Below are 55,092 nucleotides of genomic sequence, written 5' to 3' on the forward strand. Positions count from 1 at the left end.
GCCAGGCAACGCTTCGTGACACGCCACCTGTACGAAGAGGCGCTGCAAGCCAACGCGAGCCGGATGGCCGCGCAGCCATGGATGATGGCGCTCAGGCGCAAGACCGTGGAGCACCCCTTCGCCAGCATCAAGTACCTGATCCTGGGCAATGCCCGGTTGCTGATGAGACACACGAGCGGAGCGCGTGCGGAGTTCAGTCTGGCTGTGATGGCCTACAACCTCAAGCGGGTGTTCAACATGAAGGGAGCGCCCTGGATGCTCCAGGCGCTGGGGGGCTGAGGCCCTTGGGGGAATCGCTCGCCTAATGAAAAATGCCCCGCTCTCGCGGGGCATCTCGATCTAAGCGGGCGGCAGACTATTTACACAGACTGTCGCCGGGCGGCTTTTTCATTGGGGCCTCGCGGCCGGTCGATCAGTAGTAGCGCGAGCTGTTCATGCGGCGCATGGCGTCGTAGATCGTCGGCATGCGGGCTTCGCGGGCGCTTTCGGCCATGCGGGCCAGCGCATCGACCTTGGCGGCGGCAGCGGCCGGAACCTTGCCTTCCGACTCGTGACGCCACGTGGCGGCCTGCAGCTCCTGCATGATGCGCGGGTCGTTCTTGGCGGTTTCGAGGAAACGGGCATCGGCACGGGCCGCGGCGCGGCGGTGGGCCGCAGCGTTCCAGGTGCCTGCCACCGTGTCGCGCAGCGAACCGGCGAACAGCGCGATGCCGGCGAACACGGCGCCGCAGAGCACGGCCCAGCCGGCGAGCAGCGCGCCTTCGTCCCAATGGGTGACGAGGTTGTCGGCCACCACCGCCGCGGCGGCAAGCGCTGCGACGATCAGGAGGACGATCAGGGGACGCGAACCGTTGGCGCCCGCGCGGGCAGCCTTCAGGCGGGCAAACAGAACCTCGGCGCGATCGACGCCGGGATGGGAAGTGGGTTGGTCAACGTGGACGAAGCTGGTCATGATGAATCCCTCCTAGGGATGAATTACGGTGTCGATGGGGTGATATTAGGGTTTGCCCTAGTGTTTGGCTACTTTATCTTTCTGATGTTTATCATTCACAACACTGATGGACGTCAATTTCCGTACCCTCGACCTCAACCTGCTGCGCGTCTTCGACGAAGTGATGGCGGAGCGCAACCTGACGCGCGCCGCGCGCAATCTGTCGATCACCCAGCCGGCCGTGAGCAATGCCCTGCGCCGGTTGCGCGACGCCCTGGGCGACGAACTCGTGACGCGCGCGGGCGCCGGCGTCGAGCCCACGCCGCGCGCGCTGGCGCTCTGGCCCACGGTGCGCGACGCGCTGCGGCAGCTGCAGCACACGCTGGCGCCGGGCGAATTCGACGCGGCCTCGGCCGACAGCACCTTCGTTCTGGCCATGGCCGACGCGACCGCGGCCGAGCTCATTCCAGGCCTGGTGCAGATCGTCGAGAGGGAAGCGCCCGCCATCTCGCTGCGCGTGCTGCCGCTGACCACACGCGATCCGCGCCGCATGCTCGAGCAGGAAGAAGTCGACATGGCGGTGGGCTACTTCCCGGCCGTGATCGCCAGCCTCGCCGCCCGGGGCCAGTCGGGCGCAGGGGTGGCGTTCGAGACCCAGCGGCTCTACCTGGGCCAGTACGTCTGCGTGATGCGGCGCGGGCACCCGCTGGCCGACACGCCGCTCACGCTCGACGGCTACTGCGCCGCACGGCACCTGCTGGTGAGCTTTTCGGGCCGGCCCTACGGCTTCATCGACCAGACGCTCGGCGCGCTGGGGCGCGAGCGGCACATCGTGGTAACGGTGAACCAGTTCTTCACGGCCGGCCGGGTGGTGGCCAACTCGGATCTGCTGACGGTGCTGCCACGCCACTTCGTGACCGTGACCGGCATCGAGGACCAGCTGGTGCTGCGCGAGCTGCCGTTCGACCAGCCGATGGTGCATGTCGACGCGATCTGGCATCGGCGCGCCCAGCACGGGCACGCGCACGAATGGCTGCGCACCGCATTGATGCGCTCGGCCGCATCAGCGTTCGCCGATCCGGCGCTGGGCCGGCAGGCGGGCGGCCAGGGCTGAACGCAGGCGCTCAGCGAACGACGCTGAGCCAGGCGCTGGCGGCGATGCGCAGTTCCTGCGCCTGGTGCGCATTCATGCCGGCGCGCACGTCTGCGCTTTCCATCAGCGTGGCGGCATGGCTGCGCGGCAGGGCATCGGCCGGGGCGGAACGAAAGAATTGGGCCACTTGGGCAAGAAGGTTGGACATGGCGAGTGCGCTGCTTTTGGCTGCGCGAAGTAGTTGGTGCTTCAAGGATAAGGGTTATCCCTAGTATTTAAACCCCCTCCCTCATGCGCTTTGTGCATGGGCTGATTCCTCTAGACTGGCCCGACGATGAAGCTGCAACTGCTCTCCGACCTGCACCTGGAATCCCATCCGAACTTCGCTGCCGAGCCCGCACCCGGGGCCGACATGCTGGTGCTGGCGGGCGACATCGGCTCCTATCAGCAGGGCTCGCGCCTCGTCGACACCGACTTCGGCCTGGGCCGCTTCTCGCCGCGCCACGGCTGGCCCGTGCCGGTGGTCTACGTGCCGGGCAACCACGAATACGACAACACCGATTTCGACGAAACCCATGCCCGGCTTCGTGCGCTCTGCGACGCGCTCGACATCCGCTGGCTCGAGCGCGAGACCGCGGTGATCGAGGGCATCCGCTTCGTCGGCACCACGCTGTGGGCCGACTTCGACGCGCTCGTCGACCCGGCGGTCGACGGCCTGGCCGACGCGCTCAAGAAACGCGGCAAGGCGATGCGCGCGGCCGACTTCTACCTCGAGAAGGCGGCCACGGTCCGCCACGGGCAGCCGTTCATGTCGGCCGCGCTGCGCGAGCAGGCGCTCGCATGCCAGGCCTGGCTCGAACAGGCGCTGGCCGAACCGTTCGACGGCACCACCGTGGCCATCACGCATTTCGCGCCAAGCCTCGCGAGCGCCGATCCGCGCTACGGCCTCAGGCCGGGCACAGCCGGCTTCTGCAATGCGCTCGACCCGCTGCTCGCCCACGCGCAGCTGTGGCTGCACGGCCACCTGCACTGTCCGTTCGACTATGTGAAGAACGGCTGCCGCGTGGTGGCCAATCCGCTCGGCTACAAGGGCAAGGGCGAACAGGAAGGCTTCCGGCCGCATCTGCTGATCGATATTTCCTGACGAAAGAATCGCGCGTGCTCAACGGCTTGTGGCTGGGTTTCTTCCTCGTGGCGGCGCTCGCCGCCCTCGGCCGCTGGCTCGTCGGCGGCGATCCGGGCGTCTTCGCGGCCATCGTCGAAAGCCTGTTCGCGATGGCGCGGCTCGCGGTCGAGGTGATGGTGCTGCTGTTCGGCACGCTCACGCTGTGGCTCGGCTTCCTGCGCATCGCGGAAGCGGCGGGGCTGGTCGGCTGGCTTGCGCGGCTGCTCGGGCCGCTGTTCCGGCGGCTCATGCCGGACGTGCCCGCGGGCCATCCGGCGCTGGGGCTCATCACGATGAACTTCGCGGCCAACGCGCTCGGGCTCGACAACGCGGCCACGCCGATCGGCCTGAAGGCCATGCGCGAACTGCAGCGGCTCAATCCCGACCCGGTCACCGCCACCAACGCGCAGATCCTGTTCCTCGTGCTCAACGCCTCGTCGCTCACGCTGCTGCCGGTGACGATCTTCATGTACCGCGCGCAGCAGGGCGCCGCCGATCCGACGCTGGTGTTCCTGCCGATCCTGCTCGCCACCAGCGCATCGACGCTCGCCGGCCTGCTCGCGGTGGCGGCCGTGCAGCGGCTGCGGCTCTGGGACCCGGTGGTGCTGGCCTACCTGGTACCGGCCGCGCTGCTGCTCGGCGGCTTCATGGCGCTGCTCGGCAGCCTCTCGGCGGCAGCGATCGCCGCGCTGTCGTCGCTGACGGGCAACCTGGCGCTGTTCGGCGTGATCGTCGCTTTTCTCGTGGCCGGCGCGGTGCGCCGCATCAAGGTCTACGAGTGCTTCGTCGAAGGCGCGAAGGAAGGCTTCGACATCGCGAAGAACCTGCTGCCCTACCTCGTCGCCATGCTGTGCGCCGTGGGGGTGCTGCGCGCATCGGGCGCGCTCGACGCCGCGCTGGCGGGGCTGCGCTGGCTGGTGGAGATGGGCGGCTGGGACACGCGCTTCGTCGATGCGATGCCGACCGCCCTGGTCAAGCCCTTCTCGGGCAGCGCGGCGCGCGCGATGCTGATCGAGACCATGCAGAGCCAGGGTGTCGATAGCTTTCCCGCGCTCGTGGCCGCCACCATCCAGGGCAGCACCGAGACCACCTTCTACGTGCTCGCGGTGTACTTCGGCGCCGTGGGCATCCAGCGCGCCAGGCATGCGGTGGCCTGCGCCCTCCTGGCCGAAGCGGCCGGCGTGGCCGCGGCCGTCGCGGTCTGCTACTGGTTCTTCGGCTGAAACCGAGCGCGCAAGCCTGACTTCTCATCCGTTCGCGACGATGCCGCTTGCAGGGCGCTGGTCGAGGTAAGCTCCTGCGCATGCCCTCTGAGCGCAGCCCTGCAACAAAGCCGCCGGACACAGGATTTGCCGCGCTGGTGACCAGCATTCGCCAGGTGCACGAAGAGTGCGCTGTCCGGGCGACCCGCGCCGTCAACATCAGCCTCACTTGGCGCAACTGGCTGATCGGCTCCCACATCCACCACTACGAATTGCAAGGCGCCGATCGCGCCCGCTATGGGGACAAGCTGCTGGTCGAACTGTCGGAAGCCTTGCGCGCTCAAGGCGTCAGCAACAGCGGCAAACGCCAGCTGTATGGCTACCTGGCCTTCTACAGGGCCTATCCGCAGATTGTGCGGGCGGTGTCCGCACAATCTGCGGCCCTGCATCCGCCCACGGCCCCGGAAGGAAAAGTGCGGACGGCGTCCGCACCATCGCCCACCACCGTTTCCTCAACCGACCCCGAACTGCTCGTCACTCGGCTTTCCTACAGTCACTTCGAGCAGTTGGTCGAGCTCGACGACGCACCGCAGCGAGCCTTCTACGAAGCCGAAGCACTGCGCGGGAACTGGTCCGTGCGCGAACTCAAGCGCCAGATCGCGAGCCAGTATTGGCAACGCAGCGGACTGTCCATCGACAAAGCCGCACTTTCGAAACGCACCCATGAGGGTGCGGAGCAGAACGCGCCGCAGCAGGTCATTCGCGATCCCTACGTGTTCGAGTTTCTGGGCCTCAAACCCCAGGAAGTGGTGACCGAAGGCCAACTCGAGGACGCGCTGCTCGAAAAGCTTCAGGGGTTCCTTCTGGAACTGGGCCACGGCTTCTGCTTCGAGGCGCGGCAAAAGCGCCTCCTGATCGGAGGCGAGCACTTCTTCGTGGACCTGGTCTTCTATCACCGCGTCCTCAAATGTCATGTGCTTATCGAACTCAAGAACGACGCGTTCCGCCATGAGCATCTGGGACAGCTCAACAGTTACGTGGGGTACTACAAGCAGCATGAAATGAGCGATGGCGACCAGCCACCGATCGGCATTCTTCTGTGCACACGAAAGAACGTTGAACTCGTGGAATACGCATTGGCGGGCATGAGCAATCAGTTGTTTGTGTCGCGATACCAGGTGCAGTTGCCAGAAAAGGAAGAGATCGCCGCGTTTCTGCACAAGGCGGTAGAGGAGCTGAGGAGCGCGTGAACACGAGGGAGGGCCATGTTCGATCTGCTCCGCAGGCTGTCGATCTACACCCCGTACGTGACCGAGGGAATGACGGCCCCGCCAGCGGCACTGCCGGCAGCTGAGCCAGAATAGCCCTTCCCTGCCTTCCAACGCGCCGCTTCTTCCGTGACCACCTCCCGCCGGGCCCAGCCCCCGACCTTCTCGCCCGCTGAATTCCGCGCGGCGCTCGGCATGTTCGCCACCGGCGTGACCATCGTCACCGCGCGATCGGCCGAGGGCACGCTGGTCGGCCTTACTGCCAATTCGTTCAACTCGGTCTCGCTCGCGCCGCCGCTGGTGCTTTGGAGCCTCTCGCGTGCCGCGGCCTCGATGCCGGCGCTCAGCGCGGGCTCGCACTATGCGGTCAACATCCTGGCGGCCGACCAGAAAGCGCTGGCCGAGCGCTTCGCCACCAAGAACATCGACCGCTGGGTCGACGTGGCCTTCACCGAAGGACTCGGCGGCGCGCCGGTGCTCGCGGGCGCGGCGGCGAGCTTCGAATGCTTCAACCGCAGCCGCTACGACGAAGGCGATCATGTGATCTTCGTGGGCGAGGTGGAGCGCTGCACGCACGACGACACGGCATCGCCGCTGCTCTTTCACGGCGGGCGCTTCTACACCGAACATCCGCTCTGACCGGCGCCTTCTGCGGCGCACAAGAAAAACAAGACCCATGATCCAGCGCAAGACCCACCTCGACTCTTTGGCCATCGGTCTGCTCGTCGCCTGCTGTGCCTTCTGGGGGCTGCAGCAGATCCTCATCAAGACCACCGTCACCGAAGTGCCGCCGCTCTGGCAGGCCTCGATCCGCATGGCAGGTGCGGTGCTGCTGCTGTGGCTGTGGTGCGTGTGGCGGCGCGTGCCGCTGTTCGAGCGCGACGGCACGCTCGGAGCCGGCCTGCTCGCGGGGCTGCTGTTCGCGGGCGAGTTCGCGGGCATCTACCTGGGGCTGCAGAACACCAGCGCGTCGCGGCTCACGGTGTTTCTCTACACCGCGCCGTTCTGGGTGTCGCTGCTGCTGCCGCGCTGGGTGCCGTCGGAGCGGCTGCGCGGCTTCCAGTGGCTGGGCCTTTTGATCGCGTTCGCGGGCGTGGTGCTGGCCTTCAGCGAAGGCTTCGGCCACATGAGTTCGACGCAGCTCGTCGGCGACGCCATGGCGCTCGGGGCCGGCATGCTCTGGGGCCTGACGACGCTCACGCTGCGCACCACGCGCCTCGCCACGGCGAGCGCCGAGAAGACGCTGTTCTATCAAGTGGCAGTCACCGCCGCGGTGTGCCCGCTGCTGTCGCTCGTGCTCGGCGAGTCGTGGGGTTTCTCGTACTCCGCCTGGGCCTGGACCTCGATCGCGCTGCAGACCGTGGTCGGCGCATTCGCGAGCTATCTCGCGTGGATGTGGCTGCTGCGGCACTACCCGGCCACGCACATGTCGTCGTTCACCTTCCTCACGCCGCTGTTCGCGCTGGTGTTCGGCGTCGCGCTGCTGAAGGAGCCGCTCACGGCACAGCTGATCGTGGCGCTCGTGGGCGTGGCGGTCGGCATCGTGCTCGTGAATCGGCGGCCCGCAGTGCCGAAGGTGCACCGGTGAGCCATTTCCAGCACGTCCTCGACGAGATCGTCGACACCCTGCGGCCGCAGCTCGGCCAGGGCGGCACGGTCGCAAGCTACATCCCTGCGCTCGCCTCGGTCGATCCGCGCCAGCTCGGCATCGCGCTGCGCACCTGCGAGGGCGAGGAAGCCGGCGCCGGCGACTTCGAGACGCCGTTCTCGATCCAGAGCATCTCGAAGCTCTTCACGCTCACGCTCGCCATGCAGCGCGTGGGCGATGCGCTGTGGGAGCGCATCGGACGCGAGCCCTCGGGCAACCCTTTCAACTCGCTGGTGCAGCTCGAGAACGAGCACGGCAAGCCGCGCAACCCGTTCATCAATGCGGGCGCGATCGCGGTGGCCGACCGGCTCGTGAGCCAGGCGCTGCAGGCGGGCGGCAGCGCCAAGGCCGACATCCTCGCGCTGATGGCGAGCCTCTGCGACGAGCCGATTGCCTTCGATAGCGAAGTGGCGCAGTCGGAGGCCGCCACCGGGTTCCGCAATGTCGCGCTCGCCAACTTCATGAAGAGCTTCGGCAAGATCGACAACGACGTGGGTGCGGTGCTCGACACCTATTTCCACCAGTGCGCGCTGCGCATGAGCTGTCGCCAGCTCGCGCGCGCCGCGGCCTTCCTGTGCCGCGACGGCGCGCATCCGATCGACGGCCGCGCCGATGTCACGGGCGAGCGGCAGACACGGCGCATCAACGCGCTGATGCTGACCTGCGGCACCTACGATGCCGCCGGCGACGTCGCCTTCTCGATCGGCCTGCCCTGCAAGAGCGGCGTCGGCGGCGGCATCGTGGCCGTGGTGCCCGACCGGCTCACGCTCTGCGTCTGGTCGCCCGCGCTCGACGCGTCGGGCAACTCGCTGCTCGGCATGAAGGCGCTCGAACTGTTCGTTGCGCGCACCGGGCTGTCGGTGTTCTGAGGCCGGCGCGGCGCGCCCCGGCGCTCATGGCGTCAGGCGACAATGCCCGCGCAAGATCACGCATGCCCCGAATGACCGAACCCACCGACACCGACGACACCCCGCCCCTGCACGAACCCCGCCTCTGGCGCGACGGCCTCTGGACCGCCCGCGTGATCAAGAACGAGGACGACGACGGCTGGGCCGTCGAGATGACGCGCCATGGCGACCCCGAGCCCGCGCTCGTCGGCCCATGGACCATGGGCCGCGACAAGAAGAACCCCAAGCCGCTCGACGGCCCGGCGTTCTCCACGCTCGTGAAGACCGCCGCCGAGGTCATCCGCCGACACGAGCAGCAGCTGCATGCCACGCTCAACAAGCACGTGACCGTGACCACGCGCGACGACCGGCGCGTGCGCGTGTCGCTCGCGATCGTGCCCGACGAGGACAACCCCTCGGCCACGCTCGCGGCGCACGACGCTGCGGACGACACGGAACTGGCGAGCGTGAGCGTGTCGCCCGCGTTCCGGCTCACCACGTCGAGCGCTGCCGCGTGGATCGAATCGGGCTACGCGCGTCCGCGGGGTTAGCAAGCCCCACAGGCGCTGCGCGCGAATAACACACGTTTCGCACATTCGCCAATTAGCGAAACAGCGTATGTTCACGCGAGGGTGAATCGAGGAAGAATTCGCCCCAACGAGCAATCGTTACCAGTCATTCGACGCCCGCTGCCAGTGCTGCCAGCGAGGTGTCGGGCAATAAAGCCCGAATCGGTTTCACCACCGGTTCGGGCTTTTTGTTTTTTCGGTCGCAACAACGCCTTTTCAAAACGGATGCGCGGCATCCGGTGGCGCAGCTTTGCCCGAAGAAAAAGCACTGGCAGCACAGCGCTCGTTTGCAGGGGCCGCGCGGCGGGAGGAGACACCCAAATCGCAGTTCCGAAGGTCGGATGTTCCTGATGACTCGCACAAAACCAAAGCAAAGGAATTTGACATGACGAACGCTTTCAACCGCCGCCAGGTCGTGAAGACCGGGGGCTCGATGATCGTGCTGGGTGCCGCCGGCGGCGTGGGCGGCCTGGCCCGCGCGCAGGACGGCGCCAGCGTGAAGCTCGGCCTGCTGCATTCGCTCTCGGGCACGATCGCCATCGCCGAAGCCTCGCTGGTCGATGCCGAGAAGCTGGCGATCGAGGAGATCAATGCCGCCGGCGGCGTGCTCGGCAAGAAGATCGAGGCGGTGGTCGAAGACGGCGCGAGCGAGAACTCGGTGTTTGCCGAGAAGGCCCGCAAGCTGCTCGAGCGCGACAAGGTCGCGGCGATCATCGGCTGCTACACCTCGGCTTCGCGCAAGGCACTGCTGCCGGTGCTCAACCAGGCCAAGGGCCTGCTGTTCTATCCGACCTACTACGAAGGCCAGGAGCAGGACAAGCGCGTGTTCTATCCCTCGCAGGAAGCCACGCAGTCAGTGATCGCAGCCGTGGAGTGGATGGCGCGCGAGAAAGGCAAGAACTTCTTCCTCGTCGGCTCCGACTACATCTATCCGCGCACCTGCAACAAGATCGCCAAGCCCGCCATCGCGAAGGCCGGCGGCAAGGTGCTTGGCGAAGAATACGCACCGCTGGGCCACACCGAGTTCTCGTCGATCATCAACAAGATCAAGGCCGCCAAGCCCGACTGCATCTACAGCACGGTGGTGGGCGGGTCGAACGTGGCCTTCTACAAGCAGCTGCGCGCGGCGGGCCTGGACGGCGCCAAGCAGGTGCTGCTCTCGACCGTGGTGTCCGAGAACGAGATCGACGGCATCGGCAAGGACAACGCCGCGGGCTACTACGCCTGCATGGGCTACTTCCAGAGCATCAAATCGCCGGCCAACGAGAAGTTCGTGAAGGCCTTCAAGGCCAAGTACGGTCAGGAGCGCGTGATCGGCGACCCGATGGAGGTGGCCTACAACAGCGTGTACCTGTGGAAGCTGGCGGTGGAGAAGGCCAGGTCCTTCGACGTCGACAAGGTCACGGCCGCCGCCGCGGGCGTGGAGATCGAGGCACCCGAAGGCACCGTGCGCGTGCACGCCACCAACCACCACGTCTGGAAGAAGGTGCGCGTGGGCCGTGCGCGGCCCGACGGGCAGTTCGACATCGTGTGGGAATCGCCGCAGCTGGTCGAGCCCAACCCCTTCCCGAAGGTCTGAACGCGATGAACTTCGACATCGCGGTGATGCAGGTGTTCAACGGCGTGAGCCTGTTCACCATCCTGCTCTTGATGGCGCTCGGGCTGGCCATCGTGTTCGGCCTGATGGGCGTCATCAACATGGCGCACGGCGAGCTGATGGCGCTGGGCGCCTACATGACCTACCTGGCCGCGCGCTTCTTTGCGCACTTCGCGCCAGGCTTCATGGACCTGTACCTGTTCGCTGCGATTCCGTTCGCGTTCACCGTGACCTTCGCGTTCGGCTATGCGCTGGAGCGGGGTTTCATCCGCTTCTTCTACGACCGGCCGCTGGACACCCTGCTCGCCACATGGGGCCTGAGCCTCATGCTGCAGCAGACTTACCGCTCGATCTTCGGCGCGCAGGAAGTGAGCGTGCCGCTGGCCTCGTGGCTCGCCGGTGCCTGGGAGCCCACCGCGGGCATCCAGCTGCCGCTGAATCGCATCTTCATCGTCGGGCTCACGGCACTGGTCGCGGTCGGCGTGTACCTGCTGCTGTACCGCACGCCGTGGGGGCTGAAGGTGCGCGCCGTCACCCAGAACCGCGCCATCGCCGGCGCGGTGGGCATCGACACGCACCGCGTCGACGCGATGACCTTCGCGCTGGGCTCGGGCCTGGCGGGCATCGCGGGCGCGGTGTTCACGATGATCGGCTCGACCAACCCGGGCACGGGCCAGCTGTACATCGTCGACTCGTTCATCGTGGTGGTGTTCGGTGGCGTGCAGAGCCTCATCGGCACCGCGCTCTCGGGCTTTGCCATCGCGCAGTCGCAGACCTGGCTCGAGTACCTCATGAGCGGCTCGATGGCAAAGGCCACGATCCTGCTGCTGGTGATCGCGGTGCTGTACTTCCGGCCCCACGGCCTGTTCGCCACGCGGTCGAGGAGCTGAGGCATGCACGGACTTTCTGCTGAACGCCAGCGCGACATCGGCGCCATGCTGGCCGTGCTGGTGCTGCTCGCCGTGGTGCTGCCGCTCACGCTCGACCCCTTCCGCCTCAACCTCGTGAGCAAGTACCTGGCCTTCGCGTTCGTCGCGGTGGGTGTGGTGCTCACCTGGGGCTACGGCGGGGTGCTGAGCCTGGGCCAGGGCATGTTCTTCGGCCTGGGCGGCTACATGATGGCGATGTTCCTCAAGCTCGAGGCGTCCGCACCCGAGCTGCCGGACTTCATGGTGTGGAGCAGCGTCGAGCAGCTGCCCGCATGGTGGCAGCCGTTCCATTCGCTGGGCTGGACGGTCGTGGGGATCCTCGTCGTTCCTGCGGTGCTGGCGTATGTGTTCTCGTACGCGATCTTCAAGCGGCGCGTGAGCGGCGTGTACTTCGCGATCGTCACGCTCTCGCTGGCGCTCACCCTAACGGTGGTGGTGGTCGGCCAGCAGGGCGACACCGGTGGTGCCAACGGCATTACCGACTTCCGCACGCTGCTGGGATGGGACATCGTGGGCGACGAAGCCAAGCGCACGATGTACTTCGTCGAGGTGGCGGCCATCGCGCTGGTGATGGCGGTGTCGCTCGCCATCGTGCGCAGCCGTTTCGGCAAGCTGCTGATCGCCATCCGCGACAAGGAAGACCGCGTGCGCTTCAGTGGCTACAACACGGCGCACATGAAGGCCTTCGTGTTCGCGGTGGCCGCCGCGCTGTCGGCGATCGGCGGCGCGTTCTACAGCCTGCAGGTCGGACTCATCGCGCCGAGCGTGATCGGCGTCGTGGCCTCGGTCGAGATGGTGATCTACGCGGCGGTCGGCGGCCGGCTGTCGATTCCGGGCGCGGTGGTCGGTGCGCTGTTGATCGGCTTTCTCAAGTCGTACTTGTCGGAGACCTTTCCCGAGGGCTGGCTGTACGTGCTGGGCGCGGTGTTCATCCTGGTGGTGTGGGCAATGCCGAACGGGCTCGCGGGCCTGGGCGACAAGCTCGTGCGCCGACGTGCCGTGGTGGAGGTTCCCCCATGAACGCAACGATGACGATGTCCAACGGCGGGCTGCCGCAGGCCGCCTCGGCCGTGCCGCCCTCGAACGAGCAGATCCTGCGCATCGAGGACCTGACCGTGTCCTTCGACGGCTTCAAGGCCGTGGACGGCCTGAGCCTCTCGGTCGAGCGCAACGAGCTGCGCGTGATCATCGGCCCGAACGGCGCCGGCAAGACCACGCTGCTCGACATGGTGTGTGGCAAGACCAAACCCAGCGCAGGCCGCGTGCTGTTCAACGGCCAGGACCTCGGTCGCCTCAACGAGTACGAGATCGTGCGCGCCGGCGTGGGCCGCAAGTTCCAGACTCCCTCGGTCTACGAAGACCTGTCGGTGCTCGAGAACTTCGAAATCTCGCTGCCGCGCATGCACGGCCTGCTGCAGTCGCTGACCTTCCGTCGCACGCGCGCCCTGCGCGAACGCATCGATGCGATGGCCGAGGAAGTCTTCCTGTCCGATCGCCTCGACCACCGCGCCGGGCAGCTCAGCCACGGGCAGAAGCAGTGGCTAGAGATCGGCATGCTGCTGATGCAGGAGCCCGAGCTGCTGCTGCTCGATGAGCCCGTGGCGGGCATGAGCCCGCGCGAGCGCGAGCAGACGGGCGACCTGCTGCGCCGCGTCTCGGCGGGCAAGTCGGTGGTCGTCATCGAGCACGACATGGACTTCGTCAAGCGCATCGCACACCGCGTCACGGTGCTGCACCAGGGCAAGTTGCTGAGCGAAGGTACAGCCGCCGAAGTGCAGGCCGACCCGCGCGTGATCGACGTGTACCTCGGCCACTGAACGAAGGAGAAATGCTGATGCTCGAAGTCTCCGAACTCAATGTCGCCTACGGCGAATCGCACGTCATCCGCGACGTCTCGTTGCGCGTCGCACCCCGCGAGGCGGTGGCGATCATGGGCCGCAACGGCATGGGCAAGACCACGCTGTTGAAGTCGCTGATCGGCCTGCTGCCCGCGCGCAGCGGCCGCATCCTGCTCGAGGGAAGCGAACTCACGGCGCTGCCGAGCTACCAGCGCGTGGCGCAAGGCCTGGCTTTCGTGCCGCAGGGGCGCATGGTGTTTCCGTTCCTCACGGTGGAGCAGAACATCCTGGCCGGAGCGGCCAAGTCGGGCCACCGCACGGTGCCCGACTACCTCTACACCTTCTTCCCGGTGCTCAGGGACATGAAGCAGCGCAAGGCCGGCAACCTCTCGGGCGGCCAGCAGCAGATGCTGGCGATCGCGCGCGCGCTGATCTCGGAGCCGAAAGTGCTGATCCTCGACGAGCCCACCGAGGGCATCCAGCCTTCGATCATCAAGGAGATCGCGCAGACGCTCAACGTGCTGCGCGCCGAGCGCGGTTTTGCCGTCGTGGTTTCGGAGCAGGTGCTGAGCTTCGCGCTCGCGCTGGCGGACCGCTTTCTCGTCATCGACCGGGGCCGCATCGTGCATGACGAAGCGCGGGCCACGCTCGACCAGGACAAGGTCAGGTCGTTCCTGACCGTGTGAGCCCTTCTCTTTTTCCCTTCAACCACCCTCCAGGAGCAACGTCATGAGACATGGTGATATTTCGAGCAGCAACGATTGCGTCGGCGTCGCGGTCGTCAACTACAAGATGCCTCGCCTGCATACCAAGGCCGAGGTGCTGGCCAACGCACGCAAGATCGGCGAGATGCTGGTCGGCATGAAGAAAGGGCTGCCGGGCATGGACCTAGTGATCTTCCCGGAGTACTCGACCCACGGGATCATGTACGACGCCAAGGAGATGTACGACACCGCGTCGGCCATCCCCGGCGAAGAAACCGCCATCTTCGCGGACGCCTGCCGCCGCGCCAACGTGTGGGGCGTGTTCTCGCTGACCGGCGAGCGCCATGAGGAGCATCCGAACAAGGCGCCCTACAACACGCTGATCCTCATGAACAACCAGGGCGAGATCGTCCAGAAGTACCGCAAGATCATGCCGTGGGTTCCGATCGAGGGCTGGTATCCGGGCGACTGCACCTATGTGAGCGACGGCCCGAAGGGCATGAAGATGAGCCTCATCATCTGCGACGACGGCAACTACCCCGAGATCTGGCGCGACTGCGCGATGCGCGGCGCCGAGCTCATCATCCGCTGCCAGGGCTACATGTACCCCGCGAAGGAGCAGCAGATCATGGTCTCGAAGGCCATGGCCTTCATGAACAACACCTACGTGGCCGTGGCCAACGCGGCGGGCTTCGACGGCGTGTACTCGTACTTCGGCCACTCGGCGCTGATCGGCTTCGACGGCCGCACGCTCGGCGAATGCGGCGAAGAGGAAATGGGCATCAACTACGCCGAGCTGTCGATGGGCCTGATCCGCGATGCGCGCAAGAACGGCCAGTCGCAGAACCACCTGTTCAAGCTCGTGCACCGCGGCTACACCGGGACCATCAACTCGGGCGATGGCGACAAGGGTGTGGCCGCCTGCCCCTACAACTTCTACACGCAGTGGATCAACGACCCCGAGGGCACGCGCGAGCGGGTGGAGTCGTTCACGCGCAGCACGGTCGGCACGCCCGAGTGCCCGATCGAGGGCATTCCGAACGAGCCCGCGAAGCACCGCTGAGCCACTGCGGCGCCCCGCCATTCCCTTCAACGCAAGAAAAAGAGGTATGCCATGAGTCAGACGCATGTCGACGACGAGGTGCTCGGCGACGAGTACGAGCACGACCCGGTTCCGCTCTCCAAGCGGCGCAGCACCTTCTCGGTCTCGATGGTGTGGCTCGGGTTCCCGATGATCATCACGGGCGCCATGACGGGCTCCATCCTGGTGGCAGGCATGGGCTTCCAGTCCGCACTGCTCGCGATGATCGTTGGCAACCTGTTGATGTTCGCGTACGTCGGGTCGCTCGGCGTGCTGGGCACGGCGCGCGGCCACAACTTCGCGCTGCTGGCCAGCGCCAGCTTCGGCAAGAAGGGCTACGTGTTCGCCTCGGGCCTGCTGTCGACGTTGCTGCTGGGCTGGTACGCGGTGCAGACCGGCATCACGGGCAACCTGATGCACACGGCCTTCAAGATCGACTACCTGACGATGACCATCGCGGCCGGCGTGCTGTACCTGGGCATCACCTTCGTCGGCATTCGCGGCCTGCACTGGATCGGCATGGTGTCGGTGCCGATGTTCGTGGTGCTGGGCGGCTGGGTCGCGTTGCATTCGGCCGGCGCGGCGGGGTGGGACAAGGTGCTCTCGTACGCCGGCACGCAGCCCGCGCTGCCGATGTCCTTCGGCATCGGGCTGACCATCGTGGTGGCGCTGTTCATCGACGCGGGCACGGTCACGGCGGATTTCAACCGCTGGGCCGCCGACCGCAAGAGCTCGCTGATCGCCACGGCCTGCGCCTTTCCCGTGGCCAACCTGGTCGCGATGCTGGTCGGCGGCATCATGACGGCCGCACTGGCGCTGCCGCAACCGCAGCCCTTCGGCCTGGACAACATGTTCGGCTACCTGCTCGCGCAGAACGCGCCATGGCTTGCCGTGGTGGCCTTCGTGTTCCTGCTGTGCAACCTGGGCTCGGTGTGCGCGCACTGCCTCTACAACTCGGCCGTCGGCTGGTCGCGCATCGGCAACGGCCGCATGCGCGTGTTCGCCGTGGTGCTCGCCGCGGTGGGCATCGCGATCGCCGCAGCCAACGTGTGGGCGCTCTTCATTCCGTGGCTGTCGCTGCTGGGCATCCTGGTGCCGCCCATCGGCGCCATCCTGATAGCCGACCTGTACTTCGTGCGGCCGGGCGCCGCCATCGGTGCCGACTGGCGCCCGCGCGCCTTCATCGCCTGGGGCGTGGGCTCGCTGGTGGCGTACGCCACCGAGACGATGGCGCCGCAATTGTCGACCGCGGTAGCGGCCTTCATCGCGGCAGGCGTGTGCTACTTCGTGCTCCACGTCGGCAGCGCCACGCCAGTGGCGGCGGCCGCGCCTTCCATCAAGAACTGAACACCTCTTTCGAAAGCGACATCGACCATGGACCACGAAATCTTCGAGCTCGGCGACGTGCCCCTGCAGCGCGGCGCGACGCTGCGCGATGCCAAGCTCGCCTACAAGACCTACGGCAAGCTCGACGCCGACAAGGGCAACGTGATCGTCTACCCGACCTGGTACTCGGGCCAGCACCACGACAACGAGTGGCTGATCGGACCGGGCATGGCGCTGGACCCCGAGAAGTACTTCATCATCGTGCCGAACATGCTGGGCAACGGCCTCTCTTCGTCGCCCAGCAACACGCCCGAGCCGTACAACCTGTCGCGCTTTCCGGACGTCACGCTCTACGACAACGTCACGCTGCAACACCGGCTGGTGACGGAGCAGTTCGGCATCGAGCAGGTCGCACTCGTGGTGGGCTGGTCGATGGGCGCGCAGCAGACCAACCAGTGGGGCTGCCTGTACCCCGACATGGTGAAGCGCATCGCGCCCTTCTGCGGCTCGGCGAAGACGGCGCCGCACAACATCGTGTTCCTCGAAGGCGTGAAGGCCGCGCTCACGGCCGACGCCGCATGGAACGGCGGCTGGTACACCACGCCGCCGACGCGCGGGCTGCGCGCGGTGGGCCGCGTGTACGCGGGCTGGGGCCTGTCGCAGCCCTTCTACATGCAGCAGCTGTGGCGCGAGCTGGGCTTCAGCTCGCTCGAAGACTTCCTGGTGGGCTACTGGGAAGGCTTCTTCCTGAAGAAGGACGCGAACAACCTGCTGGCGATGCTGTGGTCGTGGCAGCACGGCGACATCAGCGACAACCCGGTGTTCAAGGGCGACTTCGAGAAGGCGCTGGGTGCCATCCAGGCGCGCGCGATCGTGATGCCGGCGGAGCGCGACCTGTACTTTCCCGTGGCCGACAACGCGTGGGAGGTGTCGCACATGCCGAACGCCGAGTGCCGCCCGATCCCGGGCGTGTGGGGCCACTTCGCGGGCGGCGGCAGCAGCCCGGCCGACACCCGCTTCATCGACAGCGCCCTCAAGGAACTGCTCGCCACGCCATGAACGCCCCCATCCATGACCCGCTCGCCGCCCACCGCATCGAGACCGAGCCGTTCTACCGGCCCGCGGGCAACGAGGTGGCGCTGTACCGGCACGCCTACCGCCACCGCATGCCGCTGATCCTCAAGGGGCCGACCGGCTGCGGCAAGACGCGCTTCGTGGAGCACATGGCGTGGTCGCTCGGCCGTCCGCTGGTCACGCTCGCCTGCAACGAGGACATGACGGCCTCGGACCTGGTGGGGCGCTACCTGCTCGACGCCAACGGAACGGCCTGGCACGACGGACCGCTGACGCTCGCGGTGCGCCACGGCGGCATCTGCTACCTCGACGAGGTGGTCGAGGCGCGGCAGGACACCACGGTGGTGATCCACCCGCTGACCGACGCGCGCCGCATCCTGCCGCTCGACAAGAAAGGTGAGCTGGTGCATGCGCACCCCGACTTCCAGCTCGTGGTGTCGTACAACCCCGGCTATCAGAGCAGCGCAAAGGACATGAAGCCATCGACGCGCCAGCGCTTCGCCGCGCTGGAGTTCGACTACCCCGATGGCGCGCTCGAGGCCGAGATCGTCGCGCACGAGGCCGGGGTCGAGCCCGGGCTTGCCGCGAAGCTGGTCGCCATTGCGCACTGCTCACGCGAGCTCAAGCACCGCGGGCTAGACGAGGGCGTATCGACGCGCATGCTGATCTACGCGGGCGTGCTGATCCGCGACGGCGTGTCACCGCGCGACAGCTGCGACATGACGATGACGCGCGCCCTCACCGACGACCCCGACATGGCGAGCGCGCTGCAGGGCTTTGTCGAGGCGCAGTTCGGATGAACGACGGGCACGGCGCGCTCTCGCTGCTGGCGCGCGGGCTGGCCGGCATCGATGTCGACATGCAGCCGCTGGCCACCGCACGCGCCGTGCTCACGGGCCGCCGGCTGCTCTTGCCGGAGGGCGACGACACCGTGCGCCTGCACCGCGCTATGGTCGCGCATGCGGTCGCGCACCTGCGTTACTCCACGCCCGCGCGGCCGGCGCGCACGCTCAAGCCCTTGGGCATCGCCATCGTCTCGGCGCTCGAGGACGCGCGCGTCGAGCGCTTGCTGTGCCGCGATTTTCCCGGCCTGCATGGCTGGTTCACCGCCGCGCTACCGCCCGCACCCGATCCGCTGGACCTGCGCTTTGCCGCGCTGGTCGCACGCATGGACCGCGTGCTGCTGCGCGCCGACGCACAGGACGACAACCACTGGGTGAACAAGGCGCGACGCCTGTTCGACGAGACCGTCGCGCGCGCGGGGCTGGAGGACTACGACGCCTTCCGCGCCGTCGCTTCGGTCCTCGCCAACGACCTCGGCCAGATGCGCGTGCGCTTCGAGCCGCAGGACTACGCCGTGCCCGCGCTCTGGCGCGACGACAACAGCTACCTGTGGGATTTCGGCGATGCCGAGACACCGCCGGACGAAGCCGTCGCGCTGCAGCAGACCGGCGCGCGGCCGCCTCCGCCATCTTCCGAAGCACCGAACGACGGCAACGAAGCGCCACCCGAAGGCATTGCCGACATGGAACTCGGCCGCTACACCTACCCCGAATGGGACCGTGTGCAGGAGCGCCTGCGCCCCGACTGGTGCACGGTGATCGAGAAGCTGCCCGCGTGGCAGGGATTGGGCGCGGCGGGCGCGCCGGCGACGGCAGGCCATGAGCGCATGGTGCCGCTCACGCTGCCCCGCGCGCGCCACCTCGACCGCACGCACCGCCTGCGCCGGCAGTGGGAAGGCGACGACATCGACCTCAATGCGGCCATCGAGGTGCTGATCGACCGCCGCCTGCGCCTGCGGCCCGACGCGCGGCTTTTCATGCGGCCCGGCAAGGCGCCACGGCCGTCGAGCGTGCTGGTGCTGCTCGACCTCTCGGCATCGGCCAACGATCCGGGCCATGGCGATGGGACGGCTTCGCTGCTCGACCTGGAGAAGCAGGCCGCACTGCTGCTCGCCGCCTCGAACACGCGCGGCATCGACCGACTGGCCATCCATGGCTTCTCGTCGAACACGCGCGCCGAGGTGTATTACTACCGCCTGCTCGAATTCGGCCAGCCGCTCGCCGCGCCGTCGCGCGCCATGATCGGCGCGGTGCGCGGGCGCTACTCCACGCGCATGGGCGCCGCGCTGCGCCATGCAGCAACGCACCTGCAGGCCGAGCCCGCGGGGCCGCGTGCCATCCTGCTGGTGACCGACGGTGCGCCGTCGGACATCGACGTGCACGACCCGAAGTACCTCATCGAAGACGCCCGCCAGGCCGTGGTCGAGGCGCGCGATGCCGGCGTGCGCAGCGCGTGCATCGCGGTGGATGGTGCGGCCGATGCGTATGTGCGGCGCATCTTCGGCTGGCGCAACTATTGCATCGCCGACGATGCGCGCAGCCTGCCCGCGCGGCTGGCCCGCATGAGCACGCGGCTGGCCGCCGCCCATTGAGGGACCGAATGAAGAAGCACACGGAGGAGCACACAATGAGGGTCCACACATCCAGGAGACACCCCAGTGGCTGACAGGGACCCTCTGCGCGTCGGCATTCTTTATTCGGAGACCGGCGTCACCTCGACCATCGGCCTTTCGCAGCTGCAGGGCGCGCTGCTCGCCATAGAGGAAATCAACGCGGCCGGCGGTGTCGACGGCCGCGAGCTCGTCGGGGTGCGCTACGACCCGCAGTCGAACCCCGGGCGCTACGCGCAGCTGGCCGAGCAGCTGATCGTGCACGACCGCGTGAACGTGATCTTCGGCTGCTACATGTCGAGCAGCCGCAAGGCCGTGATCCCGGTGATCGAGAAGTGGAACAAGCTGCTGTTCTATCCCACGCTGTACGAGGGCTTCGAGTATTCGGGCAACGTCATCTACACGGGCGCCGCGCCGAACCAGAACAGCGTGCAGCTGGCCGAGTTCATGACGACCAACTTCGGCTCGCGCGTGTACCTGGTCGGTTCCGACTACATCTATCCGTACGAGTCGAACCGCATCATGGGCGAACTCGTCATGCAGCGCCCCGGCGGCGAGAAGCTCGGCGAGCGCTACGTGGCATTGGACGCTACCGAGAAGGACTACCGGGCGATCATGGCCGACATCCGCGACAAGCGGCCGGACTTCATCTTCTCGACCGTGGTGGGCGACTCCACGGCGAGCCTCTATCGGGCCTACGCCGAGGCGGGCTTCGATCCGAAGACGATGCCCATCTCGAGCCTCACGACCTCCGAGGCCGAGATCTCGCAGATGGGCCAGGGCGTGGCCACGGGGCACTTCACGGCGGCGCCCTACTTCCAGTCGATCGATTCGCCAGCCAACCAGCGCTGCCTGGCGCGGTTGCGCGGGCGCTTCGGTGACGGCTGCGTGCCCAACCTGTGCTGGGAAGCGTCGTACTTCCAGATGCACATCTTCGCCAATGCGTTCGCGCAGGCGGGCACGGACGACATCGCGCGGATCCTGCCGCACATCCTGGGCAGCGAGTTCGACGCGCCACAGGGCCGCGTCAAGGTCGATCCGGCCAACCACCACACCTGTCTCTATCCGCGCATCGGCCGGGTCGATGCGAACGGGCAGTTCACCATCGTCCGGCGCGCGACGCGCGCGGTCTACCCCGACCCCTACCTCGTCACCCATTCACTGGGCGACTGGACGGCACGGCTGGATTCGCTGGAACCTGCATCCCGAGAGGCCTGAGCGTGGACGCAACGGCACCCAAGCGACACACCCTGCGGGTGACGCCGACGCAGCTCAAGGAGCTGCGGCTGCTGAAGATCGCGGTCATCCACCCCGACGACGCCGACGGGCGGCAGCTCACCCAGCAACTGCAGCGCATAGGTTGCCAGGTGCAGGCCTTCTGGCCACCGATGCAGCACCTGCCCGAGGGCATCGACGTGGCCTTCATGGCGGTGCAGCCCGACCTCATCAACCTGCGCTTCGAATGGACCCAGAGCGACGACGCCCCGGCGGTGATCGCCGTCGTGACCTACGAGAACCCGACCATCGTCGAGGCTGTGCTCGAGATCCGCGCCAAGGCCGTGCTGCCCTCGCCGGTGCGCTCGTTCGGCCTGCTGTCGGCGCTGGTGGTCGCGCGCGAGGCGCACAAGGAAAGCCGCTCGCTCACGCGGCGCCTGCGCAAGACCGAGGCCAAACTGCTCGGCGTGCGTCAACTCGCCGAAGCCAAGGCCATCCTCATGAAGACGCACGACGTGACCGAGGGCCAGGCGCACGACCTTATCCGCGAACAGGCCATGAGCAAGCGCAGCACCATGGAAGACATTGCCGCAGCCATCGTCAACGCCAACGAGATCCTTTCGCTCGGCGCGCGCGGCAAGCCGGGCGGCTGAAGAAAGGCAGGCTCAGGCCTGGCGAAACGACGTGAGCACCTCCAGCACGCTGCGGGTGGCCCCGTCGAGCATCGCCGGCTGGCGGTGCGCAATGCCCACGCGGCGCGTGAGCTTCGGGCTCACCGGAAGGATCTGCACGCGCCCGTTGCCCGGGAGGTCGGTGCTCTTCTGCAACGGCAGCAGCGCGGCACCATAGCCGGCCGACACCAGGCTGCGGATGGCGGCGTCGTAATTGAGCTCGATGCGCGCGCGCGGCGCGAAGCCGGCCGCGGCGAACCACTCCATCGTGAGGCGGTACATGTGCGTGGTCGCCTCGTTGAAGATCAGCGGCTGCGCCGCGAGCCAGGCCGGCGTCACGCGCCGGGGCGCCTTCCAGCGCTGCGGCACGAAGGCCATCATCGGCTGCTCGCACCAGGGCGTCACGACGATGCCGCTCATCGGCGGCTGCGGCACCGCGACCAGGCCGATGTCCAGCGTGCCCGCGGCCAGCCGCGCCATGGCCTCGAAGGAGCCGCGGATGCTCACCTCCACGTCGATGCCCGAATGCTCTGCGCCCAAGGCTTCGAGCACCTGCGGCAGCAGGTCGACGAGCACGCCGGTGGACGTGCCGAGCCGCACGCGCCCCACGCGGCCTTCGGCCTGCCGCTTGACGGCCTCGATGGCATCGTCGGTGTCGCGCAGCAGCTTGCGGCCGCGCTCGACCAGCGCCGCGCCGGCCGCCGTAGGCGCGATGCGGCGGTTGCCGCGCACCACCAGCGACGCGCCGAGGCGCGACTCGAGTTCGCTGATGTGCAGGCTCACGGTCGGCTGCGCAAGGTGCAGCGCCTTGGCGGCGGCCGAGAAGCTGCCGAGATCGGCGATGGCAATGAGCGTGCGCAACTGGTCGAGGTTGAGGTGTCGCATGGGTGGAGCGGTTGGGTCGTCATATCAGCAACCCTGATCGGTGCCGTCAGCATTTTCAACTTCCACAATAGCACGCGACACCAGAAGATCGGCGCTCCAACCAAGGATCCCATCGTGACCGCGCCCAAGCCATCGTCCTTTCATCAACGCCTGATCCATGCCCTCGGCGGCTGGCGCCGCCGCGTGGTGAACGGCCGCCGTGCGCGCGATGCGCAGCGCCATCTGCGGTCGATGAGCGACCACGAGCTGCGCGACCTGGGCATCGGGCGCAGCGAATTGCCGGCCCTGATGGATCGCTACCGCTGAATTTGAGGTTCAATCCGGGGCGTGCCCCCCTCCACCGCAGCCTCCCTTCCTCCGCTTTCCATTGAGCTCACCTCGCCGCAGACCGTCGACGGCCGGCGTGCGGCGTTCCAGTCGCTCTGGCTCGTCGCGCGCATGAAGCATGCGCACGATACCGAGGGCGGGCTGGTGCGCCTGGCCGACCTGCGCGGCGAGGTGTCCGACGCGAGCACGCTGCGCATGGTCGTGAGCCGTGCGTTCCGCGATTTCAAGGCCTGGCAGCTCGACGTCGGCTGGGGCGAGGACACGCAGCGCGAGCCGCGCTTCCTCAACGCCGAGCGGCGCAGTCAGGGCCCGTTCTGGCTGCCCGCCGGCGAGGCCGCGCGGGTGCGCCTGCAGGTCGGCGGCCGTGCCGCCACGGCCGCCGAGGTGGCTTCGTTCCTGGGCCTGCGCACGCGGCGGCGCCCGGCGGCCGAGACCGGCTCGGCACCGCCCGACGCGGTGCACCTGCAGGACGCCGCCTTCTGGAAACAGCTGGTCGCCGCGCAGCAGGCCGCGCGCCAGGGCCGGCTCATGGCGCCCGTGGCAGGCGACGGTGCCGGCGGTGCGGCGGGCCCGCAGCCGGCGAGCGCGCTCGAATCGATCCGCCTGGCCGGCGGCCTGGCCGCCACCGATTTCCAGCGCGCGCTCGTCACGCTCAACGAGGCGATGCTGTGGCGCCGCCTCGGCGACAACGAGCAGGCGCGACGCCGGCTGCAGGCACTGAAGAAACAGCGCCTCGCCCACCATGTGGCGGGCAACGACTATCTTGGCGCGATGGAATGCATCGTCTCGGCCTGGTGCGCCTACACGGCACGCGACCTGCCGCTCGCCGAGTCGCTGCTCGGCGGCATGGCGGGCGACACCGCGCGGGCGCTGGTGCTGCGCCACCATCCCGACGTGCGCTTCGAATGGTGCAATCTCTGGGCGCTGGTGTGCCGCTCGCGCGCCCTTGGGCTGGCGGCTGGCGATGCGCAGGCCGCCGCGGCGCTCGCCGAGGAATCGCTGCGGCGCTTCGGCGAGGCGCTGGCGGCCGCCTTCGAATCTCACTCCTTCGATGCGGCCCAGCACGTGGCCGCGAACATGGGCATGGCGGCCTGGCTGTTCGACCGCGTGGGACTCTCCGACCTGCCGGCGCTCGCGCACGACGGCCACGCCGACACCACGCGCCGCGCAGTGCAGTGGATCGCGTTCAGCGAATGGCTCTGCGGCCACACCGACGGCCAGGGCCGCTCGGCCTGGAATGCGATCTACCTGATGCGCATCGCGCGCGGCCACTGCAGCGCCGGGCGGCAGCCCTCGCTCGCGCAGTTCCGCGCCCAGGTGCCGCTCGATCCGGCCGCGGTCTCGGCGCTGGCCGGACCGCTCGCCGATGCCTTCGACAGCCCCACGCACTGGCCTGCGCGCTGGGCCGACGTGGCCGCGGCCCGGCTCGCCGACCACCAGACCGGTCGCCGGCGCTACCCGGGCCTGCAGCATGGCAGCCTGTTGTTCGAACATGCCTGGTATGCGGCGCATGCGGGCGATCTGGAGGCGGCCGAACGCTCGCTGGCGCATTTGCGCGAGGCGTTGCCACGGCTCGTGCCGAGCGACCGTGCCTACTTCACCGAATCGTGGAACGACACGCTGCCAGCCGAACTCGTGCTCGAGGCCCGGCCGCCGCGTCGGCCCGCGGCGCGCAGTTCGACCTAGGCAGCGAGAGCCGCACTCACGCGCTCGCGCAGCACCGGCAGCACGTCGCGCTCGAACCACTGGTGGTGCTTGAACCATCCGGTGTTGCGTGGCGACGGATGCGGCAGCGGCATGAAGCGCGGCGCGTAGTCCTCGAAAGCCTGCACGGTCTCGGTGAGCCCGGCCTTGCGTGCAGCGCCGAGAAAGTGGCGCTGCGCATACTGGCCGACGAGCAGCGTCAGCGCGATCTGCGGCATCTGCGCAAGCAGCCGCTCGTGCCAGAGTGCGGCGCATTCGCGGCGCGGCGGCAGGTCGCCGCTTGCGCCGCGGCCCGGGTAGCAGTAGCCCATCGGCATGATCGCGACGCGCGATGCGTCGTAGAACATGTCGCGGTCGATGCCGAGCCAGCGGCGAAGCTGCTCGCCGCTTCGGTCGTCCCACGGTACGCCGGTGGCATGCACCGTCGCGCTCGGTGCCTGGCCGACGATCAACAGCCGCGCGCCTGCGCTCGCCTGCAGCACCGGCCGCGGGCCGAGCGGCAGGTGGGCCTCGCAGGCGCTGCAGGCGCGGATCTCCGCGAGCAGCACCTCGATGCGGCGACCGGCCATGCGCGCAGGCCTATGCGGCGGACGGCCCAAAAAACTTGTTGAGCTCGGCACCGGAAGCGGCGCCTTCGAAGTCGAAGCGCCCTTCGCCGGCCATGGCGCGCGCCGCGCGGTCGAAGCCGCCCCAGGCCGCGCGGGCCAGCGCACCGCCCACGCTGATGCGGCGCACGCCGAGCGCAGCCGCGTCCTGCAGCGTGAGCTCGCTCGACCAGCCGATCAGCAGGTTGATCGGCTTGGGCGAAACCGCGGCGACCACCGCCGCGATCTGCTCGCGCGTGCGGATCGCCGGCGCATAGAGGCAGTCGGCGCCGGCCGCGTCGTAGGCCTTCAGGCGCGCGATGGTGTCGTCGAGGTCGGGCCGCCCGACGATGAAGTTCTCTGCACGACCCACGAGCAGCGTGTCTCCGCCGGCCGCATCGATGGCCTGGCGCGCAGCACGCAGGCGCGCCACGGCGACGTCGATCGCGAACAGCGGGTCGGCGGCATCGCCGGTCGAATCCTCGATCGAGAGGCCCGCCACGCCGGTCTCGACCGCGAGCCGCACGCTCTCGGCCACGCCGTCGGCGTCGCGCCCGAACCCGTTCTCGAAGTCGGCGTTGACCGGCAGGTCGGTGGCCGCCACGATCTCGCGCAGGTGGGCGAGCACAACGTCGCGCGTCTCGGCACCGTCGGCCAGGCCTTGCGACCACGCATGCCCCGAGCTGGTGGTGGCCAGCGCCTTGAAGCCCAGCCCCTGCAGGTAGCGCGCGCTGCCCGCGTCCCAGGGGTTCGGAAGGATGAAACAGCCTTGTTCGTGGAGCGCGCGGAAATCGGCGCGTTTCTGGGTGACGGTACGGGTCATGTCGTCTCTCGGCTTTCTGAGAAGGGGAGGACGGCGTTTTAACCCAAGGCGCGAAACATTGCGTGCGGGCACCTTTCGGTGTTCTGATCGGCACCCATGCCCTACGTCATCCTGCTTCTCATCCACGTGCTCGCGGCCGCCTTCTGGGTCGGCGGCATGGCCACCCTGCACTTTGCCGTGCGCCCCGCCGTGGCCGCCACGCTCGAGCCGCCGCTGCGCCTGCCCACGATGGCTGCGGCGCTTCGGCGCTTCTTCGTCGGCGTCGACGCCGCCGTCACGCTGCTGTTCGCGAGCGGCTTCGCGATGATCATGCTGACGGGCGGCTTCCGCGGCGTGCATTGGCGTGTCCAGGCGATGATGGGCATCGCGCTCGTCATGGCCGGCGTCTACGTCTACATCCGCGCCGCGGTGTTCCCGGCGCTGCGCCGCGCGGTCGCGCAGAGCGCGTGGCCCGAGGCCGCCGCGCGGCTCGGCTCGGTGCGCATGCTCGTGAGCCTGAACCTCGCGCTCGGCGTGGCGGTGTTCGCGGTCGCGATCATCGGCCGCGCGGGCTGAGCGCGCTCGGTGCTCAGCGTTCGCCGAGCACCGCAGATCAGGCGAGCCCCTTCAGCTCGACGCCGTTGCCGTCCGGATCGGTGACGTAGATCGAGGGCCCGTCGCCCTCGGCACCGAAGTTGTTCTGCACCTCGCCGTTCACCGGCACGCCGTGCTGCGCCATCAGCGCGCGGATGGCCGCTTCGTCGAAGGGCTCGATGCGCAGGCACAGGTGATCGACGTTGCGCCCCTCGGGCCCCGCGAGCGCGCCGCCCTGCCGGCCGAGCCGGCCGTCGTGCGAGACCAGGTCGATCAGGCTCGCACCGGCGCGCAGGTGCACGAGGCCGAGGTCGTTGCGGCGCTTCTCGACGGTGCAGCCGAGCACGCCGCAGTAGAAGCCGATGGCGCGCTCGGTGTCGCGCACGCGCAGCACGATGTGGTCGATGCGCAGCAGCGCGAACGGTGCGGCGGGCGGATTCGGCGGCGGGCGGGTGACCATGCCCGCCAGTGTGTCAGACCACCCCGGCCGCGCGCAATGCCTCGAAGCGCGCAGCGTCGACACCGAACTCGGCCAGCACCTCGTGCGTGTGCTGCCCGAGCGCCGGCGGCGCATGCCGCAGCACGGGCGGCGTGGCCGAAAGGCGCAGCGGGCTCGCCACGCCGGTGATGCTCGCGATGCCATCGCCCGCGTCGCGCGGCAGCGTGACGGCCAGCCCGCGCGCCTTCACCTGCGCATCGTCGAAGGCCTGCGCGATGTCGTTGATGGGGCCGCAGGGCACGGCCTTGTCCTCGAGCAGCGCGACCCAGTCGGCGGTGCTGCGCGTGCGCGTGAGCGCCTCCATCATCGGTATGAGCACGCCGCGGTGCTTCACGCGCAGCGTGTTGGTGGCAAAGCGCGCGTCGGCCGCCCATTCGGCATGGCCGGCCGCCTCGCAGAAGCGCGCGAACTGGCCGTTGTTGCCGACGGCCAGCAGCATCGCGCCGTCGGCCGTCGGGAAGTCCTGGTAGGGCGCGAGGCTCGGGTGGGTGTTGCCCTGGCGCTCGGGTGCATGGCCGGTGTTGAGGAACGCGCTCGCCTGGTTGGCGAGGATCGCCATGCCGACGTCGAGCAGCGCCATGTCGATGTGCTGGCCTTCGCCCGTGCGGTCGCGCACCTGCAGCGCCGCGAGGATCGCGGTGCTCGCGTAGACGCCGGTGAACAGGTCGGTGAGTGCCACGCCCACGCGCAGCGGACCGCCGCCGGGTTCGCCGTCGGGACGTCCGGTGATGCTCATCATGCCGGTCATGGCCTGGATCATCAGGTCGTAGCCCGCGCGCTCGGCATAGGGGCCGTCGTGGCCGAAGCCCGTCACGCTGCAGTAGATGAGCCGCGGGTTGGCCGCGCGCAGGCTGTGGTGGTCGAGGCCGTACTGCGCGAGGCCACCGGTCTTGAAGTTCTCCACCACGATGTCGGCCTGCGAGGCCATCTGCCGGAGCAGCGCCTGCCCGTCGGGCGTGGCCATGTCGACCGTGACCGAGCGCTTGTTGCGGTTGCAGGCGGTGAAGTAGCTCGCCTGGTCGGTGTCGTTGCCGTTCGCATCCTTGACGAACGGCGGGCCCCAGGTGCGCGTGTCGTCGCCCACGCCGGGGCGCTCGATCTTGACGACGTCGGCGCCCAGGTCCGCGAGGATCTGCGTGCACCACGGGCCCGCGAGCACGCGGGACAGGTCCAGCACCTTGATGCCGTCGAGCGCTGCGGCTTGGGTCATGCGGTCGTTCGGCCGGGTCAGTTTGAAAATGCGGCAATGCCCGTGATCGCACGGCCCAGGATCAGCGCGTGGATGTCGTGCGTGCCCTCGTAGGTGTTGACCACCTCGAGGTTGACCAGGTGGCGTGCCACGCCGAACTCGTCGCTGATGCCGTTGCCGCCCATCATGTCGCGTGCCAGGCGCGCGATGTCGAGCGCCTTGCCGCAGTTGTTGCGCTTCATGATCGAGGTGATCTCGACCGCGGCCGTGCCCTCGTCCTTCATGCGGCCGAGGCGCAGGCTGCCCTGCAGGCCGAGCGTGATCTCGGTCTGCATGTCGGCGAGCTTCTTCTGGATCAGCTGGTTCGCGGCGAGCGGGCGGCCGAACTGCTTGCGGTCGAGCGTGTACTGGCGGGCGCGGTGCCAGCAGTCTTCGGCCGCGCCGAGCGCGCCCCACGAGATGCCATAGCGCGCGCTGTTGAGGCAGGTGAACGGACCCTTCAGGCCCTGCACTTCGGGAAAGGCGTTCTCCTCGGGGCAGAACACGCCGTCCATCACGATCTCGCCGGTGATGCTGGCGCGCAGGCCCACCTTGCCGTGGATCGCCGGTGCGCTGAGGCCCTTCATGCCCTTCTCGAGCACGAAGCCGCGGATCGGGCCGACGGCGCCGCTCTCGCTGACTTCCTTGGCCCACACCACGAACACGTCGGCGATCGGCGAGTTGCTGATCCACATCTTCGAGCCCGAGAGCGAGTAGCCGCCCGGCACCTTCTTGGCGCGCGTGGCCATGCTGCCGGGGTCGGAGCCGTGGTCGGGCTCGGTCAGGCCGAAGCAGCCGATCCATTCGCCGGTGGCGAGCTTGGGCAGGAACTTCTGCTTCTGGCCTTCGGTGCCGAATTCGAAGATCGGCACCATCACGAGCGAGCTCTGTACGCTGGCCATCGAGCGATAGCCCGAATCGACGCGCTCGACTTCGCGCGCGATCAGGCCGTAGGCCACGTAGTTGAGGCCGGGGCCGCCGTACTGCTCGGGAATCGTCGGGCCGAGCAGGCCGAGCGCACCCATCTCGCGAAAGATGGCGGGGTCGGTCTCGCCGCTGCGAAAGCCTTCGATGACGCGGGGCGCCAGGCGCTCCTGGCAGTAGGCGTTGGCCGCATCGCGGATCATGCGTTCTTCGTCGGTCAGCTGCTGGTCGAGAAGAAGGGGGTCGTCCCAATGGAATTGCGCTTTGGCGGCCATGTGGCTGTCTCCGGAAAAGGGGGGAAGAAAAGGAAAGGCGAAAAGACGGGGGAATGGCCCGATCCTAGCCCCGCTGCAGGCCGGGCGCAAACGATGAATCCTCACCCAGATATGCGTTCAACGCACATCTTGTGCATCTAGTGAAGCCGTCTCGCTGGTAACCGCAGGTTTCTAGTCATACACTCGCGGCATACATGCGCCGCAAAATCCCGCCCCTGCAGACCCTCGTGTGCTTCGATGCCGCGGCACGGCATGAAAGCTACACCCGCGCCGCGCAGGAGCTCGCGCTCACGCAGAGTGCGGTGTCGCGCCAGATCGGCACGCTCGAGGCCTTCCTCGGCGTGGCGCTGTTCCGCCGCACGCGCCATGGCGTGGCACTGACCGCGAGCGGCGCGGCCTACGCGCGCCAGACCGCCCGGCGGCTCGAGGCGATGGAGCGCGACACGCTCGATGCCATGGCCCACCAGGGCGAGGGCGGCTCGCTGTCGCTCGCGGCCGTGCCCACCTTCGCCACGCGCTGGCTGATGCCGCGCCTCAAGGGCTTCGCGGCGCTGCAGCCCGACGTGGTGGTGCACATCGAGACGCGCACCCGGCCCTTTCTGTTCGCCGATGCCGAGTTCGATGCCGCCCTCTACGCCGGCACGCCGGCGCAGGTCGAGAACTGGGCCGGCACGCGCGCGCTGCTGCTGATGCACGAGGACGTGGTGCCGGTGTGCAGCCCGTCGCTGCTGCCGCGCGGCCGGTCCGTGGCGCCCGCGGCCATCGCGAAGATGCCGCTGCTGCAGCAGAGCACGCGGCCCGACGGCTGGCGGCAGTGGTTCGACGCGCAGCGCATCGATGCACCCACCGCGCGCGGCGGGCCGCGCTACGAGCTGTTCTCCATCCTGGCGGCCGCGGCATCGCACGGGCTCGGCGTGGCGCTGATGCCGACCATGCTGGTGGCCGACGAACTCGCGCGCGGCGAACTCGTGGTGGCCTGCGCGCGGCCACTTTCGGGCGAGCGCAACTACTACCTGGTAACGCCGGAGCGCGCCGACCAGCGCCCGCTGCTCAAGTACTTCAGCGACTGGCTGCTGGCCGAGGCGCGGCGCGGCGGCTGACAAGCCGGGGCCGAGCGCGGCCGATATGATGGGCCGCCCTCTTCCCGCTTGCCGCTCCGCCATGCTCAACAACCTCGTCCCCTTTCTCGTGCACTGGGCCATCACGGCGCTCTCGCTGTGGGTGGCAAGCCTGATCTTTCGCGGGCTCAAGTTCGAGACCACGTCCGCGCTCGTGGTCTCGGCGCTGCTGCTGGGCCTGGCCAATGCGGTCGTCAAGCCGCTCCTGATCGTGCTCACGCTGCCGCTGACGCTGCTGACCCTGGGCCTCTTCCTGCTCGTGATCAACGCGCTGATGATCATGCTCGTGGCCGCGCTGGTGCGCGGGTTCAAGCTCTCGGGCTTTTGGACCGCGTTCTTCGCGAGCATCTTCATTTCGATTCTGAGCATCGCGATCGATTCGCTCGTCAGCAGCGGCGATCCCGCCACGACGATCCAGATGCCGACCGGCGGCACCTGGCTGTAGCCACCCGGCCGAAAACCGCCGAAGACCGAGGTCCGGAAACGGCCAGCAACGCCAGCGCCTCCAAGCGAGACTGGCGGCATGCAGACTTCTTTTTCTTCTTCTCCCGCGCGCGCCGTCGCCGCCCTCGACTGGCCCCGCATCGACAGCGAACTCGCCGCGCGCGGCTGCGCCAACACCGGTGTGCTGTTCGGCCCCGACGAATGCCGTACGCTGGCCGCGATGTACGACGAGCCGGGTCGCTTCCGCAGCCGCGTGGTGATGCAGCGCCACGGTTTCGGCCAGGGCGAATACCAGTACTTCGCGAACCCGCTGCCGCCGATGCTGGCCGCATGGCGCAGCGCGCTCTATGCGCGGCTCGTGCCGCTCGCGAACGCGTGGCGCTCGGCCATGGTGCAGCCGGCCGACTTTCCCACCGCCCACGCCGACTACCTTGCGCGCTGCCATGCGGCCGGCCAGCTGCGCCCCACGCCGTTGCTGCTGCGCTACGGCGAGGGCGACTACAACTGCCTGCACCAGGACCTTTACGGCGAACTGCAGTTTCCGCTGCAGCTCACCGTGCTGCTGAGCCGGCCCGGCGAGGATTTCAGCGGCGGCGAGTTCGTGCTGACCGAACAGCGCCCGCGCATGCAGTCACGCGCCGAAGTGGTGGCGCTGGCGCAGGGCGAGGCCGTGGTCTTTGCCGTCAACCAGCGGCCGGTGGCGGGCACGCGCGGCACCTACCGCGTCACCATGCGCCATGGTGTGAGCCGCGTGCGTTCGGGGCAGCGGCACACGCTCGGCATCATCTTTCACGACGCGAGCTAGGCTTCGTCCTGCACCGCGGACGAGGATGCCCGCTGCGCCGCGAACGCAACGAACCAGTCGAGCGACCCGGGGTTGGCCATGGCCTCGCGGTTGACCACCTTTTCGATCGGCTGGCCGAGCAGCAGCTTCTTGATCGGCAGTTCCTGCTTCTTGCCCGAGAGCGTGCGCGGGATCTCGGCCACCTGGAAGATGTCGTTCGGCAGGAAGCGCGGCGAGAGCGAGGTCTTGATGGCGTTGTGAATCTTCGTGCGCATCGCGTCGTCGAGCGCGACACCGGGCCGCAGCACCACGAACAGCGGCATGTAGCTGTCGCGGCCGAGGTATTCGAGGTCGACCACCATCGAGTCGAGCACCTCGGCGAGGCCTTCGACGGCGCTGTAGATCTCGCTCGTGCCCATGCGCAGGCCCTGCCGGTTGATGGTCGCGTCGCTGCGGCCGTAGATGATGCAGCCGCCGTCCTCGCCGATCCTGATCCAGTCGCCATGGCGCCAGACCCCGGGGTAGGTATCGAAGTAGCTCGACAGGTAGCGCGCGTTGCCTTCGTCGCCCCAGAAACACAGCGGCATCGACGGGATCGGCTGCGTGCAGACCAGCTCCCCCACTTCGCCAATGACCGGCTCGCCCGCTTCGTTCCAGGCTTCGACGGCATGGCCGAGTTCGCGGCACTGCATCTGGCCGGGCACCTCGGGCAGTTCGCGGTTGCCGCCGATGAAGGCGCCGCAGAAATCCGTGCCGCCGGAGATGTTGCACCACCAGACCTCCTTCGCGCCCGCACCGAGGATCTGCTGCGTGCCCCAGCGCTGCACCTCTTCCGACAGCGGCGAGCCGGTACTGCCGAGCGCGCGCACGCGCGAAAGATCGCCGCAGTCGGCGGCCACCACGCCGGCCTTCATGCAATTCGTGAAATAGGCCGCGCCCGCGCCGAAGAAGGTGATGCGGTGCTTGGCGACGAAGCGCCAGAGCACGGCCCAGTCGGGCTTTTCCTTGCTGCCCGCGGGATGCCCGTCGTAGACGACCGCGGTCGCACCGAAGGCCAGGCCCCCGAGCTGGCAGTTCCACATGACCCAGCCGGTCGAGCTGTACCAATGGAAGCGCTCGCCGAAGTTGTTGGCGCCGTAGCTCGCGCCCACGTCGTTGTGCAGGCCGCACGCGTACATCGTGAGGAGGATGCCGCCCTGCCCGTGCACGATCGGCTTGGGCAGGCCGGTGGTGCCGCTCGAATAGACGATCCAGATCGGATGGTCGAAAGGCAGCCACTCGGGCTCGAAGGCCGCCACCTCGGCGTCGTCGCGCGCGATGGCGTCCAGCCAGTCGGCGTTGGCCGCAAGCTGGTGCGCGGCATGCGGCGTGCGCACCAGCAGCAGCTTCTGCACGCTGGGCAGCGCGTCGCGCAGTTCCTGCACCACGGCGCTGCGGTCGATGGGCTTGCCGCCGTAGTGCACGCCGTCGGCCGCGATCAGCAGCGTGGGCTCGATCTGGCGGAAGCGGTCGGCCACCGCGGCCGTCCCCATGTCTGGCGCGCACACGCTCCACACCGCGCCGATGCTCGAGCACGCGAGGAAGGCGACCATGGTCTCAGGCACGTTCGGCATGTAGGCGGCCACGCGGTCACCGCGCCGCACGCCGAGCGCGCGCAGCGTGAGCGCGACCGAGGCCACCTGCCGGCGCAGCTCGGGCCATGACATCTCGCGCACCCGGCCGAGTTCGTCGTCGCTCACGATCGCGGGCATGCCGGCCGCATGCGCCGCGTCGGCATGGCGCAGCACCTCGCGCACGTAGTTGACCTGGGCGCCCGGGAACCACGTCGCGCCGGGCATGCGCGCCTTGGCCAGCACTGCCGTGTGCGGCGTGGGCGAGTGCATGCCCATGTAGTCCCAGATGCTCTGCCAGAACGCGTCGAGGTCGGTCACCGACCAGCGCCAGAGCGCGTCGTAGCTGTCGAAGGAGAGGCCGCGCTCGTCGCGCAGCCAGTTCTGGTACAGGCGGATCTGGGGGATGTTGGGGGCGGGAAGGTTGGGCGCAGGCATGGGCACGAGCGTAATGCCGCGCCACGCGCGGCTCAAGAGGAATAGACCTCAGGGTTTGCACGTGTGTTCAACAGTTTTGTACAGGCGTTCAATACCGGCCATGGATGCACGCACCCCCACCGCCCGGCGAAGCACCCGCAAGCGCTCGCCCGCGGCCGCCGAGGCGCCGCGGCCCGACCGCCGGCAGGCCATCCTGCTGGCCGCCGAGAAGCTCTTCGCGCAGCATGGCTACCACGCGGTCACGATCCGCCAGATCGCCGAAGAGGCCGCCGTGCCGCTCGCGCTCGTGGGCTATTACTTCGGTCCCAAGCACGAACTCTTCCATGCCATCTTCGAGCACTGGAGCCACAGCATCGAGGAGCGGCTTGCGGGGCTCGCGGCGGTCGACATCGACCCCGACGACGCACGCACGCTGCCGCGCATCATCGAAGCCTTCACCGCGCCCGTGCTGGCGCTGCGCGCGAGCGCCGAGGGCGAGTACTACGCGCTGCTGGTGGCGCGCGAGCTCTACCACGCGTCCGAGGAAGCCGACCGCGTGCTGCGTGGCTACTTCGATCCGCTGGCCGAGGCCTACATCGATGCGCTGCACGTCGCGCTGCCGCATGCCACGCGCAGCCAGGCCGCCTGGGGCTACCAGTTCGCGCTCGGTGCGCTGCTGCACCACCTGAGCGACGCCCGCATCGAACGGCTGTCGCGGGGCGAGAACCGGCGCAGCGATCCGGCCGTGGCGCCGATGCTCGTCAACTTCATCGTCGGCGGGCTGCGCGCAGCGCTGCCGCGACCCAAGGCGACCCCAAAGAAAACAACCTCAAGGAGACAAAAGAAATGATGAATCGACGCACCCTGCTGTCGGCGCTGGGCGCCGCATCGGCCGCCGCGGCGCTGCCTGCGCGCGCGCAGGAGAACCCCAAGATCGTGTTCGGCTACACAGCCGTGTCCGACTTCGCCTCGGTCTTCGTGGCCGCCGAAGAGGGTTACTTCAAGAAGCGCAACCTCGATGTGGCGCTCAAGTTCATTCCGCTCAACTCGACCATTCCCGCCGCGCTGCAGTCCGATTCGCTGCAGATCGGCGGGCCCACGCCTTCGGTGTTCCTGCAGGCGGTGGACGGCGGGCTCGACCTGGTGCTCGTGGCCGGCGGCGGCCTCACGTCGAAGACCATCACGGGCTTCGGCCTGGTAGCGCGCGCAGGCTCGAACATCAAGACGCCGCAGGACTGCGTGGGCAAGAAGATCGGCGTGCCGGGGCTCGGCGCCTTCCTGCACGTGACCTTCCGTGCCTGGCTCAAGGACAGCGGCGTGGACCACCGCAAGGTCAACTTCGTCGAAGCCTCGTTCCCGCAACATGCCGACCTGCTGCGCGGCGGCTCGGTCGACGCGGTGGTGTCGGCCGATCCGTTCATGAGCCGCATCACCGAAAGCGGCGCGGGCTACGTGGCGTCGTATTACTCGACCTTCCTGCCCGAGAACAACCAGACCATCGTGCATGCGGCCAAGCGCGAGTGGGTGCAGAAGCACCCGGCGGCGGCGCGCGCGTTCCGCGAATCGCTGGTCGAGGCCGCCACCTTCATGCAGCAGCCGAAGAACGACGCCAAGGTGCGCGCGGCCATCGGCAAGTACATCAAGCTGCCGCCCGAGGTGCTCGCGAAGATCCAGATCTCGCCGCCCGGCCCGACCGTGACCGAGAAGCAGCTGGGCTACTGGGTCGGCCTGATGAAGGACCAGGACATGCTCAGGACCCCGATCGACGTCGCGAAGCTGATCGCCAAGTGAGCGCCGGGGCCGACTTTCTTCGCTTCGACGGCGTCGCGATCCGTCTCGGCGGACGCGAGATCCTGTCGCCCACGTCGTTCGACGTGGCGCGCGGCGAGTTCGTCTGCATCGTGGGCCCCAGCGGCTGCGGCAAGACCACGCTGCTGCGCGCGGCCAGCGGCCTGGTGGCGGCGAGCGCCGGCGCGGTGCGGCGCAACGGCGTGGCGGTCGAGGCGCCCTCACGCGAGGTGGCCTTCGTGTTCCAGGACTACGGCCGCGCGCTGCTGCCCTGGCGCACGGTCGAAGGCAACGTGAGCCTTGCACTCGAAGCGGCCGGCGTGCCGAAAGCCGAGCGTGCGCCGCGCATCGCCGAGGTGCTCGCGAAGGTGGGCCTGGCGAAGCATGCGCAGAAGTTTCCGGTGCAGCTTTCGGGCGGCATGCAGCAGCGCGCGCAGATCGCGCGCTGCCTGGCGCAGAAGCCCGAACTCATGATGATGGACGAGCCCTTCGGCGCACTGGATGCGCTCACGCGCCAGGGCCTGCAGGACGAATTGGCCCGGCTGGTGCGCGACGACGGCTTGACGGTGCTGTTCGTCACGCATGACCTCGAAGAGGCGATCTACCTCGGCGACCGCGTGATCGCGCTGCAGGCCAATCCCGGGCCGGGACGGCCAAGCCTCGCGCGCATGATCGACGTGAAGATCCCGCGCCCGCGCGACCAGCTCACGACCAAGGAGCACCCGGACTACCTGCGGCTGCGGCGCGAGCTCTTCGCGTTCATCGAGCAGAGCCATGACTGAACCGCGCCTGCTTCGCTGGCTGCGGCCGTGGGTGCTGCCGGCGCTGCTGATCGGCGCCTTCGAGTGGTATGCGAGGCGCGCGGCGGCGCTGGGCAGCGACGCGCTCGCACCCCCCAGTGCAGCGGCGAAGGCCTTCGTCGGCGCGGCGCTCGACGGCTCGCTCTGGCAGGCCACGGGTTTCACGCTCGGCACCGCGGCGCTCGGGCTGCTGCTGGGCGCGGTGCTCGGCATTGCGCTCGGGCTGGCGCTGGGCCTGTCGCGCCGCGCGGCGCGGCTCGGCTCGCTGTCGATCGAGGTGCTGCGGCCAGTGCCGTCAGTGGCGCTGATTCCGCTCGCGATGCTGGCCTTCGGCTTCGGCGTGCGCATGGAAGTGGCGATCGTCGGCTTTGCCACGTTCTGGCCGCTGCTGGTGCTGGTGCAGTCGGCCGTGCAGCAGATCGAGCCGCGCCTGCTCGAGGTGAGCCGCGTGCTCGGGCTCTCGGCACGCGAGCGCGCCTTCAAGATCGTGCTGCCGGCGATCGTGCCGCGGCTCTTCGTCGCGTTGCGGCTCGGCGTGGCGGTGGCGCTGGTGGTGGCCGTCACGGTCGAGATCGCGGCCAATCCGCATGGCATGGGCTACGCGATGATGATCGCGCAGCAGAGCTTCGATCCCGCGCTGATGATCGCCTGGCTGGGCTGGATCGGGGTGGTGGGCTTCGCGGTCAACGCGGGCATGGTGCTGCTGCAGCGCACGGTGGCGCGGCGCATGGGGGTGCTGCCATGAGCGCAGTGAAACATCGAACCGGCTCGGACTGGTTCGGTCCGCTCGCCGTGTTCGGCGCGCTGGTGGCGCTGTGGTGGATCGCGAGCAATGCGGGCTGGGTGAGCCGCGTGTTCCTGCCGACGCCGCAGGCCACCTTCGCGAGCCTGCTCGAGGGGCTCAACCTGAAGGGCGATGGCGGCAACGGCGAACTGCTCGCCTACACGCAAGCCACGGTGGGCCGCATGGTGCAGGGCTGGCTGCTCGCGTCGCTGTTCGGCGTGGTGCTCGGTGCGGCCATCGGCGTCTCGCCCGCGGTGCGTGCCTGGGTACAGCCGACGCTCGAGTTCGTGCGGCCGCTGCCGGCCTCGGCACTGCTGCCGCTCGCGATCTCGATCTTCGGCCTGAACCCGAACATGGTGCTGTTCGTCGTGGCCTTCGGCGCGATGTGGCCGGTGCTGCTGGCCACGGTGCACGGCTTCGCGGCGGTGGAGCCGCGGCTCGCCGAGGTGGCGCGCTGCCTGCAGATGTCGCGCGCCGCCTTCGTCTGGAAGGTGGGCCTGCCCAACGCCCTGCCCGACATCCTGGCCGGCATGCGGCTCGCGCTGACCATTGCGCTGATCGTGGCCGTGGTGGGCGAGATGATCGCCTCGCAGAGCGGGCTCGGCCAGGCCATTCTTCTCGCGGCGCGCGCCTTTCGCGCGAGCGATCTCTTTGCCGGCATCGTGCTGCTCGGGCTGATCGGCTTCGTGAGCAATGCGCTGCTGGCCTTTGCGGAGAAACGCTTGCTGCGGTAGCAGCAGCCGTAGAACCCACATCCACCCGAAACCCCCACAGAAGGAGCGCCCCGATGCCACGCAAATTCGTCGACCTGTCGATCTTCCTGGAGAACGACGTGCTCTCCGACCCGCCGGCCTTCGCGCCGAAGATCCAGTACTTCACGCACGAACAGACCTACGAGCAGATCGAGCCCTTCTTCCCGGGCCTGAAGAAGGAAGACCTGCCCGACGGCGAAGGCTGGGCGGTCGAGCTGGTGCAGCTGTCGACGCACAACGGCACGCACCTCGATGCGCCCTACCACTTCCACTCGACCATGGACAAGGCGCTCGGCGAGAAGAAGCCCGCGATCGCGATCCACGACGTGCCGCTCGAATGGTGCTTCCAGCCGGGCGTGAAGCTCGACTTCCGCCATTTCGAGGACGGCTACGTGGTGACCGCGGCCGACGTGGAAGCCGAGCTCAAGCGCATCGGCCACACGCTGAGCCCGCTCGAGATCGTGGTGGTCAACACGCGCGCTGGCAAACGCTACGGCAACCCGGACTACGTCTCGGCCGGCGCGGGCATGGGCTATGAAGCCACGATGTACCTGCTCGAGCGCGGCGTTCGCCTCACGGGCACCGACGCATGGAGCTGGGACGCGCCCTTCGTGCACACGGCCAAGAAATACGGTGAGACGAACGACGCCTCGCTGATCTGGGAAGGCCACAAGGCCGGCCGCGACATCGGCTACTGCCATATCGAGAAGCTGCACAACCTCGAGGTGCTGCCGCCCACGGGCTTCTTCATCAGCTGCTTTCCGCACAAGATCCGCGGCGCCTCGGCGGGCTGGACGCGCGCCGTGGCGATCTTCGACGACGCACTGATGGCGTCGGTCTGACGCGCGGAAGGTCAAGACCATGATCACGCTCAATCACACGCACGATGCCGACGCCCGCAGCTGGGTGGCCAGCGCCAATGCTGCGGGCAGCGACTTTCCGGTTCAGAACCTGCCACATGCGGTGTTCCGCCGCCTCGGCAGCCCCGAGCCGTTTCGCGGCGGCGTGGCGATCGGCGACCAGGTCGTCGACATGGCTGCACTCGCGACGCGCCCGCTGCTCGACGGCCTTGCACTCGATGCGGCGCGCGCCGCGGCGCTGCCCGCCCTGAACGATCTCTTCGCGCTCGGCGGCAGCGCGTGGCAGGCCTTGCGCCATGCGCTCTTCGCGCTGCTGCACGCCGACGCGACCGCGGCCACTGTCGAAGCGATGCGCGAGTGCCTGGTGCCGCAGGCCGAGGTCGAGTTCACCGTGCCGGCGCGCATCGGCGACTACACCGACTTCTACACCTCGATCGACCATGCGCTGAACATCAGCCGGCTCATGAACCCCGAAGGCGACGTGACGCCGAACTTCCGCTGGATTCCGACCGCCTACCACGGGCGTGTCTCGACCATCGGCGTCAGCGGCCAGCGCTTTCATCGCCCGATGGGCCAGACGCTGGCGCCCGGCGCGAAGGCACCGACCTACCATGCCTGCGCGCGGCTCGACTACGAGCTCGAACTCGGCATCTGGATCGGCGAGGGCAACGCAGCCGGCGAGGCGATCCCGCTCGCGCATGCCGAGGACCACATCTTCGGCATCTGCCTGCTCAACGACTGGTCGGCGCGCGACATCCAGTTCTGGGAAATGGCGCCGCTCGGGCCGTTCCTGGCGAAGAACTTCGCGACCACCGTCTCGCCATGGATCGTGACGATGGAGGCGCTCGCGCCCTACCGCCAGGCATGGACGCGCGCGCCCGCCGATCCCCAGCCGCTCGCCTACCTGGAAGACGCGCGGAACCGCGAAAGCGGCGCGATCGACATCCAGCTCGAAGTCTGGCTCGAAAGCGAGCAGGCGCGCAGCGGCGGGCATGGCGCCTCGCGCCTGTCGCGCACGAGCTTCAGGCACCAGTACTGGAGCGTGGCGCAGATGGTGGCGCACCACACCGTGGGCGGCTGCAAGCTCAACCCGGGCGACCTGTTCGGCAGCGGCACGGTGTCGGGGCCCGGCCCGGGCGAGGCCGGCGCGATCATCGAGCTGACGCGCGCGGCGCAAAGCCCGGTCACGCTGGCGCACGGCGAACAGCGCGGCTTTCTCGAGGACGGCGACGCGGTGATGCTGCGCGGCTGGTGCGAGAAGCCGGGCCATGCGCGCATCGGCTTCGGCGAAAGCCGCGGCATGGTGCTGCCGGCCAAAGGCTGAACGGCGGCCGCAAAAAGCAAAAGGCCACCGCAGGGGTGGCCTTTTGCAAGAAATGTGGAGCGGGAAAAGAGTCTCGAACTCTCGACCTCAACCTTGGCAAGGTTGCGCTCTACCAACTGAGCTATTCCCGCATTTCGAGCCGCGAATTATAGCCTGATTTTTTGAGCCGCTTGGATCAGCCGCCGAAGACCGACGCCCGGTGCAGCGAGATCCCGGCCATCACCCCGTCGGCCGAGGCCATGGTGGCGTTGTGGAACATCATGGCCGCATCGCCGGCCGCGAACACGCCGGGCACGGTGGTCATCTTCATGGCGTCGGTGCGGATCATCGGTCCGAAGCCGCCCGCGTCGATCGCACAGCCAAGCTGTTCGGCCAGCGGACTCGCGAGACGCGTGCGCGGCACGATGAACATCGCGTCGAGCGGCACGCGCCGCCCGTTCTCGAAGCGCACGCTCGACAGCGCGGTGGGCGACGGCCCCTCGAGCGCTGCAATGCGGCCCGGCTCGATCGCCACGCCGCGCGCCTCGAGCTTCGCGCGCATCTCCGCGTCCGGCAGGCTGCCGCCGTGGAGGAACAGCGTGGCCGGGCCCCATTCGGTGAACAGGATCGCGTGATCGGGCGTGTGCGGCGGCCCGATCAGCACGCCGAGGCGCCGGCCGCTGACCTCGTAGCCGTGGCAGTACGGGCAATGCAGCACGCTCTGGCCCCAGCGCTCGCGCACGCCGGCGATGTCGGGAAACCCATCCTCCACGCCAAAGGCCAGCACGATGCGCGCGGCCGAGAGCTGCCGGCCGTCTTCGAGCGTGGCCGCGAAGCCGCCGGTTCCGTCGGGCCGGGCCTCGGTCGCGCGGCCTTCGATAAAGCTGGCGTTCGGATAGGCGAGCACCTTGGCGCGCGCATCGGCCATCATCTTCAGGGGCGGCGTGCCGTCCTGCCCGAAGAAACCGTGCGCGGCTTCGGCAAAGCGGTTGCGCGGCGCGCCTGCATCCACGATGCAGACGTTTTTTCGCGCGCGCGCGAGCTGCAGGGCAGCGGAAAGGCCGGCGAAGCTGCCGCCCACGACCAGAGCGTCACAGTGCATGTTGAATGTCCTTGAGGTTGAAACCGCCGCCCGTCATGCGGCGATGAAAGTCCTTGGAGAGATCGGCCAGCGTGATGCTGTTGAAACGTTCAAGCAGCAGCGCCTCGGCATCCCGGCAGGCACCGTCGAGCGCCGCGTTCACCGCCTGCTCGACGATGCAGCCCGGGCTTTCGGTGCGGTTGCCGATGGCCAGCAGCGCCGGCGAACCCACCGCCTGGTGGATGTCGCCGAGCGTCACCGCGTCGAGCGGGCACGACAGCACCCACCCGCCGCCATGCCCCTTGGCCGAACTCACGAGGCCTGCCTCGCGCAGACCGGCCATCGCGCGCCGCACCACGACGGGGTTGGTCTGCATCGCCATGGCGAGCGTTTCGGACGTGACGGGCTCGTCCATCTCGGCCATGTGAAGCAGCGCGTGGAGAACGCCGGAAAGCTTGCTGTCTCGTTTCATGCAACATTATGAGTTGCATGAAACGTATGTTGCCTGGCTACTGTGCGGCAGACCCTGCGTGCGGAACGGTCATTGGCGCCGCGGCGCTACCAGACGTGAAGCAGCGCACAACAGATTCTTTCGAACCCATCCGCTGCCTCGATGCAGCGGACGGCCAAACGCTTCACCCCCCGTCTCCGCCGACGGAGGGCGCCCACACCCCGCGCGCCCACGGCGCACATGGCGACAAACGCAGTTGAGGCGGTGGGACCACGAATGCAGTGAGCGGCGCCACCGGGGCCGTGGGTGGCGCCGAGATCCGGAAGTAAGCGCGCCGCGGTACCCGCAGCCGGAGCCCGCAGCGCCTCGCGGGCTTTTCTTGATCAGGTCGCGGCTTGGAGCCTGAACAGGCTCGTGACCTCGGCATCGAGCACCAGCATCTCGCGCTGGTTGAACAGCTGCCAGCGCCAGCGCAGGATGCCGAGCGTGGGCCGCTTCTCGGAGCGCCGCACCTCGATCACGTCGGCGACGAGCCGCAGCGCGTCGCCGGGCCGCACCGGGTTCGGCCAGCGCACATGCTCGAGCCCCGGCGAGGCGAACGATTCGGAGCCCTCGAGTGCGGCACCGACGACCAGGCGCATCGCGATCGCGCAGGTGTGCCAGCCGCTTGCAATGAGCCCGCCGAAGGGGCTGCCGGCCGCAGCCTCGGCGTCGGTGTGGAACCACTGCGGGTCGTAGTCCTTCGCGAAGCGCACGAGTTCGGCTTCGGTCAGCACGTAGGGCCCGGCCTCGATGACCTGGCCCGCTTGGAAGTCGGCGAACTTCATTCGCCGGCGCTCAGTACGTCTCGAGGTGCAGCCGGCCTTCGCGCTTGAGCGCACCGCCCACGGCGTCCCAGTCGAGCCCCGCCTCCTTCGCGATGTCGCGCAGCGCGAGCACCACGCCCTCTTCCATGCTCTTGAGGCCGCAGACGTAGAAGTGGCTCGCGCCGTCCTTCAGCAGCACTGCGAGGTCGGCAGCGCGCTCGCGCATCAGGTCTTGCACGTAGCGCTTGGGGCTGCCGGGCGTGCGCGAGAACGCGAGGTTGATGTCGATGAAATCCTTTGGCAGCGACTGCAGCGGCCCGAAGTACGGCAGCTCCTGCTGCGTGCGCGCCCCGAAGAACAGCATGAGCTTGCCGCCCTCGAACTTGCCGCTCTTGCGCAGGCGTCGGCGCCATTCGGTCATGGCGCGCATGGGGGCGCTGCCGGTGCCGGTGCAGATCATCACGATGTGCGACTTCGGATGGTTCGGCATCAGGAACGAGGCGCCGAACGGACCGACCACCTGCACCGTGTCGCCCACCTTGAGGTCGCAGACGTAGTTGGAGGCGATGCCGCGCGCCGGACTGCCCTGGTGGTCTTCGGTCACGCGCTTCACTGTGAGCGAGACGTTGTTGTAGCCGGGCCGCTCGCCGTTGCGCGGGCTGGCCACCGAATACTGCCGCGCATGGTGGCGCTTGCCCAGCGCATCGGTGCCGGGCGGCACGATGCCGATCGACTGGCCTTCGAGCACCGGGAACGGCACCACGCCGAAGTCGAGCACGATGTGGTGCGTCTCGCTGTCGAAGCCGGCTTCGGTGCAGTTGAAGTTGCCCACGACGGTGGCCGTGGTCGGCGTCTTCGGTGGGAAGAGATTCGTGTAGGCGTGCGCGGCCGACCAGGGCGGCACGGTGGCGCCGAACTGCGCGGAATTGAAGACCGGCTCGACGGAATCGACGGCGGCGGTGCTCTCCGCCGGCACTGCGGCCGGTGCCGCGGCTGCGGCAGGCTCCGCGGATGCGCCTGCGGCCTCGAGTTCCTCGGGCGGCAGCTCGGGCGGCAGCGACTCCCAGGTCAGCTGTTCCTCGATGGTGTACGCGCGCACCACGGGCATGGTGCGCCAGTTGTCGATCGAGCCCGTGGGGCACGGCGAGATGCAGGCCATGCAGCCGTTGCAGATGTCGGCCCGCACGACGTAGTTGTTGTCGTCGTGCGTGATCGCGTTGACCGGGCAGGTGGCCTCGCAGGTGTTGCAGCGGATGCAGATCTCGGGATCGATCAGGTGCTGCTTGATGATCCCGGCTTCGACGGCCATGTCCATGTTGTTTCTCCTGAAGCCCTCCCCTTTCGGGGGAGGGTTGGGTGGGGGCCGGCGGCGTTGGTCGTGGTCACGCTGCTGGCCCCCATCCCGGCCTTCCCCCAACGGGGGAAGGAGAAATACCCGTCAACCGAAGCGGACGTATTCGAAATCCACCGGCTGGCGGTTGATGCCCATCACCGGCGGCGCGATCCAGCCGGCGAACTTGCCCGGCTCGACCACGCGGCCCATCAACGATGCCACGAAGGCGAAATCCTCGGCGCTTGGCAGCCATTCGTTCCTCTTGGCGGCAAATTCGGTCTCGCTGACCACGCGGCCCTCGGGCGACATCTTGATGCCCGCGAGCGCGCCGATCTGGCGGTTGAAGGCCTTGTGCGGCACCACCAGCCGGGTTGGAATGCCGGCCTTCTCGAGCACCTTGTTCCAGCGGCCGACGCCGGCCACCGAGTCCTTGATGAAGTCGTCGCGCAGCACTTCGTTGAGCGCGTTGAGCATCGGCACGTCCTTCTCGACGAGCTGGCCGTCCTTGACCTCGAGCACCTTGTAGGTCTGGCCCTTGAGCACGTGGTCGTCGGTGCGTTTGCCTTCTTCGTAGCGGCCCTTCAGGCCCGAACTGTAGAAGATGGCGGCATTGCTCGACTGGTCGGCACCGAACAGGTCGATGGTCACGCTGTAGTGGAAGTTCAGGTAGCGCTGGATGGTGCCCAAATCGATGGCGCCGGCGGCGCGCACCTTCTGCGGGTCGTCGGTCTTGAGTTCGTTCATGACCTGCGCGGTGCGCGAGAGCACGCGCGAGACGCCGCTCTCGCCCACGAACATGTGGTGCGCCTCTTCGGTCAGCATGAACTTGGTGGTCCGCGCGAGCGGATCGAAAGCGCTTTCGGCCAGCGCGGCCAGCTGGAACTTGCCGTCGCGGTCGGTGAAATAGGTGAACATGAAGAACGCGAGCCAGTCGGGCGTCTTCTCGTTGAAGGCACCGAGGATGCGCGGGTTGTCGACGTCGCCCGAGGTGCGCTGCAGCAGCGCCTCGGCTTCCTCGCGGCCGTCGCGGCCGAAGTGCTTGTGCAGCAGGTAGACCATGGCCCAGAGGTGGCGGCCCTCTTCGACGTTGATCTGGAACAGGTTGCGCAGGTCGTACATCGACGGCGCGGTCAGGCCGAGGTGGCGCTGCTGCTCGACCGAGGCCGGCTCTGTGTCGCCCTGCGTCACGATGATGCGGCGCAGGTTGGCGCGGTGCTCGCCGGGCACGTCCGCCCAAGCTTTCTCACCCTTGTGGTCGCCGAAGTGGATCTCGCGGTTGGCGTCGCCCGGGTTCAAGAAGATGCCCCAGCGGTAGTCGCGCATCTTCACGTGGCCGAACTGGGCCCAGCCTTGCGGATCGACGCTCACGGCTGTGCGCAGGTACACCTCGTGGTTGGTCGAGCCCTCGGGGCCCACGTCGTCCCACCAGTTGATGAAGTTGGGCTGCCAGCCTTCGAGCGCGCGCTGCAGCGTGCGGTCTTCGCCGAGGTTGACGTTGTTGGGGATCTTCTCGCTGTAGTTGATCGTGCTCATCGTTGTTCCTTGGGTTGTAGGGGCTGCCAGTTCACACGCGGTTCAAGTCGAAGCCGGCCTTCTCGCCGGTGCCGTAGACCTTCAAGGCACCCTTCTCGCCGACGGCGTTGGGGCGGTTGAAGATCCAGTTCTGCCAGGCGGTGAGCCGGCCGAAGATGCGGGTGGCCATGTTCTCGCGGCTCGCGAAGCGCAGGTTGGCCTCGAGGCCGGTGAGCGCGTCGGGCGACATGGCGGCGCGCTCCTCGATGGCGATGCGGATCTCGTCGTCCCAGTCGATGTCGTCGGGCGCAGCGGTAACGAGGCCGAGCTTCAGCGCCTGGTCGGCATCGAGCGGCTGGCCGGCTGCGGCGCGTGCAGCCTCGAGCGGCGCGGCCTCTTCGTAGAAGCGGCGCTGCAGGCGGCTCTGGTCGTTGACCATCGGGAAGAAGCCGAAGTTGAATTCGTTCAGCACCAGCTTCGGCGCGCGCCCGGCATCGTCGGGCAGCGCGAGCATGTAGCTGCGGTCGGCAGCAAAGGCCAGCTCGGCGAGCGTGCCGGCAAAGCAGGAGCCGGCCTCGATCAGCGCGAACAGGCTGCGCGAGGACACGTCGAGCCGCGCCAGCGTGCGGCGCAGCGCGCCGATGGTCTCGCGCACCAGCCAGTGGTCCTTGTGGGCCAGCATCACGGCGTCCGACGCGAGCACCGCATCGGCATCGCCTTCGGTCTTGAGCAGCCAGGTGCCGATGTCGAGCTCGTTGGTGCGCAAGTCGAGGATCGCATCGTCGAGTTCGCGGCACATCGCGAGCGGCCACCAGGCGGCGCCCGCGGCCTCGATGGCGGCCACGTCGGCCGGCTGTGCGCCCGTGGGCGCCTTGACGGTGATCGTGGCGGTGCGCTTGCTGCGGTCGATCTTCACGTCGACGTGGCTGTAGGCAATGCCGTCGGCGCTGTCGGTGCGCTCGAGGCGGGTCAGCGCCACGCCCTTGGCGCCGGCCGGGCGGTCGCTGCCGGCCGCGAGCTGCGCGGCGCGCTCCTGCACCGTGGCAGCGAACTGCGCAGGCTTGGCGATCGCGTCGACCAGGCGCCAGTCGACCGCGCGCTGGCCGCGCACGCCTTCGACGCTGGTGCAGAAGATGTCGGCCAGGTCGTGGCGCACATGGCGCTTGTCGGTGACGCGGGTCAGGCCGCCGGTGCCGGGCAGCACGCCGAGCAGCGGCACCTCGGGCAGCGACACGGCCGAGGAGCGGTCGTCCACCAGCACGATCTCGTCGCAGGCCAGGGCCAGCTCGTAGCCGCCGCCGGCGCAGGCGCCGTTCACGGCCGCGATGAACTTGAGGCCCGAGTGCTTCGACGAATCCTCGATGCCGTTGCGCGTCTCGTTGGTGAACTTGCAGAAGTTCACCTTCCAGGCGTGGCTCGAGACGCCGAGCATGAAGATGTTGGCGCCCGAGCAGAAGATCCGGTCGCGGCCGCTGGTCACGATCACGCTGCGCACCTCGGGATGCTCGAAGCGCACGCGGTTGAGCGCGTCGTTGAGCTCGACGTCCACGCCGAGGTCGTAGCTGTTGAGCTTGAGCTTGTAGCCCGGGCGGATGCCGCCGTCCTCGGCGATGTCGAGCACCAGGCGGGCCACGCTGCCCTCGACATTCAACTTCCAATGCTTGTACTGCGCCGGTTCGACGCGGTAGTCGACGCGCGGAGGCGCCTGGACGGGGGGGGTGGTCTCGGTCATACGGAAGTCTCCTGTGGGGGCGGATGCGAACCGGAAAAATATTGCACATTCCAGCGCCGATGACATGCATCATGCTGCATGCGAACAGGCAAGTCAATGCCTGTTGTGCTTTTTTTCATCGTCCCGGGTCGGGCCCGGCTCAGGCGCCGATGCCCATAGCCTGCCGCGCCGCGGCGCGCAGCGCCTGGAAGCTGTCGGTCAGGCTCTTGCCGCTCGTGTCCACCGACAGGTCGGCCTTCGAATAGAAGGCGGCGCGGCCGTTGAGGATGCGCCGCAGGTCTTCCATCGCTTCGCGGCTCGCGGCCATGGGGCGGGTGTCGCCCTGGGCGGCCACGCGGCCCATGTGCTCCTCGGGCGAGGCCTGCAGCCAGACGGTGGTGCAGTGCGCGAGCAGCTCGTTGAAGGTGGCCGGGTCGGACACGATCCCGCCCGGCGTGGCGATGACCACTTCGCTGTGGATCTGCACCGCCTCCTCGAGCGCGCGGCGCTCGTAGCGGCGGTAGGCGTTGGTGCCGTAGAGGTCGTGGATCTCGCGCACGCTGCAGCCCGCGAGCTTTTCGATCTCGCGGCTCAGCTCCACGAAGGGCAGCTCGAGGTCGTCGGCCAGCATCTGGCCCAGGGTCGACTTGCCCGCACCGCGCAGGCCCACGAGCGCGATGCGCCGGTGCCGCGCCGGATCGACCGAGGCGGTGCCGAGCAATTCGCCGAGGGCCAGGCGCACGCGGCGCAGGTCGGCCTCGCTGCGCTTTTCAAGCAGTTCGCGGATCAGCAGCCACTCGGGCGAGCTGGTCGTCACGTCGCCCACCAGTTCGGCCAGCGAGCAGTGCAGCGCGCCCGCCACCTGCTGCAGCACGAGGATCGAGGCATTGCCGATGCCGTATTCGAGGTTGGCCAGATGCCGCTCCGAGACATCGGCCGCCACGGCCACCGCCTTGCGCGTGAGGCCGCGCTGCGCGCGCAGGTTGCGCACGCGCTCGCCCAGCGCCGCCAGCAGCGGATGCTTCGCCTCCCCGGCGGGCGCGGCGTTGTTGCCGCTTTCCGGCGCGGTGGCCAGCACCGTGTCTCCATGCTCGTTCATGCAAGTCCTCGTTCCTGGCCAGGATTGTGCGCGCTCAGGGTAAACACCATAGATGCACTATATTGCTTGACACCCATTGTCTCGGTGCTTATCGTTCGACTACAAGCAAGATACTGCACGCGCCGTCATCGCGCAAGTGAGACCAAAAGTTCGCAGCCGCGGCGGCGTCCCCGCCAGCCAGCCTCCAACAGGAAGCCCGCCATGTCCAGCAAGGAAGATTTTCATCAACTGATTGCCGGCCTCACCGCCGAGATCGCCGGGCGGCCGCTCGACGCGCAGCTCGAGGCGTGGTTGAACGCCCAGCACGGTGCCGGCAGCGCGCGTTTCGAGCGCCTGCGCGCGGCCTGCATCGGCGGCGTGGCCGAAGGCTGGCTCTGCGAGCGCGAAGGCGGCGGCATCCGCTACGGCCGCGTGTTCAAAGCTGACGACGCGCTGCACCGTTTCTCGGTCGACGTGGTCGACATGCAGGACATTGCCGGTCCGCACCACACGCATCCGAACGGCGAGATCGACTTGATCATGCCGCTGGACGGCAGCGCCGCCACCTTCGACGGACGCCCCGCGGGCTGGTGCGTCTACGGACCCGGCACCGCACACCGCCCGACCGTCGCGCAAGGCCGGGCGCTCGTTCTCTACCTGCTGCCGGAAGGGCAGATCAAGTTCACCCAATGACCGAACGCCTCGCCAATTTCGTCGCCGGCCACTGGCAAAGCGGCTCGGACGCCGGCACGCCGCTCTTCGACCCGGTGCTCGGCACCGAACTCGTGCGCGTCGACGCCACGGGCCTCGACCTGCCCGCGGCCTTCGCGTTTGCGCGCGATCAGGGCGGCGCAGCGCTGCGCGCGCTGACCTACCGCGAGCGCGCCGGGCTGCTCGCGGCCATCGTGAAGGTGCTGCAAGCAAACCGCGACAGCTACTACGAGATCGCCACCGCCAACTCGGGCACCGTGAAGAACGACTCGGCGGTCGACATCGACGGCGCCATCTTCACGCTCGGCCAGTATGCGAAATGGGGCGATGCGTTGGGCGACGCGCGCGTGCTGCGCGACGGCGACGCGGTGAAGCTCGGCAAGGAGCCGGTGTTCCAGTCGCAGCACCTGCAGCTGCCCACGCGCGGCGTGGCGCTGTTCATCAACGCCTTCAATTTCCCGTCGTGGGGCCTGTGGGAGAAGGCCGCGCCCGCCCTGCTTTCGGGCGTGCCGGTGATCGTGAAGCCCGCCACCGCGACCGCCTGGCTCACGCAGCGCATGGTCAAGGATGTGGTCGATGCGGGCGTGCTGCCCGCGGGCGCGCTGTCGGTGGTGTGCGGCACCTCGGCCGGCCTGATGGAGGCGCTGCAGCCCTTCGACGTGGTGTCGTTCACCGGCTCGGCCGAGACGGCCGCACTGATCCGTTCGCATGCAGCGGTGGCCGCGCGCTCGGTGCGCGCGAACATCGAGGCCGACAGCCTCAACAGCGCCCTGCTGCTGCCCGGCGCCGCGCCCGGCAGCGAGGCGTTCAACCTGCTGGTGCGCGAGGTGGTGCGCGAGATGACGGTCAAGTCGGGCCAGAAGTGCACCGCGATCCGCCGCATCCTGGTGCCGGCCGAGGTGTACGACGCCGCGGCCGAGGCCATCGGCGCGAAGCTCTCGGCCGTCACGGTGGGCAATCCGCGCAACGAGGCCGTGCGCATGGGTTCGCTCGTGAGCCGCGCCCAGCTCCATGCGGTGCGCGAAGGGCTCGACGCGCTGTCCACGCAAACCACCGTGCTGCACGACGGCCGCAAGGCGCCGCTGGTGGATGCCGACCCTGCCATCGCAGCCTGCATCGGCCCCGTGCTGCTTGGCGCGCGCGACGCCGATGCCGCCGCGCGCGTGAACGACATCGAGGTGTTCGGCCCGGTCGCCACGCTGCTGCCCTACCGCAACCTCGCCCATGCCACGGCGCTCGCGCACCGCGGCCAGGGTTCGCTGGTCGTGTCGCTGTACGGCAGCGACGATGCGGCACTGGCCCAAGCCGCGCTGGCCGTGGCGCCGAGCCACGGGCGCGTGCACGTCGTGTCCCCCGAGGTGGCGCAGGCCCACACGGGCCATGGCACCGTGATGCCGATGTCGCTGCACGGCGGCCCCGGCCGTGCCGGCGGCGGCGCCGAGCTGGGCGGGCTGCGCGCGCTCGACTTCTATCACCGCCGGACCGCCGTGCAGGCGAGCCCCGGCGTGCTGGCCGCGCTGGGCCTCCAGGAAACAAGAACATGACGCTGCTGCCCCCCCGATTCAATTTCGCCGAACACCTGTTCGCGCTCAACCGTGGCCGCGCCGATCGCACGGCGTACATCGACGACCGCGGCCGGCTGGCCTACGGCGAGCTCGAAGACCGCGCGCGCCGATTGGCGGCTGCCCTCAAGGCGGCCGGCGTGCGGCGCGAGGAACGCGTGCTGCTGCTGATGCTCGACAGCAGCGACTGGCCCGTGAGCTTTCTCGGCTGCCTCTATGCGGGCGTGGTGCCGGTCGCGGTGAACACCCTGCTCACGCCCGACGACTACGCCTACATGCTCGACCACAGCCGCGCGCAGGCCGCGCTGATCTCGGGCGCGCTGATGCCGGGGTTGCAGGAGGCGATGAACCGCGCGCCGCATGAAGTGCACACGCTCTTCGTCTCGCAGCCAACCGGCGCGCTGCCCGAAGGCGCGAAGGATTTCGAGGCCGCGCTCGCCGATGTGGCGCCGATGCCTGCGGCGGCGCCCACCGCGTCGGACGACCCGGGCTTCTGGCTTTATTCCTCCGGCTCCACCGGCAAGCCCAAGGGCACGGTCCACACGCACGCCAACCTCTGGTGGACCGCCGAGCTCTACGGCAAGCCGGTGCTCGGCCTGACCGAGAACGACGTCTGCTTCTCGGCCGCGAAGATGTACTTCGCGTACGGGCTCGGCAATGCGCTGACCTTCCCGCTCTCGGTCGGTGCCACGGTGGTGCTGATGGCCGAACGGCCCACGCCCGACGCCACCTTCCGCCGCTGGACGGCGCACCAGCCGACCGTGTTCTTTGGCGCGCCAACGGGCTTTGCGGGCATGCTCGCCTCGCCGAAGCTGCCGCCGCGCGAGGCCGTGGCCCTGCGCATGTGCTCGTCGGCCGGCGAGGCGCTGCCGGGCGAGATCGCACAGCGCTTCAAGGCGCACTATGGCTGCGAGATCATCGACGGCATCGGCTCCACCGAGATGCTGCACATCTTCATCAGCAACCGCCCCGGCGACGTGCGCTACGGCACCACCGGCCGGCCGGTCGAGGGCTACGAGGTCGAGCTGCGCGGCGAGGACGGCCGGCCCGTGGTCGACGGCGAAGTCGGCGACCTCTACATCCGCGGGCCCAGCTCGGCGCTGATGTACTGGGCCAACCGCGAGAAGTCGCGCGACACCTTCCAGGGCGGCTGGACCAAGAGCGGCGACAAGTACACGCGCGACGCCGATGGCTACTACACCTATGCGGGCCGCAGCGACGACATGCTGAAGGTCAGCGGGATCTACGTCTCGCCGTTCGAGGTCGAGGCCACGCTGATGCAGCACCCGGGCGTGCTCGAGGCCGCGGTGATCGGCAAGGAAGACAGCGACGGGCTCACGAAGACCAAGGCCTTCGTGGTGCTGAAGGACGGCGCCGCGGCGACCGAGGACGAGCTCAAGTCCTTCGTGAAGGAACGCCTCGCGCCGTACAAGTACCCGCGCTTCCTGGAGTTCGTGCCCGAGCTGCCGAAGACGGCGACGGGGAAGATCCAGCGGTTTCGGTTGCGCGAGCGCGAGAAGGAATCATGAGCCTTCCCCTGTCTTGCTCCCTCCCCTTCCGGGGGAGGGCTGGGGTGGGGGCAGGCGGCCTGTGCAAAGGCATGGCCTCCGCCAGCGCAGCAAGCCCCCATCCCAACCTTCCCCCAGAGGGGGAAGGAGCAATACCATGAGCACCGCCGAATTCGCCACCATCGACTGGCGCGGCCGCGCCGTGCAGATCGAGTGCGCATGGATCGCCCCCGAGCGCACCGACGCCCCGCTCGTCGTCTTCCTGCACGAAGGCCTCGGCTCGGTCGCGATGTGGAAGGACTTTCCCGCGCGCCTGTGCGAGGCCGCCAAGGTGCGCGGCCTCGTGTTCTCGCGCCCGGGCTACGGCCGCTCGACGCCTCGCGGCGAAGACGAAACCTGGGACGTCGACTTCATGCACCGCCAGGCGCACGAGGTACTGCCCGCGCTGTTCGCCGCACTGGGGCTCGACGGCGAGACGCCGTGGCTCTTCGGGCACAGCGACGGCGGGTCGATCTCTCTGCTGTACGCTGCGCGCTTTCCCGCTCGCGTGGCCGGCCTCGTGGTGCTCGCGCCGCACATCTTCGTCGAGGACGTGACCGTCGAAAACATCGAGAAAGCGCGCAGCGCCTACCTTTCGACCGACCTGCCGCAGAAGCTCGGCCGCTACCACGATAGCGCGGACTCGGCGTTCTGGGGCTGGAACCGCATCTGGCTGCATCCGCCCTTCCGCCAATGGAACATCGAAGCCGAAATCGACGCGATCCGCAGCCCGGTGCTCGCGGTCCAGGGCATCGACGACGAATACGGCACGCTCGCACAGGTCCGCGGCATCGCGGCGCGCGTCGGCGGGGCATGCGAATTGCTTGAACTCGCGGAATGCGGGCATTCCCCGCATCGCGATCAGCCGGATCGTGTCATCGTCGCGGCCAACCTTTTTATTACCACCCACAATCGGAGACAGTCCCTATGACCATTCGCACCGCCCGCCTCGCGCTTACCGCGATCGCTTTCGCCGCACTCGCATCGACCGCCGCGGCGCAGGGTTCGGCCAAGCTCAAGGTCGGCCTGATGCTGCCCTTCAGCGGCACCTACACCGCGCTCGGCGTGGCCATCGAGAACGGCTTCAAGCTCTACGTCGACGAACAGGGCGGCAAGCTCGCCGGCCGCGAGATCGAGTACTTCAAGGTCGACGACGAATCCGACCCTGCCAAGGCCACCGACAACGTCAACAAGCTCATCAAGCGCGACAACGTCGACGTGATCGTCGGCACGGTGCACTCCGGCGTCGCGATGGCGATGGCCAAGGCCGCCAAGGAAAGCGGCACCGTGCTGATCGTTCCCAATGCCGGCGCCGACGCGGTGACCGGCCCGATGTGCGCGCCCAACATCTTCCGCAGCTCGTTCAGCAACTGGCAGCCGGCCTACGCGATGGGCGAGGTCGCGGCCAAGCAGCAGGGCAAGAAGAAGGCCATCACCATCACCTGGAAGTACGCGGCCGGCGACGAGTCGGCCAACGGCTTCAAGGAAGGCTTCGAGAAGAACGGCGGCAAGGTCGACAAGCAGCTCACGTTGGCCTTCCCCAATGTGGAGTTCCAGGCGCTCCTGACCGAGATCGCTGCGGCCAAGCCCGATGCGGTGTACGCCTTCTTCGCGGGCGGTGGCGCGGTGAAGTTCGTCAAGGACTACCAGGCCGCGGGCCTCAACAAGACCATTCCGCTCTACGGCCCGGGCTTTCTGACCGACGGCACGCTCGAGGCGCAGGGCGACGCCGCGCAGGGCATGCTGACGACGCTGCATTACGCCGACGGCCTGAACACGCCGCGCGACAACGCCTTCCGCACCGGCTACGCCACGTCGTTCAAGATGCAGCCCGACGTGTACGCCGTGCAGGGCTACGACGCAGCGCAGATGCTCGGCGTGGGCCTGGCCGCCACCAAGGGCGACATCTCGAAGAAGGCCGAGTTCACCGCCGCCATCGAGAAGGCGAAGATCGACAGCCCGCGCGGCACGTTCACGATGAGCAAGTCGCACAACCCGGTGCAGGACATCTACCTGCGCAAGGTCGAGGGCAAGGAGAACAAGGTGGTGAGCACGGCCATCAAGGGTCTGGCCGACCCCGCCCGCGGCTGCAGAATGTAAGTAAGGCCCACCCCCGAAGCGGCTCACTTCGTGTAGCCGCCTCCCCCTCAAGGGGGCGACACCTGCGGCCCGGCAAAGCCGGTTCCGCGGTGTCTCGCGAACATCGTGGGCGCTTCGCGCCACACTCCTCTTTCTTGCGCTCTCGGGATCATTCAACGTGGATTTCGGCACCTTTCTCGTCCAGTGCCTGAACTCGGTTCAGTACGGACTCCTGCTCTTCCTCGTGGCCTCGGGGCTGACGCTGATCTTCGGGATCATGGGCGTCATCAACCTGGCGCACGGAAGCTTCTACATGATCGGCGCGTACATGGCGTTCACGCTGTCGCCGCTGTTCGGCGACCAGTTTCTTCTGATGCTGGTGGCTGGCGTGGTGCTGGCGGCGATCTTCGGCTACCTGCTCGAATGGGCCTTCTTCAGCTATCTCTACCAGCGCGACCACCTGCAGCAGGTGCTGATGACCTACGGGCTCATCCTGGTGTTCGAGGAGCTGCGCTCGATCCTGGTGGGCAACGACGTGCACGGTGTCGGGGTGCCGCCATGGCTGGAGGGCAGCTTCGCGCTCGGCAACGTCATGAGCTACCCGTGGTACCGGCTCTTCGCATCGGCGGCCTGCATCGTGCTGGCGGTCGGACTCTATTTCGTCGTCAACCGCACGCGGCTCGGCATGATGATCCGCGCCGGCGCGAGCAACCGCGACATGGTGCGCGGCCTGGGCATCGACGTGAAGCGGCTCTACCGCATCGTGTTCGCCGCGGGCGTGGCGCTCGCGGCGCTGGCCGGCATGATCGCCGCGCCGATGTCGTCGGTGTACCCCAACATGGGCGCGAGCGTGCTGATCATCTGCTTCGTGCTGGTGGTGATCGGCGGCATCGGCTCGATCACCGGCGCGCTCGTGGCGTCGCTGCTCGTGGGCTTCGTCGACACCTTCGGCAAGGTGTTCTTCGCGGACCTGAGCGGCATCGGCATCTACCTGCTGATGGCGATCGTGCTGATCTGGAAGCCCGAAGGGCTGATGGGGAAGCGGCCATGACGAACAACAACAACACCCACGCCACCGTCCGCCAGCGC

At 68.4% G+C, this 55,092-nt stretch carries 56 protein-coding genes, 1 tRNA gene and 1 pseudogene (1 of these 58 only partly in view); 41 read left to right on the forward strand and 17 right to left on the reverse strand.

The genetic code is table 11. From position 1 onward, the window contains the following. Positions 1-279 (forward strand): annotated as a pseudogene (locus tag AC3A6G_RS17725) (IS5/IS1182 family transposase); the annotation flags it as partial. Positions 280-412: 133 nt separating this feature from the next. On the opposite strand, the gene AC3A6G_RS17730 reads toward AC3A6G_RS17725, so the two are convergent. Further along, a complete protein-coding gene (locus AC3A6G_RS17730; protein ID WP_487864421.1) occupies positions 413-952 on the reverse strand; it encodes a hypothetical protein in 540 nt (179 codons plus the stop codon). A 106-nt stretch (positions 953-1,058) separates the two neighbouring features. Here AC3A6G_RS17730 and AC3A6G_RS17735 point away from each other — a divergent pair, with 106 nt between their 5' ends. Continuing rightward, complete coding sequence (locus AC3A6G_RS17735) at positions 1,059-2,045, forward strand: LysR family transcriptional regulator (protein WP_487860647.1); 987 nt, start codon at positions 1,059-1,061, stop codon at positions 2,043-2,045. Positions 2,046-2,055: 10 nt separating this feature from the next. Here the strand turns inward: AC3A6G_RS17735 and AC3A6G_RS17740 are convergent, their stop codons facing one another. Then, entirely contained in the window at positions 2,056-2,232 is a 177-nt protein-coding gene (locus AC3A6G_RS17740) for a hypothetical protein (protein WP_487860648.1), read from the reverse strand. Between the two features lie 126 nt (positions 2,233-2,358). On the opposite strand from AC3A6G_RS17740, the gene AC3A6G_RS17745 reads away from it, so the two are divergent. The 19 genes from AC3A6G_RS17745 to AC3A6G_RS17835 all read left to right on the forward strand — a co-directional run bounded on the left by AC3A6G_RS17745 (position 2,359) and on the right by AC3A6G_RS17835 (position 21,632). Continuing rightward, positions 2,359-3,168 carry a metallophosphoesterase gene (locus tag AC3A6G_RS17745; RefSeq protein WP_487874209.1) on the forward strand — a complete coding sequence of 270 codons (810 nt, stop codon included), beginning with the start codon at positions 2,359-2,361 and terminating at the stop codon, positions 3,166-3,168. 14 nt (positions 3,169-3,182) lie between these two features. Continuing rightward, on the forward strand, positions 3,183-4,412 hold the full coding sequence (locus tag AC3A6G_RS17750; protein ID WP_487874210.1) for a nucleoside recognition domain-containing protein: 1,230 nt from the start codon (positions 3,183-3,185) through the stop codon (positions 4,410-4,412). An 80-nt stretch (positions 4,413-4,492) separates the two neighbouring features. After that, complete coding sequence (locus AC3A6G_RS17755; protein ID WP_487864424.1) at positions 4,493-5,641, forward strand: PDDEXK nuclease domain-containing protein; 1,149 nt, start codon at positions 4,493-4,495, stop codon at positions 5,639-5,641. Between the two features lie 147 nt (positions 5,642-5,788). Beyond that, positions 5,789-6,298, forward strand: a complete 510-nt coding sequence (locus AC3A6G_RS17760) for a flavin reductase family protein (protein WP_487860652.1) — start codon at positions 5,789-5,791, stop codon at positions 6,296-6,298. A gap of 37 nt (positions 6,299-6,335) precedes the next feature. Continuing rightward, complete coding sequence (locus AC3A6G_RS17765; RefSeq protein WP_487874211.1) at positions 6,336-7,247, forward strand: DMT family transporter; 912 nt, start codon at positions 6,336-6,338, stop codon at positions 7,245-7,247. Beyond that, a complete protein-coding gene (locus tag AC3A6G_RS17770) occupies positions 7,244-8,176 on the forward strand; it encodes a glutaminase (protein ID WP_487874212.1) in 933 nt (310 codons plus the stop codon). Before AC3A6G_RS17765 ends, AC3A6G_RS17770 begins: the two co-directional genes overlap by 4 nt. Before the next feature lie 71 nt (positions 8,177-8,247). Further along, the gene (locus AC3A6G_RS17775; protein ID WP_487860655.1) at positions 8,248-8,745 is read left to right on the forward strand and encodes a hypothetical protein; all 498 of its coding nucleotides are present in this window, start codon (positions 8,248-8,250) and stop codon (positions 8,743-8,745) included. A gap of 403 nt (positions 8,746-9,148) precedes the next feature. After that, a complete protein-coding gene (urtA, locus tag AC3A6G_RS17780; RefSeq protein WP_487874213.1) occupies positions 9,149-10,342 on the forward strand; it encodes an urea ABC transporter substrate-binding protein in 1,194 nt (397 codons plus the stop codon). A 5-nt stretch (positions 10,343-10,347) separates the two neighbouring features. Further along, complete coding sequence (gene urtB, locus AC3A6G_RS17785; RefSeq protein WP_487860657.1) at positions 10,348-11,250, forward strand: urea ABC transporter permease subunit UrtB; 903 nt, start codon at positions 10,348-10,350, stop codon at positions 11,248-11,250. A gap of 3 nt (positions 11,251-11,253) precedes the next feature. Further along, positions 11,254-12,309, forward strand: a complete 1,056-nt coding sequence (gene urtC, locus AC3A6G_RS17790) for an urea ABC transporter permease subunit UrtC (protein WP_487874214.1) — start codon at positions 11,254-11,256, stop codon at positions 12,307-12,309. Positions 12,310-12,323: 14 nt separating this feature from the next. Then, entirely contained in the window at positions 12,324-13,106 is a 783-nt protein-coding gene (gene urtD, locus AC3A6G_RS17795; RefSeq protein ID WP_487864678.1) for an urea ABC transporter ATP-binding protein UrtD, read from the forward strand. A 17-nt stretch (positions 13,107-13,123) separates the two neighbouring features. Further along, positions 13,124-13,813: an urea ABC transporter ATP-binding subunit UrtE gene (urtE, locus tag AC3A6G_RS17800; protein ID WP_487860659.1), complete on the forward strand. Its 690-nt coding sequence runs from the start codon at positions 13,124-13,126 to the stop codon at positions 13,811-13,813. Between the two features lie 43 nt (positions 13,814-13,856). Continuing rightward, positions 13,857-14,894 carry an aliphatic amidase gene (locus tag AC3A6G_RS17805; protein ID WP_487860660.1) on the forward strand — a complete coding sequence of 346 codons (1,038 nt, stop codon included), beginning with the start codon at positions 13,857-13,859 and terminating at the stop codon, positions 14,892-14,894. A 51-nt stretch (positions 14,895-14,945) separates the two neighbouring features. After that, positions 14,946-16,259: a purine-cytosine permease family protein gene (locus AC3A6G_RS17810; RefSeq protein ID WP_487874215.1), complete on the forward strand. Its 1,314-nt coding sequence runs from the start codon at positions 14,946-14,948 to the stop codon at positions 16,257-16,259. A 27-nt stretch (positions 16,260-16,286) separates the two neighbouring features. Continuing rightward, positions 16,287-17,297 (forward strand): alpha/beta fold hydrolase, encoded by a 1,011-nt coding sequence (locus AC3A6G_RS17815; RefSeq protein ID WP_487874216.1) that lies wholly within the window; start codon positions 16,287-16,289, stop codon positions 17,295-17,297. Continuing rightward, positions 17,294-18,112, forward strand: a complete 819-nt coding sequence (locus AC3A6G_RS17820; RefSeq protein ID WP_487874217.1) for an AAA family ATPase — start codon at positions 17,294-17,296, stop codon at positions 18,110-18,112. Before AC3A6G_RS17815 ends, AC3A6G_RS17820 begins: the two co-directional genes overlap by 4 nt. Further along, positions 18,109-19,746: a nitric oxide reductase activation protein NorD gene (locus AC3A6G_RS17825; RefSeq protein WP_487874218.1), complete on the forward strand. Its 1,638-nt coding sequence runs from the start codon at positions 18,109-18,111 to the stop codon at positions 19,744-19,746. Before AC3A6G_RS17820 ends, AC3A6G_RS17825 begins: the two co-directional genes overlap by 4 nt. A 66-nt stretch (positions 19,747-19,812) precedes the next feature. Beyond that, positions 19,813-20,982, forward strand: coding sequence for a transporter substrate-binding domain-containing protein (locus AC3A6G_RS17830; protein ID WP_487874219.1), 1,170 nt, complete (start codon positions 19,813-19,815; stop codon positions 20,980-20,982). Positions 20,983-20,984: 2 nt separating this feature from the next. Continuing rightward, on the forward strand, positions 20,985-21,632 hold the full coding sequence (locus tag AC3A6G_RS17835) for an ANTAR domain-containing response regulator (RefSeq protein WP_487860666.1): 648 nt from the start codon (positions 20,985-20,987) through the stop codon (positions 21,630-21,632). Between the two features lie 12 nt (positions 21,633-21,644). Here the strand turns inward: AC3A6G_RS17835 and AC3A6G_RS17840 are convergent, their stop codons facing one another. Continuing rightward, a complete protein-coding gene (locus AC3A6G_RS17840) occupies positions 21,645-22,535 on the reverse strand; it encodes a LysR family transcriptional regulator (RefSeq protein ID WP_487864434.1) in 891 nt (296 codons plus the stop codon). A gap of 114 nt (positions 22,536-22,649) precedes the next feature. Here AC3A6G_RS17840 and AC3A6G_RS17845 point away from each other — a divergent pair, with 114 nt between their 5' ends. Together AC3A6G_RS17845 and AC3A6G_RS17850 are read left to right on the forward strand one after the other, a co-directional pair. Beyond that, the gene (locus tag AC3A6G_RS17845) at positions 22,650-22,841 is read left to right on the forward strand and encodes a YjiS-like domain-containing protein (protein ID WP_487860668.1); all 192 of its coding nucleotides are present in this window, start codon (positions 22,650-22,652) and stop codon (positions 22,839-22,841) included. A gap of 21 nt (positions 22,842-22,862) precedes the next feature. Next, entirely contained in the window at positions 22,863-24,548 is a 1,686-nt protein-coding gene (locus AC3A6G_RS17850) for a hypothetical protein (RefSeq protein ID WP_487874220.1), read from the forward strand. On the opposite strand, the gene AC3A6G_RS17855 is transcribed toward AC3A6G_RS17850, so the two are convergent. Then, on the reverse strand, positions 24,545-25,135 hold the full coding sequence (locus AC3A6G_RS17855; protein WP_487874221.1) for a uracil-DNA glycosylase family protein: 591 nt from the start codon (positions 25,133-25,135) through the stop codon (positions 24,545-24,547). The two genes, AC3A6G_RS17850 and AC3A6G_RS17855, sit on opposite strands and share 4 nt — an antisense overlap. A 10-nt stretch (positions 25,136-25,145) precedes the next feature. Further along, positions 25,146-25,973: an isocitrate lyase/PEP mutase family protein gene (locus AC3A6G_RS17860; protein WP_487860671.1), complete on the reverse strand. Its 828-nt coding sequence runs from the start codon at positions 25,971-25,973 to the stop codon at positions 25,146-25,148. Positions 25,974-26,069: 96 nt separating this feature from the next. On the opposite strand from AC3A6G_RS17860, the gene AC3A6G_RS17865 reads away from it, so the two are divergent. Beyond that, positions 26,070-26,528, forward strand: coding sequence for a CopD family protein (locus tag AC3A6G_RS17865; RefSeq protein ID WP_487874222.1), 459 nt, complete (start codon positions 26,070-26,072; stop codon positions 26,526-26,528). Positions 26,529-26,565: 37 nt separating this feature from the next. On the opposite strand, the gene AC3A6G_RS17870 is transcribed toward AC3A6G_RS17865, so the two are convergent. From AC3A6G_RS17870 to AC3A6G_RS17880, 3 genes are read right to left on the reverse strand one after another with little or no spacing between them, the layout of a single operon-like run. Next, positions 26,566-27,006 carry a VOC family protein gene (locus AC3A6G_RS17870; protein ID WP_487874223.1) on the reverse strand — a complete coding sequence of 147 codons (441 nt, stop codon included), beginning with the start codon at positions 27,004-27,006 and terminating at the stop codon, positions 26,566-26,568. A 13-nt stretch (positions 27,007-27,019) separates the two neighbouring features. Beyond that, positions 27,020-28,255, reverse strand: a complete 1,236-nt coding sequence (locus AC3A6G_RS17875) for a CaiB/BaiF CoA transferase family protein (protein WP_487874224.1) — start codon at positions 28,253-28,255, stop codon at positions 27,020-27,022. Between the two features lie 17 nt (positions 28,256-28,272). After that, the gene (locus AC3A6G_RS17880) at positions 28,273-29,472 is read right to left on the reverse strand and encodes an acyl-CoA dehydrogenase (protein WP_487860675.1); all 1,200 of its coding nucleotides are present in this window, start codon (positions 29,470-29,472) and stop codon (positions 28,273-28,275) included. A 194-nt stretch (positions 29,473-29,666) separates the two neighbouring features. Between AC3A6G_RS17880 and AC3A6G_RS17885 the strand changes: the two genes are divergently transcribed. The 3 genes from AC3A6G_RS17885 (at position 29,667) to AC3A6G_RS17895 (ending at position 31,839) form a co-directional block, all read left to right on the forward strand. After that, on the forward strand, positions 29,667-30,572 hold the full coding sequence (locus AC3A6G_RS17885; RefSeq protein WP_487860676.1) for a LysR substrate-binding domain-containing protein: 906 nt from the start codon (positions 29,667-29,669) through the stop codon (positions 30,570-30,572). Positions 30,573-30,633: 61 nt separating this feature from the next. Continuing rightward, positions 30,634-31,035, forward strand: coding sequence for a phage holin family protein (locus AC3A6G_RS17890; RefSeq protein ID WP_487864440.1), 402 nt, complete (start codon positions 30,634-30,636; stop codon positions 31,033-31,035). A 78-nt stretch (positions 31,036-31,113) separates the two neighbouring features. Beyond that, entirely contained in the window at positions 31,114-31,839 is a 726-nt protein-coding gene (locus AC3A6G_RS17895) for a 2OG-Fe(II) oxygenase (RefSeq protein WP_487874225.1), read from the forward strand. Here the strand turns inward: AC3A6G_RS17895 and AC3A6G_RS17900 are convergent. After that, a complete protein-coding gene (locus AC3A6G_RS17900) occupies positions 31,836-33,866 on the reverse strand; it encodes an acetoacetate--CoA ligase (RefSeq protein ID WP_487874226.1) in 2,031 nt (676 codons plus the stop codon). The two genes, AC3A6G_RS17895 and AC3A6G_RS17900, sit on opposite strands and share 4 nt — an antisense overlap. Before the next feature lie 100 nt (positions 33,867-33,966). Here AC3A6G_RS17900 and AC3A6G_RS17905 point away from each other — a divergent pair, with 100 nt between their 5' ends. The 7 genes from AC3A6G_RS17905 to fahA are packed head-to-tail and all read left to right on the forward strand — an operon-like array spanning position 33,967 to position 40,153. Further along, positions 33,967-34,695, forward strand: a complete 729-nt coding sequence (locus AC3A6G_RS17905; RefSeq protein WP_487860680.1) for a TetR/AcrR family transcriptional regulator — start codon at positions 33,967-33,969, stop codon at positions 34,693-34,695. Next, positions 34,692-35,636 (forward strand): ABC transporter substrate-binding protein, encoded by a 945-nt coding sequence (locus tag AC3A6G_RS17910; RefSeq protein ID WP_487860681.1) that lies wholly within the window; start codon positions 34,692-34,694, stop codon positions 35,634-35,636. The genes AC3A6G_RS17905 and AC3A6G_RS17910 overlap by 4 nt, the downstream gene beginning before the upstream one ends. Beyond that, a complete protein-coding gene (locus AC3A6G_RS17915) occupies positions 35,633-36,415 on the forward strand; it encodes an ABC transporter ATP-binding protein (protein WP_487864444.1) in 783 nt (260 codons plus the stop codon). Before AC3A6G_RS17910 ends, AC3A6G_RS17915 begins: the two co-directional genes overlap by 4 nt. After that, positions 36,408-37,178 carry an ABC transporter permease gene (locus tag AC3A6G_RS17920; protein WP_487874227.1) on the forward strand — a complete coding sequence of 257 codons (771 nt, stop codon included), beginning with the start codon at positions 36,408-36,410 and terminating at the stop codon, positions 37,176-37,178. Before AC3A6G_RS17915 ends, AC3A6G_RS17920 begins: the two co-directional genes overlap by 8 nt. Next, positions 37,175-37,951, forward strand: coding sequence for an ABC transporter permease (locus tag AC3A6G_RS17925; RefSeq protein ID WP_487874228.1), 777 nt, complete (start codon positions 37,175-37,177; stop codon positions 37,949-37,951). Before AC3A6G_RS17920 ends, AC3A6G_RS17925 begins: the two co-directional genes overlap by 4 nt. A 53-nt stretch (positions 37,952-38,004) precedes the next feature. Next, positions 38,005-38,811 (forward strand): cyclase family protein, encoded by an 807-nt coding sequence (locus tag AC3A6G_RS17930; RefSeq protein ID WP_487860685.1) that lies wholly within the window; start codon positions 38,005-38,007, stop codon positions 38,809-38,811. 19 nt (positions 38,812-38,830) lie between these two features. Continuing rightward, positions 38,831-40,153: a fumarylacetoacetase gene (gene fahA, locus AC3A6G_RS17935; RefSeq protein ID WP_487874229.1), complete on the forward strand. Its 1,323-nt coding sequence runs from the start codon at positions 38,831-38,833 to the stop codon at positions 40,151-40,153. Between the two features lie 55 nt (positions 40,154-40,208). Here the strand turns inward: fahA and AC3A6G_RS17940 are convergent. The 8 genes from AC3A6G_RS17940 to AC3A6G_RS17975 all read right to left on the reverse strand — a co-directional run bounded on the left by AC3A6G_RS17940 (position 40,209) and on the right by AC3A6G_RS17975 (position 48,125). Further along, positions 40,209-40,284, reverse strand: a tRNA-Gly gene (locus AC3A6G_RS17940). Positions 40,285-40,328: 44 nt separating this feature from the next. Further along, positions 40,329-41,234, reverse strand: a complete 906-nt coding sequence (locus AC3A6G_RS17945) for an NAD(P)/FAD-dependent oxidoreductase (RefSeq protein ID WP_487874230.1) — start codon at positions 41,232-41,234, stop codon at positions 40,329-40,331. After that, positions 41,224-41,685, reverse strand: a complete 462-nt coding sequence (locus AC3A6G_RS17950) for an Rrf2 family transcriptional regulator (protein ID WP_487864449.1) — start codon at positions 41,683-41,685, stop codon at positions 41,224-41,226. Before AC3A6G_RS17950 ends, AC3A6G_RS17945 begins: the two co-directional genes overlap by 11 nt. A 362-nt stretch (positions 41,686-42,047) precedes the next feature. Continuing rightward, positions 42,048-42,491, reverse strand: a complete 444-nt coding sequence (locus AC3A6G_RS17955) for a MaoC family dehydratase (RefSeq protein WP_487860689.1) — start codon at positions 42,489-42,491, stop codon at positions 42,048-42,050. Positions 42,492-42,501: 10 nt separating this feature from the next. Continuing rightward, positions 42,502-43,785 carry a benzoyl-CoA 2,3-epoxidase subunit BoxA gene (gene boxA / locus AC3A6G_RS17960; protein WP_487874231.1) on the reverse strand — a complete coding sequence of 428 codons (1,284 nt, stop codon included), beginning with the start codon at positions 43,783-43,785 and terminating at the stop codon, positions 42,502-42,504. Positions 43,786-43,908: 123 nt separating this feature from the next. Continuing rightward, positions 43,909-45,336 (reverse strand): benzoyl-CoA 2,3-epoxidase subunit BoxB, encoded by a 1,428-nt coding sequence (gene boxB / locus AC3A6G_RS17965; protein ID WP_487860691.1) that lies wholly within the window; start codon positions 45,334-45,336, stop codon positions 43,909-43,911. 31 nt (positions 45,337-45,367) lie between these two features. Continuing rightward, positions 45,368-47,047 carry a 2,3-epoxybenzoyl-CoA dihydrolase gene (boxC, locus tag AC3A6G_RS17970; protein ID WP_487874232.1) on the reverse strand — a complete coding sequence of 560 codons (1,680 nt, stop codon included), beginning with the start codon at positions 47,045-47,047 and terminating at the stop codon, positions 45,368-45,370. A 139-nt stretch (positions 47,048-47,186) separates the two neighbouring features. After that, complete coding sequence (locus AC3A6G_RS17975) at positions 47,187-48,125, reverse strand: helix-turn-helix transcriptional regulator (protein WP_487860693.1); 939 nt, start codon at positions 48,123-48,125, stop codon at positions 47,187-47,189. Between the two features lie 201 nt (positions 48,126-48,326). On the opposite strand from AC3A6G_RS17975, the gene AC3A6G_RS17980 reads away from it, so the two are divergent. The 7 genes from AC3A6G_RS17980 to AC3A6G_RS18010 all read left to right on the forward strand — a co-directional run. Beyond that, a complete protein-coding gene (locus AC3A6G_RS17980; protein WP_487860694.1) occupies positions 48,327-48,797 on the forward strand; it encodes a DUF4863 family protein in 471 nt (156 codons plus the stop codon). Next, positions 48,794-50,359 carry a 3,4-dehydroadipyl-CoA semialdehyde dehydrogenase gene (locus AC3A6G_RS17985; RefSeq protein ID WP_487874233.1) on the forward strand — a complete coding sequence of 522 codons (1,566 nt, stop codon included), beginning with the start codon at positions 48,794-48,796 and terminating at the stop codon, positions 50,357-50,359. Before AC3A6G_RS17980 ends, AC3A6G_RS17985 begins: the two co-directional genes overlap by 4 nt. Beyond that, positions 50,356-51,906 carry a benzoate-CoA ligase family protein gene (locus AC3A6G_RS17990; RefSeq protein ID WP_487874234.1) on the forward strand — a complete coding sequence of 517 codons (1,551 nt, stop codon included), beginning with the start codon at positions 50,356-50,358 and terminating at the stop codon, positions 51,904-51,906. Before AC3A6G_RS17985 ends, AC3A6G_RS17990 begins: the two co-directional genes overlap by 4 nt. 136 nt (positions 51,907-52,042) lie before the next feature. Next, entirely contained in the window at positions 52,043-52,855 is an 813-nt protein-coding gene (locus AC3A6G_RS17995; RefSeq protein WP_487860697.1) for an alpha/beta fold hydrolase, read from the forward strand. Beyond that, on the forward strand, positions 52,852-54,024 hold the full coding sequence (locus AC3A6G_RS18000; protein WP_487874235.1) for an ABC transporter substrate-binding protein: 1,173 nt from the start codon (positions 52,852-52,854) through the stop codon (positions 54,022-54,024). Before AC3A6G_RS17995 ends, AC3A6G_RS18000 begins: the two co-directional genes overlap by 4 nt. 157 nt (positions 54,025-54,181) lie before the next feature. Next, a complete protein-coding gene (locus AC3A6G_RS18005; RefSeq protein ID WP_487860699.1) occupies positions 54,182-55,054 on the forward strand; it encodes a branched-chain amino acid ABC transporter permease in 873 nt (290 codons plus the stop codon). After that, positions 55,051-55,092, forward strand: partial view of a branched-chain amino acid ABC transporter permease gene (locus AC3A6G_RS18010; RefSeq protein WP_487864456.1) — the 5' end (the start) only. It continues 948 nt past the right edge of the window; 42 of the gene's 990 nt are visible here — the first part of the coding sequence; the start codon lies at positions 55,051-55,053; its stop codon lies beyond the right edge, outside the window. Before AC3A6G_RS18005 ends, AC3A6G_RS18010 begins: the two co-directional genes overlap by 4 nt.

It is taken from the genome of Variovorax sp. Soil_C_26, from assembly GCF_057657075.1.

Excerpts from the sequence above, each read along its gene's own strand:
- AC3A6G_RS17730 (WP_487864421.1), bottom strand. The coding sequence starts at position 952 with ATGACCAGCTTCGTCCACGTTGACCAACCCACTTCCCATCCCGGCGTC.
- AC3A6G_RS17735 (WP_487860647.1), top strand. The coding sequence starts at position 1,059 with ATGGACGTCAATTTCCGTACCCTCGACCTCAACCTGCTGCGCGTCTTC.
- AC3A6G_RS17740 (WP_487860648.1), bottom strand. The coding sequence starts at position 2,232 with ATGTCCAACCTTCTTGCCCAAGTGGCCCAATTCTTTCGTTCCGCCCCG.
- AC3A6G_RS17745 (WP_487874209.1), top strand. The coding sequence starts at position 2,359 with ATGAAGCTGCAACTGCTCTCCGACCTGCACCTGGAATCCCATCCGAAC.
- AC3A6G_RS17755 (WP_487864424.1), top strand. The coding sequence starts at position 4,493 with ATGCCCTCTGAGCGCAGCCCTGCAACAAAGCCGCCGGACACAGGATTT.
- AC3A6G_RS17765 (WP_487874211.1), top strand. The coding sequence starts at position 6,336 with ATGATCCAGCGCAAGACCCACCTCGACTCTTTGGCCATCGGTCTGCTC.
- AC3A6G_RS17775 (WP_487860655.1), top strand. The coding sequence starts at position 8,248 with ATGACCGAACCCACCGACACCGACGACACCCCGCCCCTGCACGAACCC.
- urtA (WP_487874213.1), top strand. The coding sequence starts at position 9,149 with ATGACGAACGCTTTCAACCGCCGCCAGGTCGTGAAGACCGGGGGCTCG.
- urtB (WP_487860657.1), top strand. The coding sequence starts at position 10,348 with ATGAACTTCGACATCGCGGTGATGCAGGTGTTCAACGGCGTGAGCCTG.
- urtC (WP_487874214.1), top strand. The coding sequence starts at position 11,254 with ATGCACGGACTTTCTGCTGAACGCCAGCGCGACATCGGCGCCATGCTG.
- urtD (WP_487864678.1), top strand. The coding sequence starts at position 12,324 with ATGTCCAACGGCGGGCTGCCGCAGGCCGCCTCGGCCGTGCCGCCCTCG.
- urtE (WP_487860659.1), top strand. The coding sequence starts at position 13,124 with ATGCTCGAAGTCTCCGAACTCAATGTCGCCTACGGCGAATCGCACGTC.
- AC3A6G_RS17805 (WP_487860660.1), top strand. The coding sequence starts at position 13,857 with ATGAGACATGGTGATATTTCGAGCAGCAACGATTGCGTCGGCGTCGCG.
- AC3A6G_RS17810 (WP_487874215.1), top strand. The coding sequence starts at position 14,946 with ATGAGTCAGACGCATGTCGACGACGAGGTGCTCGGCGACGAGTACGAG.
- AC3A6G_RS17815 (WP_487874216.1), top strand. The coding sequence starts at position 16,287 with ATGGACCACGAAATCTTCGAGCTCGGCGACGTGCCCCTGCAGCGCGGC.
- AC3A6G_RS17820 (WP_487874217.1), top strand. The coding sequence starts at position 17,294 with ATGAACGCCCCCATCCATGACCCGCTCGCCGCCCACCGCATCGAGACC.
- AC3A6G_RS17825 (WP_487874218.1), top strand. The coding sequence starts at position 18,109 with ATGAACGACGGGCACGGCGCGCTCTCGCTGCTGGCGCGCGGGCTGGCC.
- AC3A6G_RS17840 (WP_487864434.1), bottom strand. The coding sequence starts at position 22,535 with ATGCGACACCTCAACCTCGACCAGTTGCGCACGCTCATTGCCATCGCC.
- AC3A6G_RS17855 (WP_487874221.1), bottom strand. The coding sequence starts at position 25,135 with ATGGCCGGTCGCCGCATCGAGGTGCTGCTCGCGGAGATCCGCGCCTGC.
- AC3A6G_RS17860 (WP_487860671.1), bottom strand. The coding sequence starts at position 25,973 with ATGACCCGTACCGTCACCCAGAAACGCGCCGATTTCCGCGCGCTCCAC.
- AC3A6G_RS17865 (WP_487874222.1), top strand. The coding sequence starts at position 26,070 with ATGCCCTACGTCATCCTGCTTCTCATCCACGTGCTCGCGGCCGCCTTC.
- AC3A6G_RS17870 (WP_487874223.1), bottom strand. The coding sequence starts at position 27,006 with ATGGTCACCCGCCCGCCGCCGAATCCGCCCGCCGCACCGTTCGCGCTG.
- AC3A6G_RS17875 (WP_487874224.1), bottom strand. The coding sequence starts at position 28,255 with ATGACCCAAGCCGCAGCGCTCGACGGCATCAAGGTGCTGGACCTGTCC.
- AC3A6G_RS17880 (WP_487860675.1), bottom strand. The coding sequence starts at position 29,472 with ATGGCCGCCAAAGCGCAATTCCATTGGGACGACCCCCTTCTTCTCGAC.
- AC3A6G_RS17885 (WP_487860676.1), top strand. The coding sequence starts at position 29,667 with ATGCGCCGCAAAATCCCGCCCCTGCAGACCCTCGTGTGCTTCGATGCC.
- AC3A6G_RS17890 (WP_487864440.1), top strand. The coding sequence starts at position 30,634 with ATGCTCAACAACCTCGTCCCCTTTCTCGTGCACTGGGCCATCACGGCG.
- AC3A6G_RS17895 (WP_487874225.1), top strand. The coding sequence starts at position 31,114 with ATGCAGACTTCTTTTTCTTCTTCTCCCGCGCGCGCCGTCGCCGCCCTC.
- AC3A6G_RS17900 (WP_487874226.1), bottom strand. The coding sequence starts at position 33,866 with ATGCCTGCGCCCAACCTTCCCGCCCCCAACATCCCCCAGATCCGCCTG.
- AC3A6G_RS17905 (WP_487860680.1), top strand. The coding sequence starts at position 33,967 with ATGGATGCACGCACCCCCACCGCCCGGCGAAGCACCCGCAAGCGCTCG.
- AC3A6G_RS17910 (WP_487860681.1), top strand. The coding sequence starts at position 34,692 with ATGATGAATCGACGCACCCTGCTGTCGGCGCTGGGCGCCGCATCGGCC.
- AC3A6G_RS17920 (WP_487874227.1), top strand. The coding sequence starts at position 36,408 with ATGACTGAACCGCGCCTGCTTCGCTGGCTGCGGCCGTGGGTGCTGCCG.
- AC3A6G_RS17925 (WP_487874228.1), top strand. The coding sequence starts at position 37,175 with ATGAGCGCAGTGAAACATCGAACCGGCTCGGACTGGTTCGGTCCGCTC.
- AC3A6G_RS17930 (WP_487860685.1), top strand. The coding sequence starts at position 38,005 with ATGCCACGCAAATTCGTCGACCTGTCGATCTTCCTGGAGAACGACGTG.
- fahA (WP_487874229.1), top strand. The coding sequence starts at position 38,831 with ATGATCACGCTCAATCACACGCACGATGCCGACGCCCGCAGCTGGGTG.
- AC3A6G_RS17945 (WP_487874230.1), bottom strand. The coding sequence starts at position 41,234 with ATGCACTGTGACGCTCTGGTCGTGGGCGGCAGCTTCGCCGGCCTTTCC.
- AC3A6G_RS17950 (WP_487864449.1), bottom strand. The coding sequence starts at position 41,685 with ATGAAACGAGACAGCAAGCTTTCCGGCGTTCTCCACGCGCTGCTTCAC.
- AC3A6G_RS17955 (WP_487860689.1), bottom strand. The coding sequence starts at position 42,491 with ATGAAGTTCGCCGACTTCCAAGCGGGCCAGGTCATCGAGGCCGGGCCC.
- boxA (WP_487874231.1), bottom strand. The coding sequence starts at position 43,785 with ATGGACATGGCCGTCGAAGCCGGGATCATCAAGCAGCACCTGATCGAT.
- boxB (WP_487860691.1), bottom strand. The coding sequence starts at position 45,336 with ATGAGCACGATCAACTACAGCGAGAAGATCCCCAACAACGTCAACCTC.
- boxC (WP_487874232.1), bottom strand. The coding sequence starts at position 47,047 with ATGACCGAGACCACCCCCCCCGTCCAGGCGCCTCCGCGCGTCGACTAC.
- AC3A6G_RS17975 (WP_487860693.1), bottom strand. The coding sequence starts at position 48,125 with ATGAACGAGCATGGAGACACGGTGCTGGCCACCGCGCCGGAAAGCGGC.
- AC3A6G_RS17980 (WP_487860694.1), top strand. The coding sequence starts at position 48,327 with ATGTCCAGCAAGGAAGATTTTCATCAACTGATTGCCGGCCTCACCGCC.
- AC3A6G_RS17985 (WP_487874233.1), top strand. The coding sequence starts at position 48,794 with ATGACCGAACGCCTCGCCAATTTCGTCGCCGGCCACTGGCAAAGCGGC.
- AC3A6G_RS17990 (WP_487874234.1), top strand. The coding sequence starts at position 50,356 with ATGACGCTGCTGCCCCCCCGATTCAATTTCGCCGAACACCTGTTCGCG.
- AC3A6G_RS17995 (WP_487860697.1), top strand. The coding sequence starts at position 52,043 with ATGAGCACCGCCGAATTCGCCACCATCGACTGGCGCGGCCGCGCCGTG.
- AC3A6G_RS18000 (WP_487874235.1), top strand. The coding sequence starts at position 52,852 with ATGACCATTCGCACCGCCCGCCTCGCGCTTACCGCGATCGCTTTCGCC.